Here is a 56513-nt window from a genome sequence, read left to right as displayed (position 1 = left end):
CCTGATCGGGCGTACCGCCGTCATCACCGGAGCCGGCAGCGGCATCGGCCTCGCCACCGCACGCCGGCTCGCCTCCGAAGGCGCGCACGTCGTCTGCGGCGACGTCGACGACGCCCGCGGCAAGGCGGCCGCCGAGGAGGTCGGCGGAATCTTCGTGAAGGTCGACGTCACCGACCCCGAGCAGGTCGAGGCGCTGTTCAAGACTGCCTTCGACACCTACGGCAGTGTCGACATCGCCTTCAACAACGCGGGCATCTCCCCGCCCGACGACGACTCCATCCTGGAGACCGGCCTGGAGGCCTGGAAGCGCGTCCAGGAGGTCAACCTCACCTCCGTCTACCTGTGCTGCAAGGCCGCCATCCCCTACATGCGGCAGCAGGGCAAGGGCTCCATCATCAACACGGCGTCCTTCGTGGCGCGCATGGGCGCGGCCACGAGCCAGATCTCGTACACCGCCTCCAAGGGCGGCGTGCTCGCCATGTCCCGCGAGCTGGGCGTGCAGTTCGCCCGCGAGGGCATCCGCGTGAACGCCCTCTGTCCCGGGCCGGTCAACACCCCGCTCCTCCAGGAGCTGTTCGCGAAGGACCCGGAGCGGGCCGCCCGCCGTCTGGTCCACATCCCGGTCGGCCGGTTCGCCGAGGCCGAGGAGATCGCCGCCGCCGTCGCCTTCCTCGCCAGCGACGACTCCTCCTTCGTCAACGCCACCGACTTCCTGGTGGACGGCGGAATCGCGGGCGCGTACGTCACGCCCCTGTAGGGACGAAACGGTACGGTCCACGCGTATGCGACCCCTTCTCGCGTGGACCCTGGCCGCGGCCGCCGCCCTGGCGGCCGCGCCCACCGCCCACCCCGTCTCCCCGCACTCGGACTGCCCCCGCCTGACCGGCACTTGGTACGGCGACAACCGCGCCCGCCTCCAGCAGGTCATCGACGAGCGCGGAACCTGCTCGGGAGCCGGCGGGCACCCCGTCGCGGTCTTCGACTGGGACAACACGGTCACCAAGAATGACGTCACCGACGCCACCCTCTCCTGGTCCCTCAGACACGACCGGCTCCTGCGCCCCGCCGACTGGAAGAACACCAGCCCCTGGCTCACGGACGCCGCCGACCGCGCCCTGACGGAGGCGTGCGGCACCGGCACCCCCGAACCCCTGCGCACCTCGACGAACCCCGGCTGCACGGACGAGATCCTCGACATCCGCGAGAACGCCACCACCACGAGCGGCGCCCCCGCCTTCGCCGGCACCTGGAACCACCGCCGCACCGTCCCGCAGTATGCCTGGGTGCCCCAGCTCTTCGCCGGCCGCACACCCGCCGAACTCGCCTCCTACGCCCGCGCGGCCCGCACCGAGGCCCTTGCGGCCCCCATCGGCGCCACCCGCACCCTCGGCACCCACACCGTGCCCGCCTACGTCCGCTACTACGACCAGCAGCGCGACCTCATCCACACCCTCCAACGGGCCGGATTCGACGTCTACGTCGTCTCCGCGGGCTCCGAACCGATCACCGAGGTCTGGTCCCGGGCCATCGGCATCGACCCCGCCCACACCATCGCCATCCGCTCGCTCCTCGACCGCCGAGGCCGCCTCACGCCCCTCAACCAGGGCTGCGGCAACGTCCCCGCGACCCGCGGCACCGCGATCCCCTACATCGACGGCAAACGCTGCTGGATCAACCAGGAGATCTACGGCGTCCGGGGCGCCGCCGCCTGGCAGCGGCAGCCGTGGCCGCGGCGCCCGGCCCTCGCCGCCGGGGACGCCGACACCGACGTCACCTTCGTCGGCGACGCGACCGGCGCGCACCTCGTCCTCAACCGCAACAAGCCGGAACTGATGTGCCGGGCCTACGACGACGCCGACGGCCGCTGGCTGATCAACCCCATGTTCATCGCACCCCTGCCGCGCAGACCGGACCCGTACCCGTGCTCGACCAGGGCCCACAACGCGTCCGACGGCGCCAAGGACGCCCTCCTGCGGGACGACGGTTTCGTGGTCCCGGACCAGCCGGACACCGTCTTCTGACCGACGCCGACGCCGACGGACCGTGCACCGGCTACAGGAAGGTGTGGCCTTCCCCGCGGTACGTCGGGACGGTCGCCGTCACCACGTCCCCCTCGACCAGATGCAGCACGTCGAAGCGCTCGCACAGCTCACCGGCCTTGGCGTGCCGGAACCACACCTTGTCGCCGATCAGCAGATCGTCGGCGGGGGAGCCGAGCAGCGGGGTCTGCACCTCGCCGGGCCCCTCCTGGGGGTCGTAGCGCAGCCCCTCCGGCAGGTGCGGGACGGGCAGCCGGTCGCTCCCGGGCGCACCGGAGGCGGGGTACCCACCGCCGAGGACCGTGACGACCCCGACCCCCGGCCGCCGTACGACCGGCTGGGCGAACAGTGCCGCCGGACGCCCGCTGAAGGACGTGTAGTTGTCGAACAGGCGGGGCACGTACAGCCCGGATCCGGCGCCGATCTCGGTGACGGCGTCCTCGGCGGCGGTGGTCTGCACGCTGCCGGTGCCGCCGCCGTTGACGAACTCCAGACCCGGTACCACGGCCCGCACCGCACGCACCACCTCACCGCGCCGCTCGGCGAGCTCCCGACGGGCGGTGGCCTGCATCAGCCGCACGGCACGCGACCGCAGCGGCCGCCCGGCGACGGAGTCGCCGACGCCCGCGATGTGCCCCTCGTACGCCATGATCCCCACGACCTTGAACCCCGGCCGTCGTGCCACCACCCGGGCCATGTCGGCGACCTGGGCGGGGGAGTGCAACGGCGACCGACGCGCCCCGACGCGCACGCGCCCGCCGAACAGCTTCAGCGAGGTGTCCAACTCCAGGCAGACCCTGATGACTTCACGCCCGCCGTCACGGGCCTCGTCGATGAGCCTCAGCTGCGCGGGGTCGTCGACCATGACGGTCACGGCGGCGGCGAGCTTGGGGTCGGAGGCCAGCTCCGCGAAGCGGGCGCGGTCCGCGGACGGGTAGGCGAGCAGGATGTCGTCGAAGCCGCCGCGCGCCAGCCACAGGGACTCGGCGAGGGTGAAGGACATGATGCCCGCGAACCCGTCCTTCGCGAGGACCCGCTCCAGCAGGGCCCGGCAGCGGACGGACTTGCTGGCGACACGGATCGGCTTGCCGCCGGCGCGGCGCACGAGGTCGTCCGCGTTGGAGTCGAAGGCGTCCAGGTCCACGATGGCGAGGGGGGCGTCGAGATGGGCGGTGGCCCGGTCGTAACGGACCCGGTCGGCGGCGCGCGCAGTCATGAACGAAGCCTGCCAGACAGGATTACCGCAGGGTAGGGGGACGTTCCGGGCAGATGCCCCGTGCTCGTGGACTGGTTCCCGTATCGACAGGGGCAGCCCGTAGAGTGACGCGCACGTACGGCGGAACGGCGGCGGTTGCAACTGCATCCGGATGCCGGTCCGCTCGCACGGGTATGCGTGCCCGGGACGGACAGACCCGGCGTCGACCGGTTGAGCACGAGGACGACGGCCCGCGTACAGGTAGACGGCCCGGGCGCGAGGAAAACGGGGGGCGCATGAGCACGGAAGCGCGGCACGCCTCCATCCCGCCGCGTCCACCCCAGCCCCCGACGGTCGGCCCGCTGCCATCGGAAAGCCGCGCGAACCCGGAGCAGGACGCTGCCGTGACGCCCTCCGACCGCACGCCCGCATCCGGCGAGGCCTGGTCCCCATGGCGACGCTCCGAACCCTTCGAGGCGTTCGGCCACCACACGCCCGCCATGGGGTCGAACGCCGAAGCCGGTTCCGACTCGTCCGCCGAGCCCGACCCTGCTCCGGCCGACCCCCCTGGCCCGCGCGTGCCCTTCGTACGGGACGTGGGCCCGCAGACCCCGCCCCCGCCGCGGGCCTCGGCCCGCTTCCCGGACGCCCCTGCGCCGGCCGGGCGCGAGGAACGGGGTGACGGCGCCGGTACGACCGCTCCAGGGACCGCGGTACCACCACGCCCCAACCACCGGCCCGCGCCGCCGCCCGTCCGCACGGATGCCCCCACTGAAACCACCGCACGCCTTAGCCCGGTCGCTCCGGAGGCGCCGCCCGCCCCACAGGGCACCGGCCGGACTCCCGCGCCGTCCGATCCCGGGGGCCGCCCCGGCTCGGACGCTCCCGCCGGTTCGGGTACGCGGTCGATGTCGTCGTCCGCGCCATCTGCTGACCCGCGGTGGCGTACCGATTCGGCTGCTGGTCGGATGTCTTCGGCCCGTCTGGCTTCTGGCTCGGGCGCGGCGGGATCGGAGGCTTCCGGTGGTCCGGTTACGTCCCCTCTGACCCCGGCCCGGCCTCCTGCTGACCCGCGGTGGCGTACCGATTCGGCTGCTGGTCGGATGTCTTCGGCTCGTTCGGCTTCTGGCTCGGGCGCGGCGGGATCGGACGGTCCCGATGCTTCGGCCGCGCCCCCGCTGACTCCGGCCCCTGCTCCCGCCGATCCGCCGCGGCGCCCCGACCCGACCGCTGGGCCCATGCCCCCTGCCCGTCCGGATTCACGCCCCGGCGCGACCGCGCAGTCCAGGTCGCCCCGCCGGCCCGGCAGCACCCCGCCCCCTGCCGCTCCGGTCGGCCGCCCAGGCGTCACCCCGCCGCCGGAGACCCGCCCCGGCGCGGCCACGCCGCCTGCTCGCCCGAGCTCGCCCCCTGCCGCTCCGGCCGGCCGCCCCGCAACCAGCCCGGCGCCAGGCAACGGCGTCGGTACCGCCACACCCCCCATGCCCTCCACCCGCCCGAACTCCGGCCATGTGTCGCCGTCGCCGCCCATGCCGCCTTTGCCGGGCAGCCGGGTGGAAGGTGTGGGGCCCGACCCGGCGCTTTCCTGGAGTGCTCCGGGGGTGCCCGGGGGCGGTTTCGGTGGCAGGCGGCCCGTTGTGTCGTTCGGGGAGCCCGAGGGGTATGACGAGCGGGTCCGGCCGCGGCCGCTCGGGCGGCGGGTGCGGTCGCGGACGGCTGCTGCCGCCGCCTGTGTCGTGCTCGGGCTCGGGCTCATCGGCGGTGCCGTGACCGGGAGTTGGCTGGTCGGGGGCTCCGGGGACGACGGCGGGCAGGACACGTACGCCGAGGCCGGCGGGCTGTGGCACAGCGTGCCCGTGGACCAGTTGTTCCCGCGCACCGTGCAGGGCACGGGAGCCGGACCCGGCGGCGCCGACCGGACCTGGACCCGCATCGCCGTCGCACCGGACAGCGGATGCAAGGACGCCTTCGACCCGCTGCTCCAGAAAGCCCTCGCACCGGTCGGCTGTCAGCGGCTGCTCCGCGCCACCTACACCGACGCCACCCAGAGCTTCGTCACCACCGTCGGCCTCCTCTTCACCAAGGCCGACACCGCGACCATGAACTCCCTCGCCAAACGCTTCCAGAGCCAGGGCCTCGGCACCCGCACCGACCTGATGCCCCGCCCCTACGCCGCCAAGAACACCGCCGCCGCCCGCTTCGGCGGCAAACAGCGCGCCTCCTGGACCGTCTCCGTCCTCACCGACGCCCCCGTCGTCGTCTACGCCGTCTCCGGCTGGGCCGACGGCCGCAGCGTCGACACCCCGGTCCCCGCCGAGCAGGCCACCCAGTCCGGCGCCGGCTCGGCCCCCGCCCAGGCGGGCCTCGGCAACGAGGCACAGGGCCTGGCCGACCGCATCGAACGGGCCCTGCGCAAAGACGTCACCTCGCCCACGGAGAACCCCTCGTGAAGCACCGCGCCGGAGCGCTGAGCGTCCTCCTCGCCGCCTCCCTCGCCCTGGTGCCGTCCACCGTCGCGCACGCCGACGGCATACGCGCCCAGCAGTGGGCCCTCGACGCCATGCACACCCAGCAGGCCTGGCAGACCACCAAGGGCAAGGGCATCACCGTCGCCGTCCTCGACACCGGCGTGGAGGCCGACCACCCCGATCTCGTCGGCAACGTCCTGCCCGCCCAGGACATGATCGGCTTCGGGGCGAAGCAGGGGGACCGCGCATGGGCCCGGCACGGCACCGCCATGGCCGGCATCATCGCCGGGCACGGACACGGTCCCGGCAACGGCGACGGCGTCATGGGCATGGCCCCCGAGGCGAAGATCCTGCCGGTGCGGGTGATCCTCGAAGACGGCGACGCCGCCCGCGGCAAGGCCCGCTCCACCCGCGGCAACGCCCTGGCCGAAGGCATCCGCTGGGCCGCCGACCACGGCGCCGACGTCATCAACCTCTCCCTCGGCGACGACTCCGCCTCCGCCCACCCCGAACCCGCCGAGGACGAGGCCGTCCAGTACGCCCTCAAGAAGAACGTGTCCGTCGTCGCCTCGGCCGGCAACGGCGGCGACAAGGGCGACCACGTCTCCTACCCGGCCGCCTACCCAGGGGTCATCGCCGCGACCGCCGTCGACCGCTTCGGCATCCGCGCCTCGTTCTCCACCCGCCGCTGGTACGCCACCGTCAGCGCCCCCGGAGACAAGATCGTCATCGCCGACCCCGACCACAAGTACTACGAGGGCTGGGGGACCAGCGCGGCCTCGGCGTTCGTCTCGGGCGCGGTCGCCCTCATCAAGGCCGCCCACCCCGGGCTGACCCCCGCCCAGATCAAGCAGCTCCTCGAGGACACCGCCCGCAACCCTCCCACCGGCGGCCGGGACGACTCCCGCGGCTTCGGCATGATCGACCCGGCCGCCGCGATCAAGGCCGCGGGCCGCCTCAAGCCCAAGGCCCTGCAGGCGGCGTCGTACGGCGACAAGTACTTCGGTTCCGGCCCGGACGCCGCCACGTCCGACGGAGGCACCAGCGACTGGGCGGCTCCGCTCGCGGGCACCCTCGGCGGGGCACTGCTCGTCGCGGCGGTCTTCTTGTGGCGCGGCCGCCGCCCACGCTTCGACGGCTTCTGAGACCGACGGCCCGTCACTCCGAGACGGACGCGGAGGGAGAGGCGGCAGCCGACTAGGACGCGGACGCCGCCGGGGCGCCCACGGCCAGCGCCGAAACCGCCGCCTTCGCCGCCGACTCGACCAGCGAGATCCCCTTCGCCTGCGTCGAGTTGCCCTTGGACAGCACGGCCACCAGACAGGGGCGGCCGTCGACCGTCACCCGCCCGATGCTGTTGATGTCCCACAGCCCGGTCGTACTGCGCGCCAGCCAGCCGTTCTTCAGCGCCCACTGCGAGCCGTCGGCCGCCGCCGACACACCCCAGTGCTGGTCGGCCTCGATCTGCCCCATCAGCCCCCGCAGATACCTCCGCGAGGCCTCACTCAGCTCCGAGTGGTCCCCGAACACCTGCCGCAGCAGCGTGAGTTGATCGGCGGCCGTGGTCTGGGTCAGCCCCCACAGCATGCCGTCGCCGCCCTCGGTGTCCGTGAGCCCCAGCCGCTTGTTCGCGGCGTCGAGACCGTCCGCCGTGCCGATGGCCCGCCACAGCGCGGACGCCGCGGTGTTGTCGCTGTTCTCGATCATCGTGGTGGCGTACGACTTCTCACTCGCCGAGAGGCGCCGGCCGGCGTCCTGCGCCTGCAGCAGCAGCGCCGCCAGGATGTCGACCTTGACGATGCTCGCCGTGTCGAACGAGCCGTCCCCGTACGAGGCGCTCTCGCCCGAGTCCAGGTCAAGGACCGCCACCGACACCTGCGCGCCGTCCTCGACGGACACCCACCTCAGGGCCTTCGCCAGTAGCCCGTCGTGGTCCACCGTCGGCTCTGCCGCAGGTTCCACCGAATCCTCCCCGTCCGCCCTGGCCGACGCCACCGCCGACGACGATACGGGGCCCGAACCGGGGTGCGCCCGGGCCTCGACATACGCGGTCCCGGCGGCCGTACCGCCCACGATCGCGACAGTGACGAGGGTGGTGCAGAGCAGAGGGCGCGTCCGGGCAGGACGAGCGCGGCGGCTTCGGCGGGCTCTGGGGGACTCCATGCCGCGATGCTCGGGGCGCCGACTGTGCGCGCCCTTGGACCGGAGTCAGAGGTGCGTCAGGGAAATCTGAGAAAGCCGTTAACCGTGCGCCCCGGACCGGCGGTTTCCGGGGCGGCACCAGCCCAGCAGCATCCCCCCGATATCCGCCCGATAGGGTCGGTGACCGTGGCGAACAAGAACATTCCCGACTCCGGCTTCTCCGACGACGACGGCGCCGCCGACCCCCGGCTCAGCGCCGCGCTCACCGCCTGGGCCGAGGACCGCACCGCCGTGGAACCGGTGCTGGAAGCCCTGAAGGGCGCCCGACTGCTCGTCCCCGTCGTAGCCGTGCTCGGCGAGGTCGAGGAGGACGAGAACGGCCTGCGCCGCGAGAAGACCAGCGACATGGCCGTGCCGACGCTGAAGGCCGGATCCCGCACCGCCCTGCCCGCCTTCACCTCCACCGACTCCCTGGCCCGCTGGGACCCGGCGGCCCGCCCCGTCGCCGTACCCCTGCACCAGGCGCTGCAGGCGGCGGCGCACGAGAAGGCGGACACGGTGGTGCTCGACCTGGCCGGGCCCGTGCCCTTCGAGCTGACGGGCCCCGCGCTGCTCGCGCTCGCCGAGGGCCGTACGACGACGGACCCCCTTGCCGACCCGGCCGTACGGGAGGCGGTACGGACCGCGGTGGCCGCCGAGCCCGCCGTCCTGCGCGCCCACCTCGGGCCCGGACAGGCCGACGGCACCCTCGCCCTCGTACTGGACGAGTCCGCCGTACCCGCCGAGGCCGCCCGCGCGGTCGCCGAGCGCCTCGCCGCCGACGACACACTGAGGGCCCGCCTGGTGCGCGGCCTCGACCTGGCACTGCTGCCGGCCGGGGCGACGCCGCCGGGCGAGCCCTTGTACGTACGCGGCTAGTTGTTTTACCACCCGGACTAGCCGTAAACAGGCCCCGTGTACTTCTCGCCCGGCCCCTGGCCCGGCTCGTCCGGGACGAGGGACGCCTCGCGGAACGCCAGCTGGAGCGACTTCAGGCCGTCGCGCAGAGGCGCCGCGTGGAAGGAGCTGATCTCGGTCGCGCTCGCGTCCAGCAGACCGGCCAGCGCGGTCACCAGCTTGCGGGCCTCGTCCAGGTCCTTGTACTTGTCGCCCTCCTCGGTCAGCCCCAGCTTCACCGCGGCGGCGCTCATCAGGTTGACGGCGACCGTCACGATCACCTCGACCGCGGGGACCTCGGCGATGTCGCGGGTCATGGCGTCGAAGTCGGCGGGGGACTCGGGGGACTCAGGAGGGGTGTCACTCATGCCCCACACGATAGGGCCCGGTGCACGCCGGTTAGCACCACCCCCGGGTAGCTGCTAACCTTGTGTGACGACCGGCTGGACGCTCGCGTGTCCGGCCCACAAGTGGAGGCTCCGATCTCCCACCCGACTGTCCTCCGGGACGGCGGGTCACCCCGGTCAGGCGGCCACCATCGTTCCGTACGGACGATGGAGTCGCCCGAAAGCGCGCCCCGCGTCATCGCGGCGGTGCTCCGGTAGTGCTTTGGAGCCCCGCCTGTGATCGTCCGGGGCATTTTTCATGCTCTGGCGCGGTTAGGTCTAACGAAAGAGAATACGCGGCTGTCCGCCAGACCGCCGTGTGGTGCTAACCGAGGAGGATCCATCAGCGCCGAGCCCCGCATCAACGACCGGATTCGCGTTCCCGAGGTGCGACTTGTCGGTCCCAGTGGCGAGCAGGTGGGCATCGTCCCGCTGGCCAAGGCACTGGAGCTTGCGCAGGAGTACGACCTGGACCTGGTCGAGGTCGCGGCGAACGCCCGTCCGCCCGTGTGCAAGCTCATGGACTACGGGAAGTTCAAGTACGAGTCGGCCATGAAGGCCCGTGAGGCGCGCAAGAACCAGGCGCACACGGTCATCAAGGAGATGAAGCTCCGGCCGAAGATCGACCCGCACGACTATGACACCAAGAAGGGTCACGTCGTCCGGTTCCTCAAGCAGGGCGACAAGGTCAAGATCACGATCATGTTCCGTGGTCGCGAGCAGTCCCGGCCCGAGCTGGGCTACCGACTGCTGCAGCGTCTCGCGACGGACGTCGAGGACCTCGGTTTCGTTGAGTCGAACCCGAAGCAGGACGGCCGAAACATGATCATGGTTCTCGGTCCGCACAAGAAGAAGACCGAGGCGATGGCCGAGGCCCGCCAGGCGCAGGAAGCCCGCAAGGCAGACGCGAAGGCCAACCCCGGCAAGTCGCAGAACGCCGCGGAGTCCGAGCACGACCCGGACGCCGAGCACGACGCGGACGTGGAGAGCGCCGTGGAGACCGAGGCGCCTGCCGAGGCTTCCGCCGAGGCGTGATCCCGGGGGACGCGAGTCCCCAGGACGTAACCGAAACAAGAGCGACGTTCCACCGTGCCCGGTTTTCACGACCGGGCACCGGAACGCCACCGACGAGGAGAGAACGGCGCTATGCCGAAGAACAAGTCGCACAGCGGTGCCAGCAAGCGCTTCAAGATCACCGGCTCCGGCAAGGTGCTCCGTGAGCGCGCCGGCAAGCGCCACCTGCTCGAGCACAAGTCGTCCCGCGTGACGCGTCGCCTCACCGGCAACGCCGAGATGGCCCCGGGCGACGCCGCGAAGATCAAGAAGCTTCTCGGCAAGTGACGTGAACGGCGCCCCCACGGAGCGCCGTACGTCTGGACCGGGACCCAATCGTTTCCGGGCCGTGTGAGTCCAACCACGGCCCCGCTACAAGGAGTTAACAAGTGGCACGCGTCAAGCGGGCAGTCAACGCCCACAAGAAGCGCCGGGCGATCCTCGAGGCGGCCTCCGGCTACCGCGGTCAGCGTTCGCGCCTGTACCGCAAGGCCAAGGAGCAGGTCACCCACTCGCTGGTCTACAACTACAACGACCGCAAGAAGCGCAAGGGTGACTTCCGCCAGCTGTGGATCCAGCGCATCAACGCCGCTGCCCGCGCCAACGGCATCACGTACAACCGCTTCATCCAGGGTCTGAAGGCCGCGAACGTCGAGGTCGACCGCAAGATCCTGGCCGAGCTGGCCGTCAACGACGCCACCGCGTTCGCCGCGCTGGTCGAGGTCGCGCAGAAGGCGCTGCCGGCCGACGTCAACGCCCCGAAGGCGGCGTGACGCCACTCGCTGCGCTGGCTTGAGCCGACGTGACTGTACGGACCCGTGGGTTTCTGCCCGCGGGTCCGTTTCGTTGAGTTAGTTAGGTGACCTTGATGCCTCCCGTTACCCCCGAGCTGATCTCCCCCCGTTCCCCCCGCGTCTTTGCCGCCCGGCGGCTCGCCAAGCGGAACTTCCGGGGGAAGGAGCGGCTGTTCCTGGCCGAGGGGCCGCAGGCCGTGCGGGAAGCCGCGGGGCACGGGCTGGTGGAGCTGTTCGCCACGGTCGAGGCCGCCGAGCGGTACGCCGACATCGTGGGGGAGGCCCGGGACACTGGCGTCCGGGTCCATCTCGCCGCCGATCAGGTCATCGCCGACATCTCGACGACCGTCACCCCGCAGGGGCTCGTCGGGATCTGCCGGTTCCTGGACACGCCCTTCGAGGAGATCCTCGCCGCCCGGCCCAAGCTCGTCGCCGTACTCGCCCATGTGCGGGACCCCGGGAACGCCGGGACCGTGCTGCGGTGCGCCGATGCCGCCGGCGCCGAGGCCGTCGTACTGACCGACGCCTCCGTCGATCTCTACAACCCCAAGGCCGTACGGGCGTCCGTGGGCTCGCTGTTCCATCTGCCCGTCGCCGTCGGCGTCCCTGTGGAGGACGCGGTCGAGGGGCTCAAGCGGGCCGGCGTCCGGATCCTCGCCGCCGACGGGGCGGGGACCGACGACCTGGACGACGAACTCGACAAGGGCACCATGGGCGGACCGACCGCCTGGGTGTTCGGGAACGAGGCGTGGGGGCTCCCGGAGGAGACCCGCGCGCTCGCGGACGCCGTGGTACGCGTCCCGATCCACGGGAGGGCCGAGAGCCTGAACCTCGCCACCGCGGCCGCCGTATGTCTGTATGCGTCAGCCCGTGCACAGCGCGCCTTTGGAGGGTGCCGCTCCGTCACCGACAACTAGTAGGGTGACCAGCTCGGGGGCCACCTGCGCCGTCTGAAGGGTGGGGTTGCGGGAATGAGTGTCGGCACGAGCAGGGCACGGGGATCACGGGACGCGCGGCGCGCGCCCGCGCCCCGGCACGGCGATCTCGCCGAGCTCGGCATCGACCCCGACGTGCTGCCCGACGGCCTCGTCGTGGCCGACGAGCACGGCCAGGTCATCTGCTTCAACGCCGCCGCCGAGCGCATCACCGCCGTCCCCGCCCGGGACGCCCTCGGGCAGCGGCTGGAGAAGGCGCTGCCGTTAGAGGACCTGGAGGGACGGCGCTGGTGGCAGCTGACCGACCCGTACGGGGGGCTCGCCATTCGCCGGCGGCAGCCCGAGCGGAACCTGCTGCTTCCCGGTGGACGGGAGGTCCTCGTATCGGCCCGGTACGTCCGCGGTGAACCCACCGGCCCGGTCCGCCGTGTCGTCGTCTCGCTGCGCGACACCGAGGCCCGCCGCCGCACCGAGCGCAGCCACGCCGAGCTGATAGCGACCGTCGCCCATGAGCTGCGTTCACCGCTGACCTCGGTGAAGGGCTTCACCGCCACGCTCCTCGCCAAGTGGGAGCGCTTCACCGACGACCAGAAGCGGCTGATGCTGGAGACCGTCGACGCCGACGCCGACCGGGTCACCCGGCTCATCGCCGAGCTGCTGGACATCTCGCGGATCGACAGCGGACGGCTGGAGGTGCGCCGCCAGCCCGTGGACATCGGCGCGGCAGTGGGGCGGCACATCCAGGCGTACGTCGCCGCCGGGCAGCCGGCCGACCGGTTCCTGCTCAGGATCGAGCAGCCGCTGCCCTCGCTGTGGGCCGACCCCGACAAGATCGACCAGGTGCTCAGCAACCTCCTGGAAAATGCGGTGCGGCACGGCGAGGGAACCGTCACGATTGACGTCACGGCCACGGCGTCCCCCCGAGAGGACGAGGACACCGGCACGTCGGTCACGGTGAGCGACGAGGGGCCCGGCATCCCGGAGGAGTCCATGAACCGCGTCTTCACCCGCTTCTGGCGGGGCAGCAAGCGCGGCGGCACCGGCCTCGGGCTCTACATCGTCAAGGGCATCGTCGAGGCGCACGGCGGCACCATCACGGTCGGCCGCGCCCTCCAGGGCGGCGCCGAGTTCCGATTTACGTTGCCCGTGGCGGCCCCGGCGTATCTCGCCTGACGCCCCACGGGCGCATTCGTACACCTCCACCCCGTTAGACTCGGCCTTTGGCACCTTTGTGTCCCATGGACGGCCCTCTGACCTCTGTGTGAGTCGGTGACGGGGACCTTCAGCCAGCCAATCGGAAGCACGGGAAGAGATGTCGGCACCGAATAAGTCGTACGACCCTGTAGAGGTCGAGGCGTTGAAACCGGAAGAGATCGAGCGCATGCGGGACGAGGCGCTCGCCGCCTTTGCCGCAGCGAGCTCCCTCGACGCGCTCCAGGAGGCCAAGGTCGCCCACACCGGGGGCACCTCCCCGCTGGCCCTCGCCAACCGCGAGATCGGCGCCCTGCCCCCGCACGCCAAGGCCGCCGCCGGCAAGCTGGTCGGCCAGGCCCGCGGCGCCGTCAACAAGGCGCTCGCCGGCCGCCAGGCCGAGCTGGAGGCCGACCGCGACGCGCGGGTGCTGGTCGAGGAGTCGGTGGACGTCACGCTGCCGTACGACCGCGTACCGGCCGGCGCCCGTCACCCGCTCACCACCCTGTCCGAGCGCATCGAGGACGTCTTCGTGGCCATGGGCTACGAGGTCGCCGAGGGCCCGCAGGTCGAGGCCGAGTGGTTCAACTTCGACGCCCTCAACATCGGCCCGGACCACCCGGCCCGCGGCGAGCACGACACGTTCTTCGTGCAGGGCCCGGAGGGCGGCACCGAGTCCGGTGTCGTGCTGCGCACCCACACCTCGCCCGTGCAGATCCGCTCGCTGCTCAGCCGTGAGCTGCCGGTCTACGTGATCTGCCCCGGCGTGGTCTACCGCACCGACGAGCTGGACGCGACGCACACCCCGGTCTTCCGCCAGGTCGAGCTGCTGGCCGTGGACGAGGGCCTGACCATGGCCGACCTCAAGGGCACCATGGACCACATGGTCCAGGCCCTGTTCGGCGAGGGCATGAAGACCCGGCTGCGGCCGAACTTCTTCCCGTTCACCGAGCCGTCCGCCGAGATGGACATGGTCTGCTACGTCTGCCGCGGCGAGTCCGTCGGCAACCCCGACCGCCCCTGCCGTACCTGCTCCTCCGAGGGCTGGATCGAGCTCGGCGGCTGCGGCATGGTCAACCCGCGGGTGCTCACCGCCTGCGGTGTCGACCCGGAGAAGTACAGCGGCTTCGCCTTCGGGTTCGGCATCGAGCGGATGCTGATGTTCCGCCACAACGTCGAGGACATGCGAGACATGGTCGAGGGTGACGTCCGGTTCACCCGGCCGTTCGGGATGGAGATCTGATGCGGGTCCCGCTTTCTTGGCTGCGGGAGTACGTCGACCTGCCGGCGACGGAAACCGGCCGTGACGTCCAGGAGAAGCTCGTCTCGGCGGGCCTTGAGGTCGAGACCGTCGAGCACCTCGGCGCCGACCTCAAGGGCCCCCTCGTCGTCGGCCAGGTGCTCACCATCGAGGAGCTGGAGGGCTTCAAGAAGCCGATCCGCTTCTGCACGGTCAACGTCGGCCAGGCCAACGGCACCGGTGAGCCCCAGGAGATCGTCTGCGGCGCCCGCAACTTCGCCGTCGGCGACAAGGTCGTCGTCGTGCTTCCGGGGGCCACGCTCCCGGGCGGCTTCTCGATCTCCGCGCGCAAGACGTACGGCAAGACCTCCCACGGCATGATCTGCTCCGGCGACGAGCTGGGCATGGGCGACGACGGCACGCACGGCATCATCGTGCTGCCGCCGGAGGCCGAGATCGGCAAGGACGCGATCGCGCTGCTGGAGCTGGTCGACGAGGTCCTGGACATCGCCGTCACCGCCAACCGCGGCGACTGCCTGTCCATCCGCGGTGTCGCCCGCGAAACCGCCATCGCCTACGGCCTGCCGCTGCGCGACCCGGCCCTGATCGACGTACCCGGCCCGAACGCGTACGGCTACCCGGTGCAGGTCTCGGAGCCGCTCGGCTGCGACCGCTTCACCGCGCGTACGGTCACCGGGCTCAGCCCCGAGGCGCGCTCCCCGATCTGGCTGCAGCGCAGGCTGCAGAAGGTCGGCATGCGCCCGGTCTCGCTCGCCGTGGACGTCACCAACTACGTGATGATGGAACTCGGCCAGCCGCTGCACGCCTACGACCGCTCGCTGGTCCAGGGCACCATCGGCGTGCGCCGCGCCGAGCACGGCGAGAAGCTCGTCACGCTCGACGGCGTCACCCGCACTCTGGACGCCGAGGACCTCGTCATCACCGACGACCGCGGTCCCATCGGCCTCGCGGGTGTGATGGGCGGCGCCAACACCGAGATCGCCGACCACGACGACACCGAGAACTCGACGAGCGACGTCGTCATCGAGGCGGCCCACTTCAACGCGGTCTCCATCGCGCGCACGGCCCGCCGCCACAAGCTGTCCTCCGAGGCGTCCCGCCGCTTCGAGCGCGGCGTCGACCCGCAGGCCGCCGCCGCTGCCGCGCAGCGCACGGTCGACCTTCTGGTGCTGCTCGCGGGCGGCACCGCCGAGGCCGGCGTCACCGAGGTCATCACGCCGTCCGCGCCGCACACCATCACCGTGCCGGCCAACCACCCGGACAAGGTGGCGGGCGTCGACTACGGCCGCGAGACCGTCGTACGGCGGCTTCAGGAGATCGGCTGCGACGTGTACGGGCAGGACGAGCTGATCGTCACCGTGCCGTCCTGGCGGCCCGACCTCCTTGAGGTCAACGACATCGCGGAGGAGGTCATCCGCCTGGAGGGCTACGAGAACCTGCCCTCCACGCTGCCCAAGCCGCCCTCGGGCCGCGGACTGACCCACCGGCAACGGCTGCACCGCAGGGTCGGCCGCGCGCTGGCCGGGGCGGGCTATGTCGAGGCGCCGAACTACCCCTTCATCAGCGAGCAGGTCCTCGACCAGCTGCTGCTCGAGGCCGGCGACCCGAACCGCCGTGTCGTGAAGCTCACCAACCCGCTCAGCGACGAGGAGCCCGCGCTCCGTACCTCGCTGCTGCCGGGCCTGCTGGGTGCCCTGCGGCGCAACAACGGCCGGGGTTCGCACGACCTGGCGCTGTTCGAGACCGGGCTGGTGTTCCTCCCCCGCGAGGAGCAGAAGGCCGCCGTCGCCCTGCCCGTGGACCGGCGTCCCACCGACGAGGAGATCGCCGAGCTGAACGCCGCGCTGCCCGAGCAGCCGCGCCATGTCGCCGTCGTCCTCGCGGGCGCCCGCGAGCAGGCCGGCTGGTGGGGCAAGGGCCGTCCGGCGGACTGGGCCGACGCGGTCGAGGCCGGGCGCGTCGCGGCGCGGGAAGCCGGTGCCGACCTGATCGTCCGCAAGGGTCAGTACGGGCCGTGGCACCCGGGCCGCTGCGCCGAGTTCGTGGTCGTCGTCGACGGCACGGAGACGGTGGTCGGCCACGCGGGTGAGCTGCACCCGCGCGTGGTGAAGGCCCTCGGGCTGCCCGAGCGCACCAGTGCGATGGAGCTCGACCTGGATGCGCTGGAGGAGGTCGGCAACGACACCCCGCAGGCGCCGGGCATCTCCACGTTCCCGGTGGCCACGCAGGACGTGGCGCTGGTCGTCGACACGTTCGTGCCGCACGCCGAGGTGGAGGCCGCTCTGCGGGACGGTGCGGGTGAACTCCTTGAGGGGATTCGGTTGTTCGACGTGTACGAGAACGCCGAGCAGCTTGGTGAGGGGCGGAAGTCGCTGGCTTATGCCCTTCGCTTCCGGGCGTCGGATCGTACGTTGACCGTGGATGAGGCTTCTGCTGCTCGGGATGCGGCGGTTGCCCTGGCGGGTGAGCGTACGGGAGCGGTGCTTCGCGGCTAGTGCGCCCAAGGGGCGGGGAGCTGTTGTTGTTCGGTGGCTGCGGGTGGTTCGCGGCTTGTCGCGCAGTTCCCCACCCCCCTGAGGGGGCGCTGCCATTCCCCCTGTGAATATGCGCCCGACCTGCATAAATGCGGATGACCTGGAGGTTGTCACTCATTTGGGTGGCAACTTCGGGTGATCTGGTCCTGTCCGGCCATGCCGTGGACAGAATCGGACCGGCCTTTCGGGGTCGGTCCGTCTGTGCTTCGCGGCCTGAATGGGGGGCCAATCGGCATGATCCGCATCAAGGCTGGGGTTCCCTGCGGGGCGGGGCGGCCGCCGTTGCGCCGGGTGCTCGCGCTGGGGCTGCCCACTGTGTGGGGCGCCGTGGCGATCACGTACAAACTGGCCTGTCCGCTCGCCCAGCAGAACGGGCTGGGGGCGCGCATCGGCACCAGTGCCGTCTTCTTCGCGGTGGGGACCGGGCTGATACTCCACGTCCGGCATGTGCTGCTGCGTGAGCTCAAGGAGCTCCGGCAGGTCGCGGGCGCCGCGCAGAGTGTGCTGCTGCGGCCGCTGCCGCCGCGGATCGACGGGCTGAACATCGCCGCGGCCCAGTTGTCCGCGGACCGCGCGGCGGCCATCGGCGGCGATCTGTACGAGGTCATCGCCACCGAGCACGGTGTGCGGGTCGTGATGGGCGATGTGCGCGGGCACGGGCTCGCCGCCATCGGTACGGTCGCCGCCGTGCTCGGCAGCTTCCGCGAGGCCGTGCACGACGAGGCCGAACTCGGCAGTGTGCTGCGGCGGCTGGAGCGGGCGCTGGCCCGGCATCTGCGGGACCGGGCCCGCGCCGAGCACCCCTCGGCCGGACCGGAGCCGGACCATCCGGTCGCCGAGGAGTTCGTCACCGTACTGCTGCTGGAGATCCAGTCCGACGGCGAGGTGAGTGTCCTCAACTGCGGGCACCCCTGGCCGTATCTGCTCGGACCGGCCCGGGCCGAACTGCTGACCCTTGCCGAACCGCTGCCTCCCCTCGGGCCGTTCCCGTTGCCCGCCGAGCTGCCCGCCCTCCCCTGCGGTCGGCTGCTGCCCGGTGAGGCGCTGTTCCTGCACACGGACGGTGTCGAGGACGCCCGGGACGGACGTGGCCGGTTCTTTTCGCTGCCGGCCGCGCTCGCCGAGGCCGTGGGCGCAGGACCGGTCTCCCCGCAGTCGGTACTGCGCGCCGTCTTCGCCGGGCTGCTGCGCCACGCAGGCGGAAGACCCGCCGACGACGTCGCCCTGCTCGTCCTGCGCAACGACCGCCGCCATGTCGTACACCCACCTGGCGGTGCATCCGGCGCTCCGGCGTGGTCCGGCCGCGCCCCATAAGGGGCGCGGGGAACTGCGCGATCAGCCACACACAGCCCGCACTCGACAACGCGGCTTCGGCCAACGGCGCTTGGTCGCACCGCCAAGCTGCCGCCGGCACACCGTCCGCCCCGCCACGGAGTGTCGGGCAGGCAGCTGGGCGGACGGCGCGGAAGCGGGCCGCCGCACTGTACGAGGGGGAGCCGGCGGCCCGGCCGGCCTCTTGCGAGGCATTTCAGTCAACCGGCAGGAAACTCTCCGCGACAGTGCGCGTACGCTGCGGATTCGGGCACTCCGTTCACACCCCGTGTGAAGCCGTTCGCACTACGCTGACGGCACCGAGCGATCCGGGGGGCATATATGCAGCCCAACACTCTGCTCGACGCGATCCTGGACGAGGCCGGGATCTCGCATGCGGGGCTGGCGGCACACGTCAATCAGGCGGGGCGGGCACGCGGCCTCGCGCTTCGGTACGAACACACCGCCGTGGCACGGTGGTTGAAGGGGCAGCGGCCCCGGGGGCAGGTGCCCGACCTCATCTGTGAAGTGCTCGCGGTGCGGCTGCACCGGCCGGTCACCCTCGACGACATCGGTCTCGGTGTCCCGGGTGAACCGTCGACCCCGCACGGAACCTCCCTCTCCGGCTTCGTCGAGCGGGCCACCGCCCTGTGGCGCTCCGACGAACAGCAGCGCCCGCACATCCTGGGCGCGCCCGCGGTCACCGGCACCCCTGCCGTCATGCCCGTGTGGGAGTGGGAGAACCCGCCCGAGGACGTGGACGTCTCGCGCGGCGGCCGACACCGGGTCACCCCGGGCGACATCGAGATGCTGCGTGCGGCCCGCACCCACTACGAGCAGATGTACCGCAAGGCCGGCGGCATAGCGACCCGCACCCGCATCGTCGGCTTCCTCAACGCCGAGGCCGCCCCGCTGCTGCGCGGCAGCTACACCGACGCCACGGGCCGCCAACTGCACCGGGCCACGGGCGGGTTGGTGGCGATCGCGGGCATCTGCGCCTACGACTCCGATGCGCACGGACTCGCCCAGCGCTACTTCCACCAGGCGCTCAGGCTGGCGAAGGCCAGCGGGGACCGGGGACTCGGCGCCTATGTGATCGCACTGCTGGTCAACCAGGCTCTGTTCATGAGGGAGTTCCGCCAGGCGGTCGCCTTCGCGGAGGCCGCGCTGCGCGCCGCCGGCAAGCACATCACGCCGGCGCTCGCCTGCGACCTGTACGCGATGCAGGCCAAGGCGTACGCACACCTGGGCGACAGTACGACAGCGCTGTCCTGCATCCGGCGTGCCGAGCAGGCCGCCGAACGCATCCGACGCGGGTACGAACCCGACGAAACCGGCTATGTCCAGCCGGGGCTGGTCAACGTCCAGGTGGCGGAGGCACTGCTCAGCCTCGGCGAACTCGTGGCCGCGGGGGAGCATGCCGCGGCGGCCGTCGACAATCCCGCGCACGACCGCGGGCGGGTGCACCGGCTCGCCATGCTCAGCACGATCGAACTGCGCCAGGGCAACGCCGACAAGGCCGTGGCCACCGCGGTGCAGATGGCCGAACAGGCCCGGGGAATGGAGTCCCAGCGGCTGCGCGACAGACTCCGCGCGGTACGCGAGCACCTGGTGCGCAGCGGCTGTGCGGGCACCGCCGAAGCCGCCGAACTCATCGACGGGGCACTGCGCGTACCGCTGTAGACCGGTTCCGCCGTAGACCGGTTCCGAGCACCGACACCCCACAGTCCCTGCTGCGATATTGCCACTTACTCGACGGAAGGTGGCAGAACCGTGCAGTGGACGAAACAGAACGAACAAACTGTGTATGCAAACCGCTGGTTCACCGTCAACCTGGCAGATGTGGAACTGCCGGACGGGCGGCACCTGGACCACTTTCTGATACGGCTGCGGCCCGTCGCTGTGGCCACGGTGGTGAACGAGGCCAATGAAGTCCTCCTCCTGTGGCGCCACCGCTTCATCACCGACAGCTGGGGGTGGGAACTCGCTGCGGGCGTGGTCGAGGACGGCGAGGACATCGCCGTCGCGGCCGCCAGGGAACTCGAGGAAGAGACCGGCTGGCGACCGGGACCGCTGCAGCACCTCATGAGCGTCGAGCCGTCCAACGGCCTCACCGACGCCCGGCACCACATCTACTGGGCCGACGAGGGCGAGTACGTCGGACATCCCGTGGACGACTTCGAGTCGGACCGCCGGGAATGGGTCCCCCTCAAACTCGTCCCCGACATGGTCGCCCGCGGCGAGGTCCCGGCCGCCAACATGGCGGCCGCGTTACTGCTCCTGCACCACCTCAGGCTCGGGCAGGACGCCTGACTCCGATTCCCCCACCACGCCCACCCTGATTCCCCCCACCACGCCCTCGTCCCTCAGTGGCCCAGGGCTTGCCATACCGTCACGACGAGCGCGCCCACGGCTGTCAGCGCCGCGACCGCGGGCAGCGGCCAGCGGGCGTGCTCCAGGGCGATGATCCGTGCGCTGAGATCGTCGACTTCCTTGTGTGCCTCCTCGGCGCGATGGTTGAGCAGGGCCAGCCCTCCCTCGACGCGCGCGTACGCGACGTCGAGGCGGCGGCGTAACTCTGCGAGTTCTCCATGGACCACGGGATGCTCCGGGTCGGCGGTCACGAGTCCGCTCCTTTCCGTAGTCGTCACATCCCTTGCATTGCGCATGGAGAGTCAACTCGCCTGGTGGACGCGTGGGGAGCGTGTGCGACGGGCATATGCGGGCCCGGCGCGCACACGGTGTGTGAATGACACGGGCCCGGCGCTCCGAAGAGTGCCGGGCCCGCATTGGTCGCACTGTGTAATCAGCACCCTGGAACGGGCACTGTGCAAAAGGCCGTCGAGTCAGCCGTAGGTGTAGAAGCCCGACCCGGTCTTCCGGCCGAGTCGGCCCGCGTCGACCATGCGCTGGAGCAGCGGGGGAGCGGCGTACAGCGGCTCCTTGTACTCCTCGTACATCGAGTTGGCGATGGACACGATGGTGTCCAGGCCGATCAGGTCCGAAAGCTTCAGCGGGCCCATCGGGTGGGCGCAGCCCATCTCCATGCCGTTGTCGATGTCCTCGCGGCCCGCTATGCCCGACTCGAACATGCGGATGGCGGACAGCAGATACGGCACGAGCAGCGCGTTGACCACGAAGCCGGAGCGGTCCTGGGCGCGGATCGCGTGCTTGCCGAGGACCTTCTCCGCGAACAGCTGCGCCCGGCCGAGGGTGCCCTCGGAGGTGGTGAGCGCCGGGATCAGCTCGACCAGTTGCTGCACCGGGGCCGGGTTGAAGAAGTGGATGCCGACGACGTGGTCCGGGCGGGAGGTGGCGACCGCCAGCTTGACCAGCGGGATGGAGGAGGTGTTGGAGGCGAGGATCGCGTCCGGGCGGGTCACCACCTGGTCGAGCACCTGGAAGATCTCCGTCTTCACCTGCTCGTTCTCGACGACGGCCTCGATCACCAGGTCGCGGTCGGCGAACTCGCCCAGGTCGGTGGTGAAGCTCAGCCGTGCCTGCGTCTCGTCCCGCTCCTGCTCGGTGATCTTGCCGCGCTCGGCCGCCTTGCCCAGGGAGCTGAACAGCCGGGTCCGGCCGAACTCCAGGGCCTCCCCGGTCGTCTCGGCGACCTTGACGTCCAGACCGGCCCGGGCGCACACCTCGGCGATGCCCGCTCCCATCTGGCCGCAGCCGACCACTCCGACGCGCGAGATGTCTCCCGTTGGGAAGTCCGTCACATCGTCCCCTTCGCTGATCTACGAATGCGGCAGGGTCCCCGGTGGTTCGGTGCCTGCTCCAAACCTGCACGTTACCTCCGGCGATCGTTGATCGATCGTTCGGGTCCGCGTGGCAGCCTGACGCGGGAGGTGGCCCGGGTCGAGAATCTCCCCCGGTCACGCACATCGGCGCATGGAGGTACGGGAATGCAGCACCGTAGGTCTCGGCTGTCGCGGCGGGCGTTCGCAGCGACGGCCCTGTCGGCTCTCGTGGCGGGGGGCGGTGCAGTGGCGGCGAGTGCGGCGATGGCGGGCGGCGATCCCGGGCGCCGGCGGTCCGTGCGGGAGATGCGGGGCGTCTGGGTGGCGTCCGTGGCCAACCGGGACTGGCCCTCCAAACCGGGGCTGACCGTGGCCGAGCAGCGGGCCGAGCTGATCGCCATCCTGGACCGTGCCGCGCACAGCCGCCTCAACGCCGTGATCTTCCAGGTGCGCCCCACGGCCGACGCCCTGTGGCCCTCCCCGTACGAGCCCTGGTCGCAGGTCCTCACCGGCACCCAGGGCCAGGACCCGGGCTGGGACCCGCTGGGCACGGCGGTGAAGGAGGCCCACGCCCGCGGTCTGGAACTGCACGCCTGGTTCAACCCGTACCGCATCGCCAACAACACCGACGTGACGAAACTGGCCGCCTCCCACCCCGCGCGCAAGCACCCGGACTGGGTGGTGCCCTACGGCGGGAAGCTCTACTACAACCCCGGGCTGCCGAAGGTGCGTGCCTTCGTCCAGAACGCGATGCTGGACGCGGTGCGGAAGTACCCCGTGGACGCCGTCCACTTCGACGACTACTTCTACCCGTATCCGGTGACCGGCCAGACCTTCGACGACGACGCGGCCTACGCCCGCCACGGCAGGTCCTTCCCGGACCGGGATGCCTGGCGCCGCCACAACATCGACAAGCTGGTCTCCGAGATGGCCACGCGGATCAAGCAGGTGCGGCCGGGCACGCGCTTCGGCATCAGCCCGTTCGCGGTGTGGCGCAACGCCGCCACCGACCCGCACGGCTCGGACACCCGGGCCGGCGTACAGACATACGACGACCTGCACGCGGACACCCGCAAATGGGTGCGGGAGAACTGGATCGACTACATCGCCCCGCAGGTCTACTGGAACATCGGCTTCGCCGCCGCCGACTACGCCAAGCTGCTGCCCTGGTGGTCGGAGGTCGCGCGCGGCACCGGGACACAGGTGTACGTGGGGGAGGCGCTGTACAAGGCCGGCGACCCGGCCCAGTCCGCGGCCTGGCAGGATGTCGCCGAACTCTCCCGCCACCTCACCCTCGCCAGGGACTACCCACAGGTGCGCGGGCACATCTTCTTCGCAGCCAAGGACGTGGCGACGGACCGGATCGGCGCGATGGCGCGGGTGGTCGCCGACCACTACCAGCAGCCGGCGAAGCCGCCGCGTTGATCTGAGCGGTTCTGCAGCGGCTTTCAGGGGGGCGGGGCTGTATCGGATGTGCGGCTCCGCCGCGCGGGCGCGCCCGGCCACGATGGCGCCGCAGACAAACGACGGCCCATCGTGGCTCAACCAGCGGAGCGGCTACCGTTGAATTTCCGTGTGGCGGATCTCGGTGTCCGGGCCCGGTGAGCAGATGCCCGTGTGCCCGTCCTCGAAGCGGACGCGGTACGGAGGATTGCCCTCCTGGCCCAGTACTTCGACGATCTCGCCGACCTTGTCGTGTTGGCCGACCACCCTGCCGTGCTGGACAAGCTGGTCGCCCACGGTTGCACGCATCTGTAGGGCCTCCTCACCAGGTGCGGGAGCAGCGGTCCGTGGCCTTGAGTCTACGGCGCGGGGCCACGGTTGGAACCGGCGCGTACCCGCGCCGCTCAGCCCCGCGCCCGCTGCGTGACGGCGATGCACACCAGCACCGCCGCGGCCGTCAGCGGGGCGGCCACCGTCAGGTGCTCGCCCAGCAGCAGCACCGACCACACCAGTGTGAGCAGGGGTTGGGCCAACTGCAACTGGCTGGCCTTGGGAATGCCGATCGCCGCCATGCCCCGGTACCAGACGACCAGGCCGAAGAACTGCGAACCGGCCGCGACCCACAGCAGCCCGGCCACACTGTGAGCGGTCAGCCGCACGGGCTCGTATGACAGCGCCAGCGCGGCGGCGGGCACGCTCAGTGGCACGCACAGCACCAGCGCCCAGCCGATGACCTGCCAGCCCGGCATGACCCGGGCCAGCCGGCCGCCCTCGGTGTAGCCGGCCGCGCACACCAGTAGCGCGCCGAACAGATACAGGTCCGCGGTGGTCAGCGCACCGCCGCTCTGCTGCACCGTGAAGGCGACGACCGCGGCAGCGCCCGCGAGGGCCGCCGTCCAGAAGGTGCGGGACGGGCGGGTGCCCATGCGCAGCGCGGAGAACAGGGCGGTCGTGAGCGGGAGCAGGCCGACCACGACGGCGGCGTGCGCGGTGGTCGACGTCTGCAGGGCGAGCGTGGTCAGCAGCGGGAAGCCGACGACGACACCGGCAGCGACAACCGCCAGGCCCGCCAGGTGCTTTCGGCCGGGCGGCGGCACGCGCAGTGCCAGCAGACAGGCCCCTGCGATGAGTGCCGCGAGAACGCTGCGCACGGCCACCAGTGACCAGGGCCCGAAGCCTTCCAGTCCCCAGGCGGTGGCGGGGAAGGTGAGCGAGAAGGCGACCACGCCGAGGGCGGCCAGGACGGTGCCGGTGCGGCGGCTCGCCGCGGCCACCGGGGTGCCCGCGCCGGTCGGCCCGCTCTCGCTGCCGACCGCTATCCGGCTGGGGGTAGTAGCGCTACTCTGTGCTCTCATGCAAGAGCGTAGCAGTGTCGGTGAACTGGCCCAACAGTTGCGACGGGAACTTGATCGCTACTCTCCTGGTGGAAAGCTCCCGTCGAGTCGCTCCCTCGTTGAGCGGTTCCGGGTCAGTCCGGTGACGGTCTCGCGTGCCCTGGGGCAGCTGGCCGCCGAAGGTCTGGTGGTGACCCGGCCGGGCGCCGGCGCCTTCCGTGCCGAGCGGCGCGGGGCGGCCGCTCCCGCCGGTGACACCTCCTGGCAGGAGGTCGCCCTGAGCGCGGACGGCGCCGTCGACCTCGTACCGCGCTCCGTGGACGCGTCCGGAGTCACGGTCTCCCTCGCAGCCCCGCCGCCCGGAGTCGTCGAGTTCAACGGCGGCTATCTGCACCCGTCCCTGCAGCCCGAGCGGGCCATGGCGGCGGCCCTGTCCAGGGCGGGCCGTCGCCCCGGCGCCTGGGGGCGGCCGCCGATGGAGGGGCTGCCCGAGCTGCGCGAGTGGTTCGCGCGGAGCATCGGCGGCGGGGTCACCGCGGCCGGAGTGCTCGTCGCCGCGGGCGGCCAGTCCGCGCTGACCACCGCGCTGCGCGCACTCGCTCCGCCCGGAGCGCCGGTGCTCGTCGAATCGCCCACGTATCCGGGGATGCTGGCGATCGCGCGGGCCGCGGGCCTGCGGCCGGTGCCGGTCCCGGTGGACGCGGGCGGCGTCAGGCCGGCGCTGCTCGCGGACGCGTTCCGCGTGACCGGCGCGCGGGTCTTCGTCTGCCAGCCGCTGTTCCAGAACCCGACCGGCGCCGTGCTGGCCCCCGAACGGCGCGGGGAGGTACTCCGGATCGCCCGCGAGGCCGGTGCGTTCGTCGTCGAGGACGACTTCGTACGACGGCTCGTGCACGAGGACGCCGGTCCGTTGCCGAGCCCGCTCGCGGCCGAAGACCCCGACGGAGTCGTCGTCCACGTCTGCTCGCTCACCAAGGCGACCTCGCCCAGCTTCCGGGTGAGCGCGCTGGCCGCCCACGGACCGGTTCTGGAACGGCTGCGCGCCATCCAGGTCGTCGACACCTTCTTCGTCCCGCGCCCGCTCCAGGAAGCCGCTCTCGAACTCGTCGGGTCGCCGGCGTGGCCGCGCCATCTGCGTGCGATCTCCGCGGAGTTGAAGACCCGCCGCGACACCATGACGGCGGCGCTGCGGCTGCAGCTCCCCGAGCTGTGCCTCCCGCATGTCCCCTCGGGTGGCTACCACCTGTGGCTGCGGTTGCCCGACGGCACGGACGAATCTGCCCTCACGGCGGCAGCCCTGCGTGCGGGCGTTGCCATCACGCCCGGCCGTCCGTACTTCAGTGCGGAGCCTTCGGCGTCGCACGCCCGGGTGAGCTTTGCCGCGGTCGCGGGGAGCGGGGAGATTGCGGAGGGGGTGCGGCGGTTGCGGGTGGCTTGCGACGAGGTGTCGTAGTGCGCCGTTGATCGTCTGCGGCGCCGTCGTGGCCTGTCGCGCAGTTCCCCGCGCCCCTCAAAGCCGCTGCGGTGCCGTCGACAGGCCGGCACGCCTGGAGCCCGGCGAAAACCGTTCGACGGCTCCGTCCCCGCCTGCGAGCCTCCCGGCATGACCGACGACACCCCGCGCCTTCCCGAAGGCTATGAGATCTCCACCGATCCCGACCGCCTCGACGTCGACCGCGTGCACCGGTGGCTGGCCACCGACGCCTACTGGGCAAAGGGGCGGCCGCGCGAGAAGCAGGAGCAGGCGATTGCCGGGTCGCTCAATTTCGGGGTGTACGACACGGTTTCGGGAGAGCAGGTGGCGTATGCCCGGATCATCACCGACCGGGCGACCTTCGCGTGGTTGTGCGACGTCTACGTCGACCGGTCCGTGCGCGGCAAGAACATCGGTACGGCCCTGGTGGGCGCCGTGCGCGATCAGCTGGAGCCGTACGGGCTGCGGCGCATCATGCTCGCCACCGCCGACGCGCACGGCGTCTACGCGAAGCTCGGCTTCGAGCCGCTGGCTCAGCCGGACATCTGGATGGCCCTCGTTTTCGAGTGACTTGTCCGGCAGGTCCTGACCTTGAAGTAAGGTTTCGGGCACCGTCGGTGAACCCTTACCAACACCCCTTGACCTGCGCACTTTCCCGACACACCATCGCCGCATGCAACTTCGGGTCACGTTCGTCGCCGCCGCGCGCAGCTCCCCGCTGCTGGCCGAGCGCTTCGAGGACGACCGTCCGCTGGACCAGGCGGGGTGGGACGAGGTGCAGCGCGTCGCCCACCTCCTGGTGCCGCTCGCGGCGGCAGAGCTGCGCTACTGCTCGCCCACGCCGCGCAGCCGCGCCACGGGCGACGCCCTGGGCTACGCACCGCTGGTCCAACTCGCCCTGCGGGACTGTGACATGGGCCGCTGGCGCGGCCTGACCCTCGGGGAGGCGATGGCCCGCGAGCCGGAGGCGGTGGACGCCTGGCTCGCCGACCCGCGGGCCACGCCGCACGGCGGCGAGTCGCTGGTGGGGTTCATCTCCCGGGTCGGCAACTGGCTCGACACCCGGCCCGTGGAGGACGGCGGCCGCATCGTCGCCGTGGCCGAGCCGTCGGTCGTCCGCGCGGCCCTGGTGTACGCGCTGAAGGCGCCGCCGTCGACGTACTGGAACATCGATGTGCGCCCCCTGTCGACGACCACTGTGACGGGGTACGCCGGGCGCTGGAACCTGCGCTTCGACGGCGCTCCGGTTCAGCCCTCGCGGGCGTAGCCGGTGGTCAGGACGAGGTCCTTCGCGGGTCCGCCCACCCACCGGACGGACCGCCGGTGGTGGGCGTCCCGGACGGTGAACTCGCCGCGGTGGAGGTCCGCCGCGCAGGGGTGGTCGGCGACATGGTGCCCGGAGGTCAGGTCCAGGTGGTGGAAGGGGCGCCCGTCGGCGAAGCGCACGTCCGCGGTGCCCGGTGAAGAGCCGGGCAGGAAGCGCAGGGTGCGTTCGGCGGGGCGCGTGACGCAGCAAAGGTGGCCCACGCCCAGGCCTCGGCGGCCCGTACGGTGATCGACCTCGGTGGCGCGAAGGTCGCGTCCAGGGCCCGGGTGGCCACGCCGGCCGCCGCGCCCGACGCGGTGAACACCGAGGCGTCCGCGGCCGTCGCGCCCGTGACGTCCACCTTCTCGGGCGTCGCCGACAAGTTCTCGTACACCTTCCCGGCGAACTCGATCACCTTCCTCCGGGTCAGGCAGAGGTAGGTGCAGCCGGCCCCGCGGGCTGCTGTCCGAGCGGCAGCAGCCCGCGCTCGGCGAATACCTTCTTCGCGGCGAAGGTCGCGTTCAGCGCCTTCGGTATGCCGCAGTACACCGCCGAGTGGGTCAGGGCCTCGACGATCTGCTCGGGCGTGAGGCCCACGTTCAGGGCCGCGTTGACGTGCACGTCGAGCTGGGCCTCGCAGCCGCCGAGCGCGGTGAGCATGCCCAGCGTCACCAACTGGCGGTCGCGCGGGGCGAGTCCGGGGCGGTCGTAGATCTCGCCGAAGGCCCAGGCGACGACCTGGTGGCCGAGTTCGGGGTTGATGTCGGCGAGGGAGTCGACGACGCGTTGGCCGGCTTCGCCGTCGACCCTCTTCAGGACCTCCAGGCCGTGGGCGAAGCGCTCTTCACGGGTGGTGCTCTCGCTCATGTCAGGTCTTCCGATCCCGGCTGCCCGGGAGCTTCGCTCAGCAGCCGTTCGTAGTGGTCGATCTTGTCGTCCAGCGCACGGGCGTTACGGCGCAACGCCCGGATCCGGTCGGCCAGGCCGGCGCGGTGCTCGCGGAGCATCGCCAGCCGGTCGGCGACCGAGACATCCCCCTCGGCGCGCAGCTGGGCGAACCGCTGCATGTCGGCGATCGACATACCGGTCTCGCGCAGCCGCAGCAGGAACTCCAGCCAGGCCAGGTCGGCCGCGTCGTAGCGCCGCTGATTGCCGGTGGTCCGGCCGACCCGCTCGATCAGGCCGGCCTTCTCGTAGTAGCGCAGGGTGTCGTGCGACAGGCCCGTGCGCTCGGCGACCTCGGCGATGGTGAGGGTCGGCTCCCGGTCCTGCGGGAGGGGGTGTCCGCTGGTCATGAAGAGACCGTAGAACCTGGAGCACGCTCCAGGTCAAGCCCGGACGGGCGTCACTTTGAACCCCGGGCCCCGCTGAATTTCACCATCAAATAACGCGCCGGGTGGATTTTGTTTCCCGGCCGTTCATTATTCCATAAAAACCCGCTCGTATTCGGAATTGGCTTGGCCACTTTTCGTGGATGGCACAACCAAACGGAAACGAGGCCCGTCTAAGCCGTCGAATCGTTAACCTGCCGGGAGTAGCAAGGAATGGAACGCTCGACCCCGTCCACAGCCGTTTCGAGCGGTCATTTCTCCGCGAAGAAGGCCGCGGCCCTGCTCGCCGCGGTCATCTCCGTCGCCGTGTTCTGCACCGCCGACGCCGTGGCCGGCAGCTATCCCTTCGGCCCCCGCACCCGGAGTGTCAACGACCTCGGCAACCAGTACGTCCCCTTCCACGCGCACCTGTGGGACCTGCTGCACGGGAGGGCCGACGGCGGCCTCTTCGTCAACTGGCAGTCAGGCTTCGGCTCCAGCTTCCTGCCCGACCTGGGCACCTACCTCAGCAGCCCGTTCGCCCTGCTCGTCGCCCTGTTCCCACGGGACGAGATCGATCTCGCGGTGTATGTGATCACCGTTGTGAAGATCGCCTCCGCGGGCGCGGTCATGGCCTGGCTGCTGCTGAGTCTGCGCCCCGGCCGCTGGTGGGGTGCCGGGCTGCTGGGCGCCTCGTACGCCCTGTGCGGCTGGAGCGTGGCGCTCGGCGACTACAACCCGATGTGGCTCGACGGACTCGTCGCCCTGCCGCTGCTGTGCCTGGTCGGCGAGTGGACGCTCCAGCGCCGGCGTCCGCTCCTCGGTGTGCTGATCGTGGCCCTCGCCTGGATCGCCAACTTCTACACCGCGTACATGGCCACCCTGGGCGCCGGCCTGGTCCTGCTGCTCCGGCTGTGGCTCTGCGACCTCTCCCGCCGGCAACGGCTCGTGGCGGCGGGCCGCGCCGCCGGCACCGTCGCCCTCGGCGTGGGCCTGGCGGCACCGCTGGTGACGGTCGTGTACTTCGGCACCAGGCACGCCTACCCGGGCCGGGTCGTGCAGTTCACGCCCGTGCACACCCAGGACCTGCTGGCCCGGCTGCTGCCCACGACGTACAGCTTCAGCAGTCCGGCCGTCTACGTGGGCGTGACGGCACTGCTGCTCGCTCTCGCGCTGCCCTTCCACCGGGCGGTTCCCGGGCGGGTGCGCACCGGTTGGACGCTGCTCGTCGTGGCGGTCGCGCTGTCGCTGCAGTGGGGGCCGACCCACCTGGTCTGGCACGCCTTCGCCACCCCCCAGGGCAGCTTCTACCGCCAGGCCTTCGTCCTGTGTGCGCTGCTGGTGATCGCCGCCTGGCACGGCCTGTCGTACGGCCTTCCCGACCGGCGCGCGCTGGGGGCGGCGGGCGCGCTACTGGCGCTGATCACCGCCGTCGCGAGCCGGAGCATCCTGGTGAAGCCGGTGGTGTGGCTGGTGCTGGTGCTCGCCGTCGTCGGTGCGGCGGGCGGGCTGCTGCTGTTGCGCCGCGCGGACGGCCGGGGTCGTACCGTCCTGGCCGGGCTGGCCCTGGTGCTGCTGTTCGGCGGGCAGTTCGGGGAGACGGCCGCCACTTCCGCCGTCGCCACCCGGGTCCGCCTCGGCCACATGGACGACTACGCGCCCTGGGGAGCACGGCAGGAGGCACAGGCGGAAGCGATCGCGCGTGCCGACGGCTGGCCCCGGTACCGCACCGACCCGGGCCGGGAGCAGACCGTCGCCAACGACCCGATGGAGGTGGGCGGCCAGGGCGCCCAGTACTACAGCAGCCTCACCTCGGACGTGCTCAGCCGCACTCTCACCGCCCTCGGCGGCGGCTGGACCTCGCGGGGCCGCTCCTTGCAGAGCCTCGACAACCCCGTCACCGACGCGATCTTCTCCGTCGGAGCGCGGGTGCACTCGCCGACCGACCCGCACCAGACCCGTCTGCCGCAGCTCGGCGGCCCGTTGTCGGTCTCCCGGCAGGACGTGCCGCCGCTGGTGACCGTACGGAGCGTCCCCGACCGGGCGGCCTTCGGGTTGTCGCCGTACCGCAACCAGGAGCTGCTGCTCGGCGCCCGCGTCTACACCGTGCCCAGGACCGCGGTGCACGACGACAACGGTAGGCCGCTGGGGGAGAAGGACCGGGTCGGTTCCGGGACCGCCCTCACCCGCCCGACGGTCACGGCCGAGTGCCCGGCCGGCAGCCAGGTCTACCTGTGGGCACCGCGCTACTCCGGTACCGCGCGCCTCGCCGGCCGCACCGTGCTCTTCCGCGCCCAGTACCCGCGCAACCGCGCCGCCATGGCGCCGCTCGGCCCGGCCCCGGCCTCCGGCCGCCTCCGCATCGGGCTGACCCCCGACCGCCCCGGCCTCGTTCCGCGGGGCGCCGTCGGCTGCCTCGACACCGCCCGGCTGCACTCCGCCGTCGAACACCTCAAGGCCACCGGCGCCACCCGCGTCACCGTCTCCGACGCCACCCTGCGGGCCGAGCTCCCCGCCGGCAGCAGGGGAACCGCGGTCGTCGCGGCTCCCCGCATAGCGGGCTGGCGGTGCGCCGCGGGCGACGGCGCCGCCGTACCGGCCAAGGACTACCACGGACTGATCGCCGTCCCCCTCGACGGCTCCCCGACCAGCCTCACCTGCACCTTCCATCCGCCCGGCCTGCGGCTCGGCACGGCCGTCGGGGCCGCCTCGCTGCTGACCCTGCTCCTGCTCGGCGCCTTCACCGCCGTACGCCGACGGCGTTCCACACCGCCCTCGGCCCCACCGACCGCCCTCACCAGTCCGCGCACGCCCATGACCGGCGTCCACTGACCGCGTCCCCAGGGGAAAACCATGCTCATATCGATCGTCGCACCCTGCTACAACGAAGAAGACGTCATCGAGCGCTTCCACGACCAGGTCCAGAAGGTCGCGGAGGAGCTCCTTCCGCTCGGTCACGACATGGAGTTCGTGTACGTCGACGACGGCAGCCGCGACCGTACGCTCGCCGCGCTGGAGCGGCTCGCCGACCGCGACGCGCGCGTGCGCTACGTCTCCTTCAGCCGCAACTTCGGCAAGGAGGCCGCGCTGCTGGCCGGCCTGCGGCACGCCACGGGAGACTCCGTGATCGTCATGGACGCGGACCTCCAGCATCCGCCGGAACTGATCAAGCGCATGGTGGACCTGCGCAAGGAGGGCTACGACCAGGTCATCGCCAAGCGCACCAGGACCGGTGACCGGATGACCCGCACCGTCACCGCCCGCCTCTACTACCGGCTCATCAACCGTCTCGTCGACGTGGAACTCGTCGACGGCGTCGGTGACTTCCGGCTGATGTCCCGCCGGGTGGTGGACGCGGTCCTGGACCTCACCGAGTACAACCGCTTCTCCAAGGGCCTGTTCGCCTGGGTGGGGTTCCCGAGCACCACCTTCGAGTACGAGAACGCCGTCCGCGAGGCCGGCCGCAGCTCCTGGAGCCTGCGCAGCCTGCTCAACTACGGGATCGACGGGCTGCTCTCCTTCAACAACAGGCCCCTGCGCCTCGCCCTCTACCTGGGCATGGGCCTGCTGCTGTGCGCCGGTCTGTACACCGCGTGGATCGTGGGCGCCGCGCTCGTCAACGGCGTGCAGACGCCCGGCTATGTCACCATCATCACCGCCGTCACCGGTGTCGCCGGGGTGCAGATGGTCATGCTCGGGGTCATCGGTGAGTACACCGGCCGTATCTACTACGAGGTCAAACGGCGCCCGCACTTCCTGGTGAAGGCGAGCAACGTGGACCGGGCGAAGGACCTCATTCCCTGATGCGCACCCCACTTGTTTCCCGGCAGATGCTCACCTTCGCCGTGATCGGCGTCGTCAACACGGGCACGTATTACGCCGCCTACCTACTGCTCCTCGCTCGTTTCCCCTACCTCCTCGCGCATATCCTGGCGACCGCGCTCAGCCTGACCGGTTCGTTTTTTCTCAATGCGCGATTCACCTATCGGACACGCCCCACCCTGCGGAAATTCATCTTGTTTCCCCTGACGAACGCCGCGAATTTCCTCAGCACGACGGTCGGTGTCTATGTCCTGGTCGACCTCCTGCACTTCAGCAGCCGCTTCGCCCCGCTGCTCGCGTCCCTGGCGGCCATCCCGGTGACCTTCGTCGTCTCCCGCCGGATCATGCTCCCGAAGGCGGCCCCCGCTCCGATTGCATAAACGTGCATCGATACGTATAGTCATGCCATCCAGGAGGAGGATGACATGGCGGTACGTGCGGCAGTGGCCGGAGCGAGCGGGTACGCGGGCGGAGAGCTGCTGCGTCTGCTCCTGGCGCACCCCGAGATCGAGATCGGGGCCCTGACCGGCAACTCCAACGCGGGCCAGCGGCTCGGCGCCCTGCAGCCGCATCTGCTGCCGCTGGCCGACCGGATACTCCAGGAGACCACCCCGGAGGTGCTCGCAGGGCATGATGTGGTGTTCCTCGCCCTGCCCCACGGCCAGTCCGCCGCCGTCGCCGAGCAGCTCGGCCCGGACGTCCTCGTGGTCGACATGGGTGCCGACTTCCGGCTCAAGGACGCGGCCGACTGGGAGAGGTTCTACGGCTCCGCGCACGCCGGGACCTGGCCGTACGGCCTCCCCGAACTGCCGGGTGGCCGCGCCGCGCTGGAGGGGTCCAAGCGCATCGCGGTACCCGGCTGCTACCCGACGGCCGCCACCCTGGCCCTCTTCCCGGCCTACGCCGCCGGACTCGCCGAGAACGAGGCCGTGATCGTCGCCGCCTCCGGCACCTCCGGCGCGGGCAAGGCGCCCAAGCCCCATCTGCTGGGCAGCGAGGTCATGGGCTCCATGTCCCCGTACGGCGTCGGTGGCGGGCACCGGCACACCCCCGAGATGATCCAGAACTTCAGCGCGGCGGCCGGGCAGCGGGTCTCCGTCTCCTTCACACCGACCCTCGCACCGATGCCCCGCGGCATCCTCGCCACCTGCAGCGCGAAGGCCAGGCCGGGCGTGACCGCCGAGTCCGTGCGCGCCGCCTACGAGAAGGCCTTCGCCGACGAGCCCTTCGTCCACCTGCTGCCCGAGGGACAGTGGCCCGCCACTGCGTCCGTCCACGGTTCCAACGCCGTTCAGGTACAGGTCGCGTACGACGAGGCCGCCGGCCGCATCATCGCGATCAGCGCCATCGACAACCTGACCAAGGGCACCGCGGGCGGTGCCGTCCAGAGCATGAACCTCGCCCTCGGACTCGACGAGTCCACGGGGCTTTCCACGATCGGAGTCGCACCGTGAGCGTCACGGCAGCCAAGGGATTCCAGGCTGCGGGCATCGCCGCCGGAATCAAGGAGAACGGCAACCCGGACCTGGCCCTCGTGGTCAACAACGGTCCGCGCCGCGCCGCCGCCGGTGTCTTCACCTCCAACCGTGTGAAGGCCGCGCCGGTGCTGTGGTCCGAGCAGGTCCTCAAGGGCGGTCAGGTCTCCGCCGTGGTCCTCAACTCCGGTGGCGCCAACGCCTGTACGGGCCCGAAGGGGTTCCAGGACACGCACGCCACCGCCGAGAAGGCCGCCGAGGTCCTCGGCCGGGGCGCCATCGAGGTCGCCGTCTGCTCCACCGGACTCATCGGCGTCCTGCTCCCGATGGACAAGCTCCTGCCGGGAGTCGAGACGGCGGCCGAGGCCCTGAGCGAGCACGGCGGTGAGAAGGCCGCCATCGCCATCAAGACCACCGACACCGTCCACAAGACGTCCGTCGTGACGAAGGACGGCTGGACGGTGGGCGGCATGGCGAAGGGCGCGGGCATGCTCGCCCCCGGCCTGGCCACCATGCTGGTCGTCCTCACCACCGACGCCGCCCTCGACAACGACGTACTGGACAAGGCGCTCCGGGCGGCGACGCGCACGACCTTCGACCGGGTCGACTCCGACGGCTGCATGTCCACCAACGACACGGTTCTGCTGCTCGCCTCCGGATCCGCCGAAGTGACCCCGGAATACGGGGAGTTCGCGGAAGCCGTACGGCAGGTCTGCGACGACCTCGGACAGCAGCTCATCCGGGACGCCGAGGGCGCCAGCAAGGACATCAAGGTCGAGGTGGTCAACGCGGCCAGCGAGGACGACGCCGTCGAGGTGGGCCGCTCCATCGCCCGCAACAACCTCCTCAAGTGCGCCATCCACGGCGAGGACCCCAACTGGGGCCGGGTCCTCTCCGCGATCGGCACCACCAAGGCCGCCTTCGAGGCGGACCGGCTCAACGTCGCCATCAACGGCGTCTGGGTCTGCAAGAACGGCGGCGTCGGCGAGGACCGCGAGAAGGTCGACATGCGCTACCGCGAGGTGCACATCGTCGCCGACCTCGCCGCCGGGTCCGAGACCGCCACCATCTGGACCAACGACCTCACCGCCGACTACGTCCACGAGAACAGCGCCTATTCCTCATGAGCACCACTCGTAAGCACACCGCGCTCCCCAAGGCCCAGATCCTCATCGAGGCGCTGCCCTGGCTGGTCAGGCACAACGGCAAGACGGTCGTCATCAAGTTCGGCGGCAACGCCATGATCGACGAGGACCTCAAGGCCGCCTTCGCGCAGGACGTCGTCTTCCTGCACCACGCCGGTCTCAAGCCGGTCGTCGTGCACGGCGGCGGCCCGCAGATCAGCGCCGCCCTCGACCAGCACGGCATCGTCAGCGAGTTCAAGGCCGGCCTGCGCGTCACCACCGAGGACGCCATGGACGTCGTACGCATGGTGCTCGCCGGACAGGTCCAGCGCGAGCTGGTCGGGCTGCTCAACCAGCACGGCCCGCTGGCCATCGGCCTCACCGGCGAGGACGCGCACACCATCACCGCCACCAAGCACCAGCCCGAGATCGACGGCGAGCTGGTCGACATCGGGCGGGTCGGCGAGATCACCGAGATCGACACGGGCGTGATCGAGGCACTCCTCGCCGACGGCCGTATCCCGGTCGTCTCCTCGATCGCCCGCAGCCAGGACGACGGACATGTCTACAACGTCAATGCCGACACGGCGGCTGCGGCACTCGCTGCCGCGCTGGGCGCCGAGACCCTCATGGTCCTCACGGACGTCGAGGGTCTCTACGAGGACTGGCCCCACAGCGACGAGGTCATCAGCCGCCTCACCGCTTCCCAACTGGAGAAGCTGCTGCCGGAGCTGAGCTCCGGCATGGTGCCGAAGATGGAGGGCTGTCTGCACGCCGTGCGCAACGGCGTCACCACCGCCCGCGTCATCGACGGCCGGGTCCAGCACTCGATCCTGCTGGAGATCTTCACCGACGAAGGCATCGGCACGATGGTCGTGCCGGACGAGAATCCGCACGTACAGGGGGAGTCGTGAGCAACCAGGAACTGACCGCGCGGTGGCAGGGCGCGCTCATGAACAACTACGGCACCCCGCTGCTGCCCCTGGTGCGCGGCGAGGGCGCCAAGGTGTGGGACGCCGACGGCACGGAGTACGTCGACTTCGTCGGCGGAATCGCGGTCAACGCGCTCGGCCACGCCCACCCGGCGGTCGTCGAGGCCGTCAGCCGGCAGATCGGCTCGCTCGGCCACATCTCCAACTTCTTCATGTCCGAGCCCACCGTGACCCTTGCCGAGCGGCTGCTGCAGCTGTTCGGGCGGGACGGCAGGGTGTTCTTCTGCAACTCGGGCGCCGAGGCCAACGAGGCCGCCTTCAAGATCGGCCGGCTGACCGGGCGGACCCACGTCGTCGCCACCGAAGGTGCCTTCCACGGCCGCACCATGGGCGCCCTCGCGATGACCGGCCAGCAGGGCAAGCGGGAGCCGTTCCTGCCGCTGCCCGGTGACGTCACGCATGTGCCGTTCGGCGACGCGCAGGCCCTCGCGGCCGCGGTCACCCAGGAGACCGCGCTGGTCATCCTGGAGCCGATCCAGGGCGAGATCGGCGTCGTCGTGCCGCCCGTCGGCTATCTGAAGGCCGCCCGGGCGATCACCGCCGCGACCGGAGCGCTGCTGGTCCTGGACGAGGTGCAGACCGGAATCGGCCGTACCGGCCACTGGTTCGAGTACCAGGCCCACGAGGGCGTCCTGCCGGACGTCGTCACCCTCGCCAAGGGTCTCGGCGGCGGACTGCCGCTGGGCGCCACCGTCGCCTTCGGGCGGGCCGCCGAGCTGCTGCGGCCCGGGCACCACGGCACGACCTTCGGCGGCAACCCGGTCGCCTGCGCCGCCGGACTCGCCGTCCTGGACACGATCGAGAACGAGGGGCTGCTGGAGAACGTCAAGCAGCAGAGCGAGAAGCTGCGGGACGGAATCGAGTCACTGGGCCACCCGTTGATCGACCATGTCCGGGGCGCGGGCCTCCTCCTGGGTATCGTGCTCACCGAGCCGCTCGCGCCCCAGACGCGCCAGGCGGCTCAGGAGGCCGGATTCCTGGTGAACGCGCCCGCCCCCGACGTCGTCCGGCTGATGCCGCCGCTGACACTCGGCGACGACGAGGTGGACGCGTTCCTCCGGGCGCTCCCCGGCATCCTGGACCACACCAACGGGGACGGATCCGGAGAATGAGACGACGATGAGTCACGCGCAGGACGACGCACAGCACGCCGGGCCTGCCGTGCCGCAGACCCGCACCGCACGCCACCGCCGGATCGTGGACATCCTCAACCGGCAACCGGTGCGGTCCCAGAGCCAGTTGGCCAAGTTGTTGGCCGACGACGGTCTGAACGTCACGCAGGCGACGTTGAGCCGGGACCTGGACGAGCTCAACGCGGTGAAGATCCGCAACAACGACGGCGACCTGATCTACGCGGTGCCGAGCGAGGGGGGTTTCCGGACCCCGCGGGCGCCGCTGGGGGAGTCGGCGAAGGAAGAGCGGATGCGGCGCCTGTCGCAGGAGCTGCTGATCTCCGCGGAGGCGTCGGCGAATCTCGTTGTTCTGCGGACGCCTCCGGGGGCTGCGCAGTTCCTGGCCTCGGCGATCGACCAGGCCGAACTGCACGACATCCTCGGCACGATTGCCGGTGACGACACGTTGTTGCTGATCAGCCGGGATCCGAGTGGGGGTAATGCGCTGGCCGGGCATTTGTTGAGGTTGGCTCAGAACGGCCACTGAGAGGGGGACTTGCCGTTGTCCGCCGACTGCGGGCCGGGGGGCTCGCGCAGTTCCCCGCGCCTCTGAAGGGGCGCTGTCCTACCCCAGGCGGGATGCCAGGCCTCCTGTGCATCTCACCTCGTCGCCTGCCGTGATCAGCAAGGCCTCCACGTCCGGCAGGGACTCCAGCCAGCGCAGGCCGCCCCGCGAGCCCATCGCGAACGCCGCCGTGGCCCAGCAGTCCGCCCAGGTCAGCTTCGGGGCCACCACGGTCACCGCCACCAGGTCGGTCACCGCGGAGCGGCCCGTGCGGGGGTCGACGATGTGGGCGCCGCGCTCGGCGGTGCCGGAGGTGGCCACCGCCAGCTCGTCCGCGCCCGCCGCGGAGACGACCGCCGCGAGCCCGCCCGGACGCAGCGGGTCCGCCACCCCGACCCGCCAGGGCCGGTGCGGTTCGGGCGCGCCGAGCAGCTGGACGTCCCCGCCGCCGTTCATGCTCACGCCGCTCACCCCGGGGGTGGCCGCCAGCAGCCGTGCCGCGCGCTCGGCGGCCCAGCCCTTGACGATGCCGGTGGGATCCAGCCGCCCCTCGTAGCGCATGCTGAACCAGCCGTCGCTCACCCGCTCCGCCTCGGCGCCCAGTGCCAGCACCTCGGCGACCTCGGGAGCGCACTGCTCCACGGTCAGTTCACCCCGCGCCAGCCGGGAGACCTGGCTGTCGTCGCGGTAGGTGCTGAACACCTCGTTCACCCGGTGCAGTTGGGCGATCGCCTCCTCCAGCGCCGCCTGCACCGCACCGGGTTCCCCGCCGCGGACGTCGAAGGAGAAGACGGTCCCCATGACCTCCTCCGCGTGACGCACCGCGGCGGGAGCTTCTGCCGACTCGGCCACCGGCTCAGCCACCGGCCTGGTCCAGCGCCGACTGCAGCGACTGCATATAGCCGCTGCTCGTGTACGTGGCACCCGACACCGAGTCGATCTTCGCGCTGCCGGCCGCCACCGCCTCCTGGTTGAGCTTGGGGACGGCCATCGCCGTCTTCTGGTCGCTGAGCCCGCCCTTGGGAGCCTGCACCGCGTCGGCCTTGGTGATCTTGCCGTTGCTGACGGTGATACGGACCTGGACCGGTCCGTACTGGGTCTGCGCGACACTGCCGGTCACGGTCTTGGCCTGGGCGGTCCCGGAGCCCGAGCCCTGGGAGCCGCCGGAGGAGGAGCCCGCGCCGCTGCCCTGCGAACCCCCACCGCCGCCCTGGGAAGGGGTGGCGCCGCCCTGCGAGGAACCGCCGCCCTGCGAAGAGCCCGCGCTCGCCTTCATCTTGTCGATCGCCGACTGCAGCGACTGCTTGTAGCCGTTGCTCGTGTACGTCGCCCCGGACACCGAGTCGATCTTCGCGCTCTGCGCGGCGACCGTCTCCTGGGTCAGCTTGGGGACGGACAGGGCGGTCTTCTGGTCGCTGGTGCCGCCCTTGGGTGCCTGGATCGCCTCGGCCTTGGTGATCTTGCCGTTGCTGACGGTGATACGGACTTGGACCGGTCCGTACTGGGTCTGGGCCACGGCGCCGTCGACTGTGCCGCTTCCGGCCGCCCCGGTGCCGCCCTGGGGCGACTCCTGCGAGGCCGCCGTCTGCTGCGGGGCCGCACCCGCCGCCTGGGCGTTCGGGCCGGACGCCGGTTTCAGCGACAGCAGCAGGACGACGCCCGACACGGTGGCGGCGGTGGCCAGCACGACACGCCGGATGGGGTGACTCTTCTTCATCGCTTTCCCAGACTCCTGAGTCCCGTCGCTCACATCTCGAACGACTCGTGATGGATGCGGCGGGCGGGCACTCCCGCGCCGCGCAGTGCTTCGTACACGCCCTGCGCGAAGCCGGCCGGCCCGCACATGAAGACGTCGTGCTGTTCGATGTCCGGCAGCTTCTGCCGCAGCCGCTCCGCCGAGATGTCCGGGCGCTCCCCGTCCGGGCTGTTGACCGCGTACATCAACCGGGCACCGCGGTCGTCTGCGATGGCGGCGAGCTCGTCCCACAGCGCCAGGTCCTGGGTGGTGTTGGCGCGGTAGAGGAGCGTGATGTCGCCGGAGGCGCCGGGCAGCGTCTCGAACAGAGCCCGCATCGGTGTGATGCCGACGCCGCCAGCGACCAGCAGCACCTTGCCGCGGCTGCGCCGCTGGGCGGTCATCGCGCCGTACGGGCCCTCGGCCCACACCTTGGTGCCGGGTGTCAGCTCGCGCAGCCGGGCGCTGTGATCGCCGATCGCCTTCACGGTGATCCGCAGCATGTCGGGGCGGGGCGCCGCCGACAGCGAGTACGGGTGGGAGGAGAACCGCATGCCCGGGGCGAGGAACCGCCACCGGAAGAACTGTCCGGCCTCCGCGCCCATCCGGTGCAGCTTCCGCCCGCCGATCAGCACCGACACGATGCCCGGCGTCTCCTCGATCACGGCCTCGACGCGCATGCGGTGCCGCATGTTCAGCCGGATCGGGGTGAGGATGCGGTACCAGACGACCAGCGCGGTGACCGACCCGTACAGCACGTACCAGAAGGTCTTCGCGGTCGGCTCGACGGCGAAGTCGTTGCCGGTGGTGATCTGGTGCCAGAACGTCAGGAACACGGCTCCGTACGTCAGCAGGTGGACGTGGTACCAGGTGTCGTACGGAATCCTGCGCCGCACCGGGCCGATCGACGTCAGCCCGATGAGCACGAACAGGCCGGTGCCGATGGCCGCCTTGCCCATGTCCGGCAGCTGGTTGACGGAGTCGATGGTCTGCTGGACGATGTCGCCGAGCGATTTGCCCGCCTGCAGCGCGTAGCCCCACATGATGAGGAAGACGTGCGCGAAGACCAGGCAGAGCGTGTAGCGGCCGCTCATCGCGTGCCAGCGCGCCACCCGGTCGGAGCCGACGCGCCGCTCCAGCGCGGGCACCCGGGCCATCTGCAGCACGACCAGTGCCATCAGATAGCCGGCCAGCAGACCGGTGATCCGGCCCGCGTTGAGGATCTTGCCGTTCTGGTCGGCGATGGACGGCGTGTTGTGCCACCACAGCCACAGCACACCGACCGCGCCCGCCCATACGGCGAGCAGCAGAACGGTCGCCGGGGAGCGGCGCGGACGGATGCGGCGCATCGTCTGGCGGCGGGCGGCGCGGCCGCCTGCGAGCGTGGTGGTCACTGTTCCTCCGGGGCGGGGGCAAGGGGCTGTCGTGGTCCCTTGGCCCAGAGATACGTGCCACGACGCCGGTGTGTTCAGCTCCGTGCCGAGTCCAGTGCGGACTGGAGTGACTGGCGGTAACCGTCACTTGTGTAGGTGGCCCCGGAGACGGTGTCGATGTTCGCGCTCTGGGCCTGCAGCGCCTCGCTGCGGAGCCGGGGGAGGGCGTAGCTGTTGATCTCCTGGTCGCGTGGATTGTCCGTGGGGTAGGTGACGGCGGTCACCTCGGTGAGCTTGCCGCTCTTGAGGGTGATGCGGACCTGGACGGGGCCCCAGCGGGTCTGGATCGTGTCGCCGGTGACGGTCTTCGTGACGGTGGTCGATCCTCCGGACCCGCTGGACCCGCCGGTCCCGCCCGACGCGCTCGAACTGCTGGAGGGCGCGGGCACCGCCAGGGCGGCCGCCGACGTCGAGTGCGGCTTCAGCGACAGCAGCATCACCATCCCGGAGACGGTGGCGGCGCTCGCCAGCACGATCCGGCGCAGGGGGCGGTTCTTCTTCAATGCGTGCACGTGTGCTGCCTCACAGCTCGAACGACTCGTGGTGGATACGGCGGTCCGGGACACCTGCGGTGCGCAGCGCCTCGTACAGCTCGCGGGCGAAGCCGTGCGGGCCGCAGATGTAGACGTCGTGACCGGCGAGGTCGGGGAAGGACGCGCGCAGGGACTGGGCGGTGAATGTGGGGCGCCGCCCGTCCGGCCCGTTGAGCGCGTACAGCACCTTGGCTCCGCGCCAGCGTGCGATGGCCTCCAGCTCCCCGCCCAGCGCGAGGTCCTCGGCCGTACGCGCACGGTAGAGGAGGGTCACCTCGCCGGGCAGCGTCTCGAACAGGGCCCGCATCGGGGTGATGCCGACCCCGGCGGCGATCAGCAGGGACTTCGGCGAGGTCTGCCGGTCCTCGGTCATCGAGCCGTACGGCCCCTCCGCCCACACCCGGGTGCCGGGCCGCAGCAGGGAGACGGCCGCACTGTGGTCTCCGAGCGCCTTGACCGTGATGCGCAGCACGTCGCGGCGCGGCGGTGCCGACAGTGAGTACGGCGTCGATGCCCAGCCCATGCCTTCCCCGAGGAAGCGCCAGCGGAAGAACTGCCCCGCCCGCGCGCCCATCTCGTCCAGCCGCCGCCCGTGGACCACGACCGAGTAGACGCCGGGCGCCTCCTTGTGCACGGACTGGACCCGCATCCGGTGCCGCAGGTTGAGCCGCACCGGCGCGAGGAGCCGGAACCAGACCACCAGGGCCGCGACGCCCAGGTACAGCGCGTACCAGGCGGCGGTGGCCCCGGCGTGGCCGTTGAACTCGTTGCCCAGGGTCAGCTGGTGGAAGAAGGCGAGGAAGACGGCGACGTAGGTGAGCAGGTGGACGTAGTACCAGAACTCGTAACTGAGGCGGCGGCGCGCGGCGCGGGCCGAGGTGATGCCGACCGCGAACAGGATGAGCGTGCCGAAGGCGGCCTTGAGCATGTCCGGGTAGTCCAGGACCACGGTGAGCGTCTCGTGCCACACCGAGGCGCGGTCCTGGGCGGCGTACCCGAGGAGGATCAGCACGATGTGCGCGACCAGCAGGCACACCGTGTAGCGGCCTGCCATCGCGTGCCAGCGAGCCACCCGGTCCGAGCCGATCCGCCGCTCCAGCAGTGGCACCCGCGCCATCAGACCGACCAGTACCGCGCAGGCGTACCCGCACAGCAGCCCGGCGATCCGCCCGGCCCCGGTCAGCCAGCCGGCCGCACCGACCACCGAGCCGGTGTCGGTCCACCACAGGGCGACCACGGCCGCCGCCCCGGCCCACAGAAGGGCGAGCAGAGGGCCCGCGGGGGAGCGCCGCGCGGCCGGCGCCACGGCCGGTGCCGTCCGCCGCTCGTACACGGTGGTCATGTGTGCGTCCTTTCGCTGTACCGGACGCAACTGTGCCGCCGTAACCTCTGAGCAGGCTCTCAACCGGCACCCTCTGAGCCCACTCAGAGGAAACTCAGAGCATCGCGGGGCGCTCGCCGGCCCGGCGAGGGGCGATCCTGGTAGGGCGATGAACACCACCCGCTCCGGCCGCCCCGCCCTCACCCGCCCCGACGGCACCCCGCTGCGCGTCCTCGTCGTCGACGACGACCCGGACCTGGCCGAGGTGCTCTCGGGTGCCCTGCGCTACGAGGGCTGGCAGGTCCGCTCGGCGGGCGACGGTGCCTCCGCGCTGGCCGAGGCGCGGGAGCTGATGCCGGACGCCGTCGTGCTGGACGTGATGCTGCCCGACACCGACGGCTTCGCGGTCCTGCGCTCCCTGCACGGCGTGAAGCCCGACGTCTGTGTCCTCTTCCTCACCGCACGGGACGCCGTGGAGGACCGCATCGCGGGCATCACCGCGGGCGGGGACGACTACGTCACCAAGCCCTTCAGCCTGGAGGAGGTCGTCGCCCGGGTCCGCGGACTGCTGCGCCGCGCCGGCATGGCCCGCCAGCTGGACGAGGGGCCGCGGCTGACCGTGGGCGACCTGGTCATGGACGAGGAGGCCCGCGAGGTGACCCGGGCGGGCGAGCTGATCGAGCTGTCGCCCACCGAGTTCGAGCTGCTCCGCTTCCTGATGCGCAACCCGCGCCGCGTGCTCAGCAAGGCACAGATCCTCGACCGGGTCTGGTCCTACGACTTCGGCGGCCGCGCCCACGTCGTCGAGCTGTACATCTCCTATCTGCGCAAGAAGGTGGACGCGGGCCGCGAGCCGATGATCCACACGGTGCGGGGGGCCGGGTACGTGCTCAAGCCGGTGGCGCCATGAGGCCGCAGTGGCGGCGGCTGCCCCGGCCGCGGACGCTCCGGGCCCGGCTCACCGTCGGCCTCGCGGTGCTGCTGGCGGTCAGCTGCGCGGCGGTCGGCCTCGCGGCGGTCATCGAGCTGAACGGCTTCCTCACCAGCCGCCTCGACGAGCAGCTGACCCAGGCCGGGAACCGGTTCGCGGTGAGCCTCGAACACGGCGGCAGTCTGCCCAACGACCACGACCGCGACAACCGTGCCGACGACCGGAGGCAGGCCACGGGCACCTTCGGCGCCCGCCTGGTCGACGGAAAGGTCAGCAACGCGGCCGTCGTCCGCTCCTCGGGCGTCGTCGACGTCACCCTGTCCGCCCGGGAACGGCAGCAGCTCGCCGCGGTCCCCGCCGACGGCAAGGGGCACAGCGTCCGGCTCACCGCGCTGTACCACTACCGGTTGATGGCGTCGAGAGGCCTCGACGGCGACGTCCTGATCACCGGCATGCCCCTGGAGCCGGTGGAGGCCGCCGTCCACCGCCTCGAACTGGTCTCCGGGATCGTCTTCGGCGCCGCACTGACCCTCACCGGTGTCGCGGGCGCCCTCTGGGTGCGCTGGTCGCTCAGACCGCTGAGCCGGGTCGCCGCGACCGCCACCCGGGTCAGCGAACTCCCGCTCGCCAGCGGTGAGGTGGCCCTGCCGCCGCGCGCCCCCGAGTCCGACCCGCGCAGCGAGGTGGGACAGGTCGCCGGTGCCTTCAACCGCATGCTCGGCCACGTCGAGGACGCCCTGACCAAACGGCATGCCAGCGAGGAGCGGCTGCGCAGCTTCGCCGCCGACGCCAGCCACGAGCTGCGCACCCCGGTCGCCTCGGTCCGCGGCCACGCGGAACTGGCCCTCCTCCACCCGGGCCCGGTGCCGCCGGAGGTCACCCACGCCCTGGAACGCATCGCCGCCGAGTCGGGCCGTATGGGCGCGATGGTGGACGACCTCCTGCTGCTGGCCCGCTTGGACGCGGGCCGCCCCCTCGAACGCCTCCCCGTCGACCTGACCCGCCTGGTCCTGGACGCCGTCAGCGACGCCCGCGCCGTCGGCCCCGACCACCGCTGGTACCTGGAACTCCCCGAGGAACCGGTCACGGTCACCGGCGACGAGCACCGCCTGCACCAGGTACTGGCCAACCTGCTGGCCAACGCGCGGCTGCACACCCCGGTCGGCACCAAGGTGACGGTGTCGTTGGAGGCCGACGCATCCTCGGCCGTCCTCAAGGTCCACGACGACGGCCCTGGCGTCCCCGAGGACATCCAGCCGGGCGTCTTCGAACGCTTCACCCGAGCCGAACACCGCCGCCGCAAGGACGCCCCCGGCGGGGGCGCGGGCCTGGGCCTGTCGATCGTGGCGGCGGTGGCGGAGGCACATGGGGGGAGTGTGAGCCTGGCGAGCAGAGCGGGGTCGACCACCTTCTCCGTGCGGCTCAGTACCGCGTGATCACCGTGTTCCCGCCCGCTGTTCCCACGGCGATGTGCGGATGCCTCCCGGGCACCGCCCACTGGAGAATCGCCCGCATCGCGCCCCGGGGCACGGACACACACCCCGCGGTGGCCCCTCGCCCGTTGACATGCAGGAAAATGCCGGCGCCGCGCCCCCGCACCCGCTGGTGGTAGTTGAACCCGATGACGAACGCATACGCGTACTGCGTCCCGTACGAGGCAAGGTGCTCGGACTCGGACGCCCGGCAGTCGGCCGGACGCGGATCGGTCCAGCGGTTGTAGGACGTCGAGGGGTTGTCCTCGCACCACCACGAACTCCGCTGCACGGCACGGTACTTGTAGCGGGTCCCGGTCGGCGCGGCCTCGATGCCGAAGGCGTACGGCAGGTTGTACAGTCCGGTCGGAGTCGTGTTCGTGTTCTGCCTGCGCGACGCCCCCTCCACGAGCCCCTTCGCCCCGAACCGCGCGGACGCCGAACCGGCCTTCACCCACCGGCCGCCCCGCAGGTCCCACCAGGTGACCGTGCCGGACGTCGAGCTCGTCCTCGGGGCCACGGCGGTGATCAGCTGCGTACCGCCGCCCGTGCCGGCCATCCGGGCGGGAAGGGGCGCACCGGCGGCCGACGCGTCCGGCACAAGACCGAGGACCAGGAGCGAGGCGGACACCAGGGCGCCGGCGGCGAGAGCTGATCGCATGGCTCAGACCGTAGACGGGGGGAGCGGCAACGGCAGCCCGGGTAGGCCATCCAGGCTCGTCGCGATGTGCTCCTTCTTGGCGAAGTACTCGCCGAGCGAGGCGTCGTCCTCCCGTGCGAAGCGCTTGCCGTGCAGGTCGCGGTCCTCGTCGTAGGTCATGAAGGGCACGGCGTAACCGCAGGTGTCGCGGACGAGTTCGGCCGTCACGACGATGACGGCCCGCAGACCGTGCGGCGTCGGGTCGATGTCCGGGAAACGGGTGAGCAGTTCCTTGAAGCGCGGGTCGTCGCGGAAGACGGGCTCGCCGCGCCCGTGCACCCGCACGATGTTCGGCGGACCCTGGAAGGCGCACCACATCAGCGTGATCCGCCCGTTCTCCCGCAGATGCGCGATCGTCTCGGCGTTGGATCCGGCGAAGTCCAGATAGGCCACGGTGAGTTCGTCGAGTACCGCGAAGGTGCCCTTGAGGCCCTTGGGGGAGAGGTTGACCGTGCCGTCGCCGGAGAGCGGCGCGGTCGCGGTGAAGAAGAGTGGCTGCGCCTCGATGAAGGTGCGCAGCCTGCCGTCTATGCGTTCATAAGTCTTTCCCACACCTCACGATTATGGACGCAAACCTTTCGCCTGTCTAAGGAACTGCGACCTCCGCATGGTGCACTCCAGTGGTCGGCCGGCGGCCGCCGGCCGTGGCCGCCCCGGCCGGCGCTCAATCGGGGCGGCCACAGCGCCTGTCACGCGGCTTACTTGGTGAGCGTGCAGGCGGCCAGGGAGTCCAGGCCGGTCGGCTTCGCCGCGGTGCGGCCGATGGCGGTCGCGATGCGGTCGACGGTCGACTTCCGCTTGTCGGCCAGCGGGCCGAGGATCGCGTTCTGCACGAAGTTCGGCCCGCCCTGGCCGACCGTGCTCTGCAGCCGGTTGTTGGCCTCCTGGATCTGTGTCTGCAGCAGGGTGAGGTTGCGGGTGACCTCGGCCTGAGCGGAGGCGGGGATCGCGGGGAGCTTCGAGGCGACGTCCGGGCAGGTGATGGTGCCGACGGCGGAGGCGCCGGCACCTGCCGCCTGCCCGCCCGTTGCCGTGGTGTTCGCGGCGGCACCGGAGCCGGCGTTACCCGTGTTGGCGTTCCCGTTGTTCCCGTTCCCCTTGTTGCCGTTCCCCTTGTTGGCACCGGTGTTCGCGCCGGCGGCGTTCAGTGTGCACGGCGCCAGCGCGTCCAGGCCGGTCGGCTTGGCCGCGGTGCGGCCGATGGCAGTCGCGATGCGGTTGATCGTGGCCACCCGCTTGTCCTTGAGGGGGCCCAGGATGGCGTTGTTCACGAAGTTCGGGCCGCCCTGGCCGACCGTGCTCTGCAGCCGGTTGTTGGCCTCCTGGATCTGCGTCTGCAGCAGGGTGAGGTTACGGGTGACCTCGGCCTGAGCGGAGGCGGGGATCGCGGGGAGCTTCGACGCGACGTCCTGGCAGGTGATGGTGCCGGGGGACGCGGCCAGCGTCCGGGCGTTGTTCCCGCTGCTCTTGGACGGCGTCCCGGCGAGGGCGGAACCGGCGATCACCGCTCCGGACAGCGCCACCGCGGCAGCGCCGCCGATGATGGCCACGCGACGCTTGTTGTACTTCGGAAGAGCCCTGGACATGCGGATGCCTCACTTGGGTCAGGAGTGGGTGTACAAACGCGGCGCCGGCGTTCGGGATGAAGTACGGGTAAGCGGTTTCGTTTGTTCAAGCGTCCTTCGGAACTTCTCCACACCCGGCCTCCCGCCCCGGATTGATTGACGAATCATGCAGAGCACTGCATACTCATGCATGTCAGTGAATGCGGTGTGAGGAGACCCCCGTGACCGAGCGCGTCGTACTCGCCTACTCAGGCGGTCTGGACACCTCCGTCGCCATCGGCTGGATCGCCGAGGAGACGGGCGCAGAGGTCATCGCCGTCGCGGTCGACGTCGGCCAGGGCGGTGAGGACCTGGACGTCATCCGCAAGCGCGCCCTCGCCTGCGGCGCCGTGGAGGCCGAAGTGGCCGACGCCAGGGACGAATTCGCCGAGGAGTACTGCCTCCCGGCGATCAAGGCCAACGCCCTCTACATGGACCGCTACCCGCTGGTCTCCGCTCTCTCCCGGCCGGCGATCGTCAAGCACCTCGTCGCCGCCGCCCGCAAGCACGGCGCCACCACGGTCGCCCACGGCTGCACCGGCAAGGGAAACGACCAGGTCCGCTTCGAGGCCGGCATCGTCGCTCTCGCCCCCGGCCTCAGGTGCATCGCCCCGGTCCGCGACTACGCGATGACCCGCGACAAGGCGATCGCCTTCTGCGAGCAGAAGAACCTCCCGATCGCGACCACCAAGAAGTCCCCGTACTCCATCGACCAGAACGTGTTCGGGCGCGCGGTCGAGACGGGCTTCCTGGAGGACATCTGGAACGCCCCGATCGAGGACATCTACGAGTACACCTCGAACCCGGCGACCCCGCGCGACGCCGACGAGGTGATCGTCACCTTCGAACAGGGCGCCCCGGTCGCGATCGACGGCGGGCAGGTCACCGTCCTGCAGGCGATCCAGCAGCTCAACGAGCGCGCCGGCGCCCAGGGCATCGGCCGCATCGACATGGTCGAGGACCGCCTCGTCGGCATCAAGTCCCGCGAGGTGTACGAGGCCCCGGGCGCGATCGCCCTCATCACGGCCCACCAGGAGCTGGAGAACGTCACCGTCGAGCGCGAACTCGCCCGCTACAAGCGGCAGGTGGAGCAGCGCTGGGGCGAACTCGTCTACGACGGCCAGTGGTTCTCCCCGCTCAGGGGCGCCCTCGACGGCTTCATCGACGAGGCCAACCAGCACGTCAACGGCGACATCCGGATGACCCTGCACGGTGGCCGCGCGGTGGTCACCGGCCGGCGCTCCGAGACGTCGCTCTACGACTTCGGCCTGGCCACGTACGACACGGGCGACACCTTCGACCAGGCCGCGGCCAAGGGCTTCATCGACATCCACAGCCTGTCGTCGAAGATCGCGGCGCGGCGTCAGCTGCGGGCGTAGCCCGACGGGACCTTTCCCAAGCAGTAGCGTGAGAACCGCCTCCCCGCTCACGGGCGGGGAGGCGGCGGCACATCCGTATCTCTCTAGGAGCACAGCAAGTGAGCAGCAACAGCGGTGACGTACGGCTCTGGGGCGCCCGTTTCGCCGACGGTCCCTCCGAGGCCCTGGCGAAGCTGTCCGCCTCCGTCCACTTCGACTGGTGCCTGGCGCCGTACGACATCGCCGGTTCCCGGGCCCACGCGCGCGTGCTGAACAAGGCGGGTCTGCTCACGGAGGACGAGCTGACGCGGATGCTGGCCGGACTCGACCGGCTCGAGGCGGACGTCGCCGACGGCTCCTTCGTGGGCACGATCGCCGACGAGGACGTCCACAGCGCCCTGGAGCGGGGCCTGCTGGAGCGTATCGGCCCCGACCTCGGCGGCAAGCTGCGCGCGGGCCGCTCCCGGAACGACCAGGTGACCACCCTCTTCCGGATGTACATCCGGGACCACGCCCGCACCATCGGCGGCCTGCTCGCCGATCTGCAGGACGCGCTGATCGGCCTGGCGGAGGCCCACCCGGACACCGCGATGCCCGGCCGCACCCACCTCCAGCACGCCCAGCCGGTGCTGTTCGCCCACCACGTCCTGGCGCACGCCCAGTCCCTGAGCCGGGACGCGGAGCGGCTGCGCCAGTGGGACGAGCGCACGGCGGTCTCGCCGTACGGCTCGGGTGCCCTCGCCGGCTCCTCCCTCGGCCTGGACCCGGAGGCGGTGGCCAGGGACCTCGGCTTCGAGCACGGCAGCTCCGCGAACTCCATCGACGGCACGGCGTCCCGCGACTACGTCGCCGAGTTCCTCTTCATCACCGCGATGATCGGCGTGAACATCTCCCGGATCGCCGAGGAGGTCATCATCTGGAACACGAAGGAGTTCTCCTTCGTGACCCTGCACGACGCCTTCTCCACCGGCTCGTCGATCATGCCCCAGAAGAAGAACCCGGACATCGCCGAGCTGGCGCGCGGCAAGTCCGGCCGTCTGATCGGCAATCTGACCGGCCTCATGGCGACCATCAAGGCCCTGCCGCTCGCGTACAACCGCGACCTCCAGGAGGACAAGGAGCCGGTCTTCGACGCGATCGACCAGCTGGAGGTTCTGCTCCCGGCCTTCACCGGCATGATGGCGACGCTCACCGTGCACCGCGAGCGGATGGAGGAACTGGCCCCGGCCGGCTTCTCCCTCGCCACCGACATCGCCGAGTGGCTGGTCAAGAAGGGCGTCCCGTTCCGTGTGGCGCACGAGGTCGCCGGCGAGTGCGTGAAGGCCGCCGAGGCCGAGGGCAAGGAGCTGGACGAGCTGACGGACGAGCAGTTCGCCAAGATCTCCACCCACCTGACCCCCGAGGTCCGTTCCGTCCTCAATGTCCCGGGCGCCCTGGCCTCCCGCAACGGTCGCGGCGGCACGGCGCCCAGCGCGGTCGCCGTCCAGCTCGCCGACGTCAAGGCGGACGTGGCGGCACAGCACACGTGGGCCACGGCCAAGCAGGCCTGACGCCCGCACCGCAGCGCACAGCAGGGCCCGGACATCGCGTCCGGGCCCTTCGTGCTGTCCGAACCGCTTGGTAACAGATGAGATTCGGCCTTTGGCCGAAACCTTGACGCAACCCTGCTCGGAGGTAAGCATTCCGGTTACCCGGTCGACAATGCCGAACGCCGGTCGACCGCAGTCGAGCATGAAAGGGACGTCATGCGCGCACGACGCACCAGACGAACAGCCCGCCTTCTCGCCGTCGCCGCCGTGGCGACGCTGTGCGCCCTCGGGCTCACGGCCCCCGCGGGCGCCGCCGACACTCCGCCGCCCGGCGCCGACGACTGGTCCTGCAAGCCCGACTCGGCCCATCCGCAGCCGGTCGTCCTGGTGAACGGCACCTTCAAGACCTCCTACGAGAACTGGCTGACCCTCTCGCCCGCGCTGGCGAACGCCGGGTACTGCGTCTTCTCCTTCGAGTACGGCGGCCTGGAGACCGCCCCCATCCCGGACTCGGCAGCCGAGCTGCGGGACTTCGTGAACGCCGTGCTCGGCGCGACCGGCGCCGGGAAGGTGGACATCGTCGGGCACAGCCAGGGCGGCATGATGCCCCGCTACTACGTCAAGTTCCTCGGCGGCGCCACCAAGGTCGACGACCTCGTCGGCATCGTGCCGTCCAACCACGGCACCACCAACCCGCTCGCCCTCGCGGCCGGCGCCACCGTCTGCCCCTCCTGCGTCGACCAGACCGCCGGTTCGGACTTCCTGCAGAAGCTCAACTCCGACCCGGAGACCCCGGTGGGCCCCGACTACACGGCGATCGCCACCAAGTACGACGAGGTCGTGGTGCCGTACACCAGCGCCTTCCTCAAGGGCCCGGACTCGTACGTGACCAACGTCCTCCTCCAGGACCGCTGCCCGCTCGACACCACCGAACACGACCAGGCGCCGAAGTCGCCGCTGGTCGAGCAGTGGGTGCTCAACGCCCTGGAGCGCACGGGGCCGGCCGACCCCGCGTTCGTGCCGCGCTGCGTCTGATCAGGGCGGGCTGAACCGCACGAGGCTGGGTAGATTGGTGCGAGATCCCCCTCCCGGTGCGGGATCTCCTCCACCGAACGTGCAGGGAGCCACCATGCCCTTCAGCCGCCTGGCCCACGCGACCACGCCCACCGCGCACATCGGACTGGGTCTCGCCGCCGTCGGCCGACCGGGCTACATCAACCTCGGCCGGGAGGACGACCTTCCGGCCGAGCGCACCGTCGACGCCCTGCGCCTGCGCACCCATGAACTCCTCGACGCCGCCTACGCCCAGGGCGTCCGCTACTTCGACGTGGCCCGCTCCTACGGCCGCTCCGAGGAGTTCCTCGCGGACTGGCTCACCGCCCGGCCCGGCATCGACGACGTGATCACCGGCAGCAAGTGGGGCTACACCTACACCGCCGACTGGTCGGCGGACGCCGAGACGCACGAGGTCAAGGACCACAGCCTCCGGACCTACGAGCGCCAGCGCGCCGAGAGCGCCGAACTGCTCGGCGACCGCCTCGACCTCTACCAGATCCACTCGGTGACCCCGGACAGCCCGGCCCTCACCGACAAGGAACTCCACGCCGAGCTGGCCGAGGCCGCCGCCCAGGGCACCACCATCGGCTTCTCCACCAGCGGCCCGGCGCAGGCCGACGCCATCCGCGCCGCCCTCGCCGTGACGGTCGACGGCGAACCCCTCTTCCGTACCGTCCAGTCCACGTACAACGTTCTGGAGACCTCGGCCGCTCCCGCCCTCGCGGACGCGCACGACGCCGGGCTCACAGTGATCATCAAGGAGGGCATGGCCAACGGCCGCCTCGCGGACCCGTATGCGCCGGAAGCCCTGAAGTCCGTTGCCGCAGAAACGTCTCTGGGCTGCGACGCGGTGGCCCTCGCGGTCATCCTGCGCCAGCCGTGGGCGGGAGTCGTCCTCTCCGGCGCGGCCACCGCCACCCAGCTCGCCTCCAACCTGCACGCGGCGGTCGTGGACCTGGACGAGGACCAGCTGGCCCGCCTGGCCGACCTGGTGGAGAAGCCGCAGGCGTACTGGGAGCAGCGCGGTCAGCTGCCCTGGCACTGAAAAACCGGCAGGACCCCACTCCTCGTGAGACGCGCACGCCCACAATGAGACATCAATGTCTCACCTGCGCTATTCTCGTCTCATGGCCGTCGACCGTGACCACGTACTGCGCACCGCCGCAGCCCTGCTGACCCGCAAGTCCACCGCGACGATGGACGAGGTCGCCAAGGCCGCCGGGATCAGCCGCGCCACGCTGCACCGCCACTTCGCGGGCCGCGACGCGCTGGTCCGGGCGCTCGAGTCGCTCGGCATCGCCGAGTGCGAGGCCGCGCTGGACGCGGCCCGGCTGGACGAGGGCTCCGCGAGCGAGGCCGTACGCAGGCTGGTCAGCGAGATCCAGCCCGCCGCCGGACTGCTCGCCTTCCTGTACGGCGAGAGCCAGCTCTGGGAAGCCGGCCAGGACGCGGGCTGGCAGCGGCTGGACGCCCGCATGGGCGCGCTGTTCGTGCGCGGTCAGCAGGCGGGCGAGTTCCGTATCGACCTCACCCCCGTCTGGCTCACGGAGGCGCTCTACGGCCTGATCGCCTCGTGCGCCTGGGCCATGCACGACGGCCGCGTCGCCCCCAAGGACTTCACCCACATGGTCGCCGAGCTCCTGCTCGGCGGCGCGCTACGGAGAGAGGAATCATGACCAGCACCCTGCAGCCGGCGACCACGACCGAGGCGGTGAAGCGCCCGGGCCGCTGGCTCGCGCTCTCCGTCCTGGTGCTCGCCGTGCTGCTGGTGGCCGTCGACGCGACCGTCCTCGGCCTCGCGACCCCCTACATCAGCGAGGACCTCAAGCCCTCCGGCACCCAGCTCCTGTGGATCGGCGACGTCTACTCCTTCGTCATCGCGGGCCTGCTGGTGTCGATGGGCAGCCTCGGCGACCGCATCGGCCGCAAGCGGATCCTGCTCGGCGGCGCCACGGCGTTCGGCGCGATATCCGTTCTCAACGCCTATGCGACGACACCTGAGTTGATGATCCTGGCCCGCGCCCTGCTCGGCGTCGCGGGCGCCACCCTCATGCCTGCCACCCTCGCCCTGATCCGCAACCTCTTCCACGACCCGCGCGAACGCAGCCTCGCCGTGGGCATCTGGGGCGCCACGGCCTCCGCGGGCACGGCCGTCGGCCCGATCGCGGGCGGCTTCCTGCTCGAACACTTCTGGTGGGGCTCGGTCTTCCTGATCAACCTCCCCGTGATGGCGGTCCTGGTCGTCGTCGGCATCCGCACGCTGCCCGAGTCCCGCAACCCGAACCCGGGCCCGTGGGACCTGACCGGCGTCGTCCTGTCCCTCGTCGGTGTGATCGGCATCGTCTACGCGGTCAAGGAAGCCGCGACCCACGGCTTCGGGTGGCCCACGCTCGCCGCGGGCGCACTGGGCGCGGCGGCACTGTACTGGTTCATCCGCCGCCAACTCACGCTGCCCACCCCGCTGTTGGACATGCGCCTGTTCCGCGACCGCGGCTTCAGCGCCGCGGTCCTGGCCGACCTGCTGACCATCCTCGGCCTGTCCGGCCTGGTCTTCTTCCTCTCCCAGTACCTGCAACTCGTCCAGGGCAGGAGCCCGTTCGAGGCGGGTCTGGCCGAACTGCCCGCAGCGGTGGGCGCGGTGGCGGCGGGCCTCATCGCGGGCCGCGCGGCACGCCGCTTCTCGGTACGCGCGGTGGTCGCGGGCGGCCTGGCGGCGGTGGGTCTGGCGCTCGCCGCCCTCACGACGCTGGACCAGTCGACGGGCTATCCGGTACTGGGCGCCGCCCTGCTGGTCGTGGGCATCGGCGCCGGATTCTCCTTCACCGTGACCGCCGACGTCATCCTCTCCTCCGTCCCGAAGGACCAGGCGGGCGCCGCCTCGGCGGTCTCGGAAACGGCCTACGAACTGGGCGCGGCCCTTGGGATCGCCATCCTGGGCTCGATCGTGACGGGCGTCTACCGGGGATTCGCGACTCCGCCCGGTACGCCGGAAGGGGCGCACGAGTCACTGGGCGGCGCGCTGGAGGCGGCGGCCGGGATGCCGACGGACACGGCACAGGCAATGCTCACGTCGGCCCGAGAGGCCTTCGTCGACGGCCTGGCGATCGCAGCGGGCGCAGGTGCAGCGGTACTTCTCGCGACGGCAGTCGCAGCATGGTTCATGCTACGAGGCCAACGGTTGGACACCGCCCCGTAAGGGGCGCGGGGACCTGCGCGAGCAACCACGAACGACCCGCACCCGGAAGACGGCCAACCGCCGGAGGCACTACGCAGCCTTGGCCTTGGTCGCATACATGTCCACGTACTCCTGCCCCGACAGCCGCATCACCTCAGCCATCACGGAATCGGTAACCGCCCGCAGCACATACCGGTCCCGGTCCATCCCCTCGTACCGGGAAAACTCCATCGCCTCACCGAACCGAACGGTGACCCGCCCCGGCCGGGGCATCCCCGCCCCGCCCGGCTGCAGCTTGTCCGTCCCGATCATCGCGAAGGGCACCACCGGCGCCCCCGTCATCAGCGTCAGCCGTGCGATACCGGTACGCCCCCGGTACAGCCGCCCGTCGGGCGACCGCGTGCCCTCGGGGTAGATCCCGAAGACCTTGCCCTCCTCCAGCACGCGGCGCCCGGTCATCAGCGCGGCGACTCCGCCCCGGCCGCCGTCGCGGTCCACCGGGATCATGCCGACGCCGGTGAAGAACCAGGCCATCAGCCGGCCCTTGAGGGTCTTGCCGGTGACGTACTCGTCCTTGCCGATGAAGAACACCTGCCGGTCGCAGACGAGCGGCAGGATCATCGAGTCGATGAAGGTCAGATGGTTGCCGGCCAGGATGACCGGACCGTCGCCCGGGATGTGCTCCGCACCCTCCACCCGTGGGCGGAACATCAGGCGCATGATCGGTCCGAGCACTGCCTTGATGAGCGCGAAGCGGGACAACGGGCCCTCCGGTGTCAAGGGGTTCGATATGAGTCTGTGCAGGTGAGGACGATACTCGCGGTGCCCGGGGTCTTGCACATCGGGTTCACAGAGGTCTTACGCACTGTTGACGCAGGTTTACCTGCGGTGACGTGACGTTGCCCGCCGGTAACAGCCCGGAGCGATGTGACGGAGGTCGCGCCGCCGAACGGGCGAGCCGCGGGCCCGCTGCCCGCCTGCTCGGAACTCCTCTCCCATGTGACATCCCGAGTCACCCGCGTGTTCCGGCCGGCGCCTCCCGCGCGTCATGTCCACGCCCCTACGATCGGCGCGCTGAGAGAACGGATCGAGCCGACGTCAGGGGAGGCGCTCATGGGAACGCAGGAGAACGAGCAGACAGGCGGCACCGGACGACGGGCACTCCTCGGCGCGGCGGTCCTGGGAGCGGGCGGAGCCGTACTCGGCCTGTCCGGTACGGCGAGAGCCGCGGGTGCCGGGTACGGGAACGGCGGGCTGAAGAGCCTGCCCAAGCCGACGATCATCGGCCACCGCGGAGCCGCCGGCTACCGGCCCGAGCACACCTTCGGCTCGTACGACCTGGCCCTCGACCTGGGCGCCGACGTCGTCGAGGCCGGCGACCTGGTCCCCACCAAGGACGGCCATCTGGTCTGCCGACACGAGCCGGAGATCGGCGGGACGACGAACGTCGCCGACCACCCCGAGTTCGCCGACCGCAAGACCACCAAGGTGCTGGACGGCGTCCCCACCACCGGCTGGTTCACCGAGGACTTCACCCTTGCGGAGCTGAAGACGCTGCGCGCGATCGAGCGCATTCCGGCCAACCGCCCGCACAACACCCTCTCTGCGCCACGAGGCGCAGTGCCGTATAGCCCGCGCAGCGGGCAGAGATTGGAGGAATGTCTCTGGATCTGATGGCTTACCCAAGATCCGAAAGGTGAAGGGGACGATAGCATGCCAGG

The 56513-nt window shown here is 71.2% G+C and carries 52 protein-coding genes and 4 pseudogenes (1 of these 56 running past the window's edge); 37 read left to right on the top strand and 19 right to left on the bottom strand.

What is annotated here, in order from left to right; translation table 11 throughout:
- Together LJ657_RS38465 and LJ657_RS38460 are read left to right on the top strand one after the other, a co-directional pair.
- Nucleotides 1-757, top strand: the 3' portion of a protein-coding gene (locus LJ657_RS38465; protein ID WP_232654117.1) for a 3-oxoacyl-ACP reductase. It extends 26 nt beyond the left edge of the window; only the last 757 of its 783 coding nucleotides appear in the window; its start codon lies beyond the left edge, outside the window; its stop codon occupies nucleotides 755-757.
- A 25-nt stretch (nucleotides 758-782) separates the two neighbouring features.
- Nucleotides 783-2021: an HAD family hydrolase gene (locus LJ657_RS38460; RefSeq protein ID WP_232654115.1), complete on the top strand. Its 1239-nt coding sequence runs from the start codon at nucleotides 783-785 to the stop codon at nucleotides 2019-2021.
- Between the two features lie 31 nt (nucleotides 2022-2052).
- Here the strand turns inward: LJ657_RS38460 and LJ657_RS38455 are convergent, their stop codons facing one another.
- On the bottom strand, nucleotides 2053-3255 hold the full coding sequence (locus tag LJ657_RS38455; protein ID WP_232654112.1) for an amino acid deaminase/aldolase: 1203 nt from the start codon (nucleotides 3253-3255) through the stop codon (nucleotides 2053-2055).
- 1616 nt (nucleotides 3256-4871) lie between these two features.
- On the opposite strand from LJ657_RS38455, the gene LJ657_RS38450 reads away from it, so the two are divergent.
- Together LJ657_RS38450 and mycP are read left to right on the top strand one after the other, a co-directional pair.
- A complete protein-coding gene (locus LJ657_RS38450; RefSeq protein WP_232654110.1) occupies nucleotides 4872-5684 on the top strand; it encodes a hypothetical protein in 813 nt (270 codons plus the stop codon).
- Complete coding sequence (gene mycP / locus LJ657_RS38445) at nucleotides 5681-6847, top strand: type VII secretion-associated serine protease mycosin (protein ID WP_232654108.1); 1167 nt, start codon at nucleotides 5681-5683, stop codon at nucleotides 6845-6847. Before LJ657_RS38450 ends, mycP begins: the two co-directional genes overlap by 4 nt.
- A gap of 52 nt (nucleotides 6848-6899) precedes the next feature.
- On the opposite strand, the gene LJ657_RS38440 is transcribed toward mycP, so the two are convergent.
- Nucleotides 6900-7865 carry a serine hydrolase gene (locus LJ657_RS38440; RefSeq protein ID WP_232654105.1) on the bottom strand — a complete coding sequence of 322 codons (966 nt, stop codon included), beginning with the start codon at nucleotides 7863-7865 and terminating at the stop codon, nucleotides 6900-6902.
- A 165-nt stretch (nucleotides 7866-8030) separates the two neighbouring features.
- Between LJ657_RS38440 and LJ657_RS38435 the strand changes: the two genes are divergently transcribed.
- Complete coding sequence (locus LJ657_RS38435) at nucleotides 8031-8762, top strand: SseB family protein (protein ID WP_232654102.1); 732 nt, start codon at nucleotides 8031-8033, stop codon at nucleotides 8760-8762.
- A gap of 17 nt (nucleotides 8763-8779) precedes the next feature.
- Here LJ657_RS38435 and LJ657_RS38430 read toward each other — a convergent pair whose 3' ends face one another.
- Nucleotides 8780-9148, bottom strand: a complete 369-nt coding sequence (locus LJ657_RS38430) for a DUF1844 domain-containing protein (protein ID WP_232654100.1) — start codon at nucleotides 9146-9148, stop codon at nucleotides 8780-8782.
- Nucleotides 9149-9483: 335 nt separating this feature from the next.
- On the opposite strand from LJ657_RS38430, the pseudogene infC reads away from it, so the two are divergent.
- The 10 genes and pseudogenes from infC (at nucleotide 9484) to LJ657_RS38380 (ending at nucleotide 20558) form a co-directional block, all read left to right on the top strand.
- Nucleotides 9484-10201: pseudogene (gene infC / locus LJ657_RS38425) on the top strand (translation initiation factor IF-3).
- 111 nt (nucleotides 10202-10312) lie between these two features.
- A complete protein-coding gene (rpmI, locus tag LJ657_RS38420) occupies nucleotides 10313-10507 on the top strand; it encodes a 50S ribosomal protein L35 (protein WP_003977225.1) in 195 nt (64 codons plus the stop codon).
- A 101-nt stretch (nucleotides 10508-10608) separates the two neighbouring features.
- Nucleotides 10609-10992 carry a 50S ribosomal protein L20 gene (gene rplT, locus LJ657_RS38415; RefSeq protein ID WP_232654097.1) on the top strand — a complete coding sequence of 128 codons (384 nt, stop codon included), beginning with the start codon at nucleotides 10609-10611 and terminating at the stop codon, nucleotides 10990-10992.
- Between the two features lie 95 nt (nucleotides 10993-11087).
- Complete coding sequence (locus LJ657_RS38410; protein ID WP_232654094.1) at nucleotides 11088-11930, top strand: TrmH family RNA methyltransferase; 843 nt, start codon at nucleotides 11088-11090, stop codon at nucleotides 11928-11930.
- Between the two features lie 54 nt (nucleotides 11931-11984).
- The gene (locus LJ657_RS38405) at nucleotides 11985-13121 is read left to right on the top strand and encodes a sensor histidine kinase (protein WP_232654091.1); all 1137 of its coding nucleotides are present in this window, start codon (nucleotides 11985-11987) and stop codon (nucleotides 13119-13121) included.
- Nucleotides 13122-13260: 139 nt separating this feature from the next.
- Complete coding sequence (gene pheS, locus LJ657_RS38400; protein ID WP_232654089.1) at nucleotides 13261-14382, top strand: phenylalanine--tRNA ligase subunit alpha; 1122 nt, start codon at nucleotides 13261-13263, stop codon at nucleotides 14380-14382.
- Nucleotides 14382-16895: a phenylalanine--tRNA ligase subunit beta gene (gene pheT / locus LJ657_RS38395; RefSeq protein ID WP_232654087.1), complete on the top strand. Its 2514-nt coding sequence runs from the start codon at nucleotides 14382-14384 to the stop codon at nucleotides 16893-16895. Before pheS ends, pheT begins: the two co-directional genes overlap by 1 nt.
- 273 nt (nucleotides 16896-17168) lie before the next feature.
- Complete coding sequence (locus tag LJ657_RS38390) at nucleotides 17169-18248, top strand: PP2C family protein-serine/threonine phosphatase (RefSeq protein ID WP_232654084.1); 1080 nt, start codon at nucleotides 17169-17171, stop codon at nucleotides 18246-18248.
- Between the two features lie 339 nt (nucleotides 18249-18587).
- Nucleotides 18588-19928 (top strand): NsdA family TPR-like regulatory protein, encoded by a 1341-nt coding sequence (locus LJ657_RS38385; RefSeq protein WP_232654081.1) that lies wholly within the window; start codon nucleotides 18588-18590, stop codon nucleotides 19926-19928.
- A gap of 90 nt (nucleotides 19929-20018) precedes the next feature.
- Entirely contained in the window at nucleotides 20019-20558 is a 540-nt protein-coding gene (locus tag LJ657_RS38380) for an NUDIX hydrolase (protein WP_030945812.1), read from the top strand.
- A gap of 53 nt (nucleotides 20559-20611) precedes the next feature.
- On the opposite strand, the gene LJ657_RS38375 is transcribed toward LJ657_RS38380, so the two are convergent.
- Nucleotides 20612-20869: a hypothetical protein gene (locus LJ657_RS38375; protein WP_232654078.1), complete on the bottom strand. Its 258-nt coding sequence runs from the start codon at nucleotides 20867-20869 to the stop codon at nucleotides 20612-20614.
- A 222-nt stretch (nucleotides 20870-21091) separates the two neighbouring features.
- Complete coding sequence (locus tag LJ657_RS38370) at nucleotides 21092-21967, bottom strand: 3-hydroxybutyryl-CoA dehydrogenase (protein WP_308117116.1); 876 nt, start codon at nucleotides 21965-21967, stop codon at nucleotides 21092-21094.
- Between the two features lie 186 nt (nucleotides 21968-22153).
- Between LJ657_RS38370 and LJ657_RS38365 the strand changes: the two genes are divergently transcribed.
- Nucleotides 22154-23413: a glycoside hydrolase family 10-like protein gene (locus LJ657_RS38365; RefSeq protein ID WP_232654075.1), complete on the top strand. Its 1260-nt coding sequence runs from the start codon at nucleotides 22154-22156 to the stop codon at nucleotides 23411-23413.
- Between the two features lie 132 nt (nucleotides 23414-23545).
- Here the strand turns inward: LJ657_RS38365 and LJ657_RS38360 are convergent, their stop codons facing one another.
- Both LJ657_RS38360 and LJ657_RS38355 read right to left on the bottom strand, forming a co-directional pair.
- A complete protein-coding gene (locus LJ657_RS38360) occupies nucleotides 23546-23740 on the bottom strand; it encodes a DUF1918 domain-containing protein (RefSeq protein ID WP_232654072.1) in 195 nt (64 codons plus the stop codon).
- Between the two features lie 95 nt (nucleotides 23741-23835).
- Nucleotides 23836-24786: a DMT family transporter gene (locus LJ657_RS38355; RefSeq protein ID WP_232654069.1), complete on the bottom strand. Its 951-nt coding sequence runs from the start codon at nucleotides 24784-24786 to the stop codon at nucleotides 23836-23838.
- Here LJ657_RS38355 and LJ657_RS38350 point away from each other — a divergent pair.
- From LJ657_RS38350 to LJ657_RS38340, 3 genes are all read left to right on the top strand, one after another.
- Nucleotides 24785-26218, top strand: a complete 1434-nt coding sequence (locus LJ657_RS38350) for an aminotransferase-like domain-containing protein (protein ID WP_232654067.1) — start codon at nucleotides 24785-24787, stop codon at nucleotides 26216-26218. The genes LJ657_RS38355 and LJ657_RS38350 overlap by 2 nt on opposite strands.
- A 150-nt stretch (nucleotides 26219-26368) precedes the next feature.
- A complete protein-coding gene (locus LJ657_RS38345) occupies nucleotides 26369-26809 on the top strand; it encodes a GNAT family N-acetyltransferase (RefSeq protein ID WP_232654065.1) in 441 nt (146 codons plus the stop codon).
- 103 nt (nucleotides 26810-26912) lie between these two features.
- Entirely contained in the window at nucleotides 26913-27506 is a 594-nt protein-coding gene (locus LJ657_RS38340; protein ID WP_232654063.1) for a histidine phosphatase family protein, read from the top strand.
- On the opposite strand, the pseudogene LJ657_RS38335 reads toward LJ657_RS38340, so the two are convergent.
- Nucleotides 27488-27748: pseudogene (locus LJ657_RS38335) on the bottom strand (DUF6314 family protein); the annotation flags it as partial. The gene LJ657_RS38340 and the pseudogene LJ657_RS38335 sit on opposite strands and share 19 nt — an antisense overlap.
- 6 nt (nucleotides 27749-27754) lie before the next feature.
- Between LJ657_RS38335 and LJ657_RS38330 the strand changes: the two are divergent.
- Nucleotides 27755-27985 (top strand): annotated as a pseudogene (locus LJ657_RS38330) (hypothetical protein); the annotation flags it as partial.
- Here LJ657_RS38330 and LJ657_RS38325 read toward each other — a convergent pair.
- A complete protein-coding gene (locus LJ657_RS38325) occupies nucleotides 27972-28412 on the bottom strand; it encodes a carboxymuconolactone decarboxylase family protein (protein WP_232654050.1) in 441 nt (146 codons plus the stop codon). The pseudogene LJ657_RS38330 and the gene LJ657_RS38325 overlap by 14 nt on opposite strands.
- Nucleotides 28409-28840 carry a MerR family transcriptional regulator gene (locus LJ657_RS38320; protein ID WP_232654048.1) on the bottom strand — a complete coding sequence of 144 codons (432 nt, stop codon included), beginning with the start codon at nucleotides 28838-28840 and terminating at the stop codon, nucleotides 28409-28411. The genes LJ657_RS38325 and LJ657_RS38320 overlap by 4 nt, the downstream gene beginning before the upstream one ends.
- A gap of 249 nt (nucleotides 28841-29089) precedes the next feature.
- Here LJ657_RS38320 and LJ657_RS38315 point away from each other — a divergent pair, with 249 nt between their 5' ends.
- Genes LJ657_RS38315 through LJ657_RS38280 form a run of 8 tightly spaced genes read left to right on the top strand, consistent with a single transcriptional unit; the run spans nucleotide 29090 to nucleotide 37927 of the window.
- Entirely contained in the window at nucleotides 29090-31687 is a 2598-nt protein-coding gene (locus tag LJ657_RS38315; RefSeq protein ID WP_232654046.1) for a YfhO family protein, read from the top strand.
- A gap of 21 nt (nucleotides 31688-31708) precedes the next feature.
- The gene (locus tag LJ657_RS38310) at nucleotides 31709-32659 is read left to right on the top strand and encodes a glycosyltransferase family 2 protein (RefSeq protein ID WP_232654043.1); all 951 of its coding nucleotides are present in this window, start codon (nucleotides 31709-31711) and stop codon (nucleotides 32657-32659) included.
- Entirely contained in the window at nucleotides 32659-33057 is a 399-nt protein-coding gene (locus LJ657_RS38305; protein ID WP_232654041.1) for a GtrA family protein, read from the top strand. Before LJ657_RS38310 ends, LJ657_RS38305 begins: the two co-directional genes overlap by 1 nt.
- Before the next feature lie 45 nt (nucleotides 33058-33102).
- Nucleotides 33103-34131 carry an N-acetyl-gamma-glutamyl-phosphate reductase gene (gene argC / locus LJ657_RS38300; RefSeq protein ID WP_232654038.1) on the top strand — a complete coding sequence of 343 codons (1029 nt, stop codon included), beginning with the start codon at nucleotides 33103-33105 and terminating at the stop codon, nucleotides 34129-34131.
- Nucleotides 34128-35279, top strand: a complete 1152-nt coding sequence (gene argJ / locus LJ657_RS38295; RefSeq protein ID WP_232654035.1) for a bifunctional glutamate N-acetyltransferase/amino-acid acetyltransferase ArgJ — start codon at nucleotides 34128-34130, stop codon at nucleotides 35277-35279. The genes argC and argJ overlap by 4 nt, the downstream gene beginning before the upstream one ends.
- On the top strand, nucleotides 35276-36190 hold the full coding sequence (gene argB / locus LJ657_RS38290; RefSeq protein WP_232654032.1) for an acetylglutamate kinase: 915 nt from the start codon (nucleotides 35276-35278) through the stop codon (nucleotides 36188-36190). Before argJ ends, argB begins: the two co-directional genes overlap by 4 nt.
- Entirely contained in the window at nucleotides 36187-37380 is a 1194-nt protein-coding gene (locus tag LJ657_RS38285) for an acetylornithine transaminase (RefSeq protein ID WP_232654030.1), read from the top strand. The genes argB and LJ657_RS38285 overlap by 4 nt, the downstream gene beginning before the upstream one ends.
- A gap of 7 nt (nucleotides 37381-37387) precedes the next feature.
- Nucleotides 37388-37927: an arginine repressor gene (locus LJ657_RS38280; RefSeq protein ID WP_232654028.1), complete on the top strand. Its 540-nt coding sequence runs from the start codon at nucleotides 37388-37390 to the stop codon at nucleotides 37925-37927.
- Between the two features lie 78 nt (nucleotides 37928-38005).
- Here the strand turns inward: LJ657_RS38280 and LJ657_RS38275 are convergent, their stop codons facing one another.
- The 5 genes from LJ657_RS38275 to LJ657_RS38255 form a co-directional block, all read right to left on the bottom strand.
- Nucleotides 38006-38809: an FAD:protein FMN transferase gene (locus LJ657_RS38275; RefSeq protein WP_232654026.1), complete on the bottom strand. Its 804-nt coding sequence runs from the start codon at nucleotides 38807-38809 to the stop codon at nucleotides 38006-38008.
- The gene (locus LJ657_RS38270; protein ID WP_232654023.1) at nucleotides 38802-39662 is read right to left on the bottom strand and encodes an FMN-binding protein; all 861 of its coding nucleotides are present in this window, start codon (nucleotides 39660-39662) and stop codon (nucleotides 38802-38804) included. The genes LJ657_RS38275 and LJ657_RS38270 overlap by 8 nt, the downstream gene beginning before the upstream one ends.
- 29 nt (nucleotides 39663-39691) lie before the next feature.
- Nucleotides 39692-41074, bottom strand: coding sequence for a ferredoxin reductase family protein (locus LJ657_RS38265; RefSeq protein WP_232654021.1), 1383 nt, complete (start codon nucleotides 41072-41074; stop codon nucleotides 39692-39694).
- A gap of 74 nt (nucleotides 41075-41148) precedes the next feature.
- Nucleotides 41149-41625 carry an FMN-binding protein gene (locus LJ657_RS38260; RefSeq protein WP_232654018.1) on the bottom strand — a complete coding sequence of 159 codons (477 nt, stop codon included), beginning with the start codon at nucleotides 41623-41625 and terminating at the stop codon, nucleotides 41149-41151.
- A gap of 10 nt (nucleotides 41626-41635) precedes the next feature.
- Nucleotides 41636-42988: a ferredoxin reductase family protein gene (locus tag LJ657_RS38255; protein WP_232654017.1), complete on the bottom strand. Its 1353-nt coding sequence runs from the start codon at nucleotides 42986-42988 to the stop codon at nucleotides 41636-41638.
- 148 nt (nucleotides 42989-43136) lie between these two features.
- On the opposite strand from LJ657_RS38255, the gene LJ657_RS38250 reads away from it, so the two are divergent.
- Entirely contained in the window at nucleotides 43137-43877 is a 741-nt protein-coding gene (locus LJ657_RS38250; RefSeq protein ID WP_232654014.1) for a response regulator transcription factor, read from the top strand.
- A complete protein-coding gene (locus LJ657_RS38245) occupies nucleotides 43874-45334 on the top strand; it encodes a sensor histidine kinase (protein ID WP_232654012.1) in 1461 nt (486 codons plus the stop codon). Before LJ657_RS38250 ends, LJ657_RS38245 begins: the two co-directional genes overlap by 4 nt.
- Here the strand turns inward: LJ657_RS38245 and LJ657_RS38240 are convergent.
- From LJ657_RS38240 to LJ657_RS38230, 3 genes are all read right to left on the bottom strand, one after another.
- Nucleotides 45321-46031, bottom strand: coding sequence for a L,D-transpeptidase family protein (locus tag LJ657_RS38240; RefSeq protein WP_232654009.1), 711 nt, complete (start codon nucleotides 46029-46031; stop codon nucleotides 45321-45323). The two genes, LJ657_RS38245 and LJ657_RS38240, sit on opposite strands and share 14 nt — an antisense overlap.
- Before the next feature lie 3 nt (nucleotides 46032-46034).
- Complete coding sequence (locus LJ657_RS38235) at nucleotides 46035-46622, bottom strand: pyridoxamine 5'-phosphate oxidase family protein (protein WP_232653995.1); 588 nt, start codon at nucleotides 46620-46622, stop codon at nucleotides 46035-46037.
- 146 nt (nucleotides 46623-46768) lie between these two features.
- Entirely contained in the window at nucleotides 46769-47656 is an 888-nt protein-coding gene (locus tag LJ657_RS38230) for a hypothetical protein (protein ID WP_232653979.1), read from the bottom strand.
- A gap of 200 nt (nucleotides 47657-47856) precedes the next feature.
- Between LJ657_RS38230 and LJ657_RS38225 the strand changes: the two genes are divergently transcribed.
- From LJ657_RS38225 to LJ657_RS38200, 6 genes are all read left to right on the top strand, one after another.
- Complete coding sequence (locus LJ657_RS38225; RefSeq protein ID WP_232653976.1) at nucleotides 47857-49053, top strand: argininosuccinate synthase; 1197 nt, start codon at nucleotides 47857-47859, stop codon at nucleotides 49051-49053.
- A 98-nt stretch (nucleotides 49054-49151) separates the two neighbouring features.
- On the top strand, nucleotides 49152-50582 hold the full coding sequence (gene argH, locus LJ657_RS38220; protein WP_232653973.1) for an argininosuccinate lyase: 1431 nt from the start codon (nucleotides 49152-49154) through the stop codon (nucleotides 50580-50582).
- 195 nt (nucleotides 50583-50777) lie between these two features.
- Nucleotides 50778-51596 carry an alpha/beta fold hydrolase gene (locus LJ657_RS38215; protein ID WP_232653970.1) on the top strand — a complete coding sequence of 273 codons (819 nt, stop codon included), beginning with the start codon at nucleotides 50778-50780 and terminating at the stop codon, nucleotides 51594-51596.
- Between the two features lie 94 nt (nucleotides 51597-51690).
- Nucleotides 51691-52662 carry an aldo/keto reductase gene (locus LJ657_RS38210; protein ID WP_232653967.1) on the top strand — a complete coding sequence of 324 codons (972 nt, stop codon included), beginning with the start codon at nucleotides 51691-51693 and terminating at the stop codon, nucleotides 52660-52662.
- Between the two features lie 82 nt (nucleotides 52663-52744).
- On the top strand, nucleotides 52745-53293 hold the full coding sequence (locus tag LJ657_RS38205) for a TetR/AcrR family transcriptional regulator (protein ID WP_232653965.1): 549 nt from the start codon (nucleotides 52745-52747) through the stop codon (nucleotides 53291-53293).
- Entirely contained in the window at nucleotides 53290-54813 is a 1524-nt protein-coding gene (locus LJ657_RS38200; RefSeq protein WP_232653962.1) for an MFS transporter, read from the top strand. The genes LJ657_RS38205 and LJ657_RS38200 overlap by 4 nt, the downstream gene beginning before the upstream one ends.
- 69 nt (nucleotides 54814-54882) lie before the next feature.
- On the opposite strand, the gene LJ657_RS38195 is transcribed toward LJ657_RS38200, so the two are convergent.
- Nucleotides 54883-55554: a lysophospholipid acyltransferase family protein gene (locus LJ657_RS38195; protein ID WP_232653959.1), complete on the bottom strand. Its 672-nt coding sequence runs from the start codon at nucleotides 55552-55554 to the stop codon at nucleotides 54883-54885.
- A 351-nt stretch (nucleotides 55555-55905) separates the two neighbouring features.
- Between LJ657_RS38195 and LJ657_RS38190 the strand changes: the two are divergent.
- A pseudogene (locus tag LJ657_RS38190) lies at nucleotides 55906-56418 on the top strand (glycerophosphodiester phosphodiesterase family protein); the annotation flags it as partial.
- Nucleotides 56419-56513 lie beyond the last annotated feature (95 nt).

Source organism: Streptomyces guryensis (assembly GCF_021261325.1).
Taxonomy (GTDB): domain Bacteria; phylum Actinomycetota; class Actinomycetes; order Streptomycetales; family Streptomycetaceae; genus Streptomyces; species Streptomyces guryensis.
The sequence above is the reverse complement of the archived record's forward strand: the minus strand, read 5'-3'. Positions and strand labels throughout refer to the sequence as shown.

Coding starts and splice junctions, on each gene's coding strand:
- LJ657_RS38460 (WP_232654115.1), top strand. CDS start 783: ATGCGACCCCTTCTCGCGTGGACCCTGGCCGCGGCCGCCGCCCTGGCG.
- LJ657_RS38455 (WP_232654112.1), bottom strand. CDS start 3,255: ATGACTGCGCGCGCCGCCGACCGGGTCCGTTACGACCGGGCCACCGCC.
- LJ657_RS38440 (WP_232654105.1), bottom strand. CDS start 7,865: ATGGAGTCCCCCAGAGCCCGCCGAAGCCGCCGCGCTCGTCCTGCCCGG.
- LJ657_RS38430 (WP_232654100.1), bottom strand. CDS start 9,148: ATGAGTGACACCCCTCCTGAGTCCCCCGAGTCCCCCGCCGACTTCGAC.
- rpmI (WP_003977225.1), top strand. CDS start 10,313: ATGCCGAAGAACAAGTCGCACAGCGGTGCCAGCAAGCGCTTCAAGATC.
- LJ657_RS38410 (WP_232654094.1), top strand. CDS start 11,088: ATGCCTCCCGTTACCCCCGAGCTGATCTCCCCCCGTTCCCCCCGCGTC.
- LJ657_RS38405 (WP_232654091.1), top strand. CDS start 11,985: ATGAGTGTCGGCACGAGCAGGGCACGGGGATCACGGGACGCGCGGCGC.
- pheS (WP_232654089.1), top strand. CDS start 13,261: ATGTCGGCACCGAATAAGTCGTACGACCCTGTAGAGGTCGAGGCGTTG.
- pheT (WP_232654087.1), top strand. CDS start 14,382: ATGCGGGTCCCGCTTTCTTGGCTGCGGGAGTACGTCGACCTGCCGGCG.
- LJ657_RS38390 (WP_232654084.1), top strand. CDS start 17,169: ATGATCCGCATCAAGGCTGGGGTTCCCTGCGGGGCGGGGCGGCCGCCG.
- LJ657_RS38385 (WP_232654081.1), top strand. CDS start 18,588: ATGCAGCCCAACACTCTGCTCGACGCGATCCTGGACGAGGCCGGGATC.
- LJ657_RS38365 (WP_232654075.1), top strand. CDS start 22,154: ATGCAGCACCGTAGGTCTCGGCTGTCGCGGCGGGCGTTCGCAGCGACG.
- LJ657_RS38360 (WP_232654072.1), bottom strand. CDS start 23,740: ATGCGTGCAACCGTGGGCGACCAGCTTGTCCAGCACGGCAGGGTGGTC.
- LJ657_RS38350 (WP_232654067.1), top strand. CDS start 24,785: ATGCAAGAGCGTAGCAGTGTCGGTGAACTGGCCCAACAGTTGCGACGG.
- LJ657_RS38355 (WP_232654069.1), bottom strand. CDS start 24,786: ATGAGAGCACAGAGTAGCGCTACTACCCCCAGCCGGATAGCGGTCGGC.
- LJ657_RS38345 (WP_232654065.1), top strand. CDS start 26,369: ATGACCGACGACACCCCGCGCCTTCCCGAAGGCTATGAGATCTCCACC.
- LJ657_RS38340 (WP_232654063.1), top strand. CDS start 26,913: ATGCAACTTCGGGTCACGTTCGTCGCCGCCGCGCGCAGCTCCCCGCTG.
- LJ657_RS38325 (WP_232654050.1), bottom strand. CDS start 28,412: ATGAGCGAGAGCACCACCCGTGAAGAGCGCTTCGCCCACGGCCTGGAG.
- LJ657_RS38320 (WP_232654048.1), bottom strand. CDS start 28,840: ATGACCAGCGGACACCCCCTCCCGCAGGACCGGGAGCCGACCCTCACC.
- LJ657_RS38315 (WP_232654046.1), top strand. CDS start 29,090: ATGGAACGCTCGACCCCGTCCACAGCCGTTTCGAGCGGTCATTTCTCC.
- LJ657_RS38310 (WP_232654043.1), top strand. CDS start 31,709: ATGCTCATATCGATCGTCGCACCCTGCTACAACGAAGAAGACGTCATC.
- LJ657_RS38305 (WP_232654041.1), top strand. CDS start 32,659: ATGCGCACCCCACTTGTTTCCCGGCAGATGCTCACCTTCGCCGTGATC.
- argC (WP_232654038.1), top strand. CDS start 33,103: ATGGCGGTACGTGCGGCAGTGGCCGGAGCGAGCGGGTACGCGGGCGGA.
- argB (WP_232654032.1), top strand. CDS start 35,276: ATGAGCACCACTCGTAAGCACACCGCGCTCCCCAAGGCCCAGATCCTC.
- LJ657_RS38280 (WP_232654028.1), top strand. CDS start 37,388: ATGAGTCACGCGCAGGACGACGCACAGCACGCCGGGCCTGCCGTGCCG.
- LJ657_RS38270 (WP_232654023.1), bottom strand. CDS start 39,662: ATGAAGAAGAGTCACCCCATCCGGCGTGTCGTGCTGGCCACCGCCGCC.
- LJ657_RS38255 (WP_232654017.1), bottom strand. CDS start 42,988: ATGACCACCGTGTACGAGCGGCGGACGGCACCGGCCGTGGCGCCGGCC.
- LJ657_RS38250 (WP_232654014.1), top strand. CDS start 43,137: ATGAACACCACCCGCTCCGGCCGCCCCGCCCTCACCCGCCCCGACGGC.
- LJ657_RS38245 (WP_232654012.1), top strand. CDS start 43,874: ATGAGGCCGCAGTGGCGGCGGCTGCCCCGGCCGCGGACGCTCCGGGCC.
- LJ657_RS38240 (WP_232654009.1), bottom strand. CDS start 46,031: ATGCGATCAGCTCTCGCCGCCGGCGCCCTGGTGTCCGCCTCGCTCCTG.
- LJ657_RS38230 (WP_232653979.1), bottom strand. CDS start 47,656: ATGTCCAGGGCTCTTCCGAAGTACAACAAGCGTCGCGTGGCCATCATC.
- LJ657_RS38215 (WP_232653970.1), top strand. CDS start 50,778: ATGCGCGCACGACGCACCAGACGAACAGCCCGCCTTCTCGCCGTCGCC.
- LJ657_RS38210 (WP_232653967.1), top strand. CDS start 51,691: ATGCCCTTCAGCCGCCTGGCCCACGCGACCACGCCCACCGCGCACATC.
- LJ657_RS38205 (WP_232653965.1), top strand. CDS start 52,745: ATGGCCGTCGACCGTGACCACGTACTGCGCACCGCCGCAGCCCTGCTG.
- LJ657_RS38200 (WP_232653962.1), top strand. CDS start 53,290: ATGACCAGCACCCTGCAGCCGGCGACCACGACCGAGGCGGTGAAGCGC.